The sequence below is a fragment of the Stenotrophomonas sp. S49 genome (assembly GCF_016624905.1).
Classification (GTDB): Bacteria; Pseudomonadota; Gammaproteobacteria; order Xanthomonadales; family Xanthomonadaceae; genus Stenotrophomonas.
On record NZ_JACVUD010000022.1, the window covers coordinates 1 to 52,076 of the forward strand.

Annotated in this window: 49 protein-coding genes and 2 pseudogenes; 30 read left to right on the forward strand and 21 right to left on the reverse strand. The window is 66.4% G+C overall.

All coding sequences use genetic code 11. The features are described 5' to 3' along the window. The first annotated feature begins 115 nt into the window (after positions 1-115). A complete protein-coding gene (locus IAE58_RS06940; RefSeq protein ID WP_199932947.1) occupies positions 116-823 on the forward strand; it encodes an alpha/beta hydrolase in 708 nt (235 codons plus the stop codon). A 115-nt stretch (positions 824-938) separates the two neighbouring features. Here IAE58_RS06940 and dkgB (IAE58_RS20085) read toward each other — a convergent pair. The 4 genes and pseudogenes from dkgB (IAE58_RS20085) to IAE58_RS06955 form a co-directional block, all read right to left on the reverse strand. Next, a pseudogene (gene dkgB / locus IAE58_RS20085) lies at positions 939-1,025 on the reverse strand (2,5-didehydrogluconate reductase DkgB); the annotation flags it as partial. 3 nt (positions 1,026-1,028) lie between these two features. Beyond that, positions 1,029-1,472, reverse strand: a complete 444-nt coding sequence (locus IAE58_RS06945; RefSeq protein WP_199932946.1) for a hypothetical protein — start codon at positions 1,470-1,472, stop codon at positions 1,029-1,031. Positions 1,473-1,700: 228 nt separating this feature from the next. Beyond that, positions 1,701-2,510, reverse strand: a complete 810-nt coding sequence (gene dkgB, locus IAE58_RS06950) for a 2,5-didehydrogluconate reductase DkgB (RefSeq protein WP_108757508.1) — start codon at positions 2,508-2,510, stop codon at positions 1,701-1,703. A gap of 86 nt (positions 2,511-2,596) precedes the next feature. Then, positions 2,597-3,811, reverse strand: coding sequence for an MFS transporter (locus tag IAE58_RS06955; RefSeq protein ID WP_199932945.1), 1,215 nt, complete (start codon positions 3,809-3,811; stop codon positions 2,597-2,599). Between the two features lie 105 nt (positions 3,812-3,916). Here IAE58_RS06955 and IAE58_RS06960 point away from each other — a divergent pair, with 105 nt between their 5' ends. Further along, positions 3,917-4,822: a LysR family transcriptional regulator gene (locus tag IAE58_RS06960; RefSeq protein WP_108763206.1), complete on the forward strand. Its 906-nt coding sequence runs from the start codon at positions 3,917-3,919 to the stop codon at positions 4,820-4,822. 25 nt (positions 4,823-4,847) lie between these two features. Here IAE58_RS06960 and IAE58_RS06965 read toward each other — a convergent pair whose 3' ends face one another. After that, the gene (locus IAE58_RS06965; RefSeq protein ID WP_199932944.1) at positions 4,848-6,968 is read right to left on the reverse strand and encodes a methyl-accepting chemotaxis protein; all 2,121 of its coding nucleotides are present in this window, start codon (positions 6,966-6,968) and stop codon (positions 4,848-4,850) included. Positions 6,969-7,151: 183 nt separating this feature from the next. Here IAE58_RS06965 and IAE58_RS06970 point away from each other — a divergent pair, with 183 nt between their 5' ends. Both IAE58_RS06970 and IAE58_RS06975 read left to right on the forward strand, forming a co-directional pair. Then, the gene (locus tag IAE58_RS06970) at positions 7,152-7,607 is read left to right on the forward strand and encodes an Rrf2 family transcriptional regulator (protein ID WP_108754552.1); all 456 of its coding nucleotides are present in this window, start codon (positions 7,152-7,154) and stop codon (positions 7,605-7,607) included. Then, entirely contained in the window at positions 7,597-8,514 is a 918-nt protein-coding gene (locus IAE58_RS06975; protein ID WP_199932943.1) for an NAD(P)/FAD-dependent oxidoreductase, read from the forward strand. Before IAE58_RS06970 ends, IAE58_RS06975 begins: the two co-directional genes overlap by 11 nt. 108 nt (positions 8,515-8,622) lie before the next feature. On the opposite strand, the gene IAE58_RS06980 is transcribed toward IAE58_RS06975, so the two are convergent. Further along, positions 8,623-9,843, reverse strand: a complete 1,221-nt coding sequence (locus IAE58_RS06980; protein WP_199932942.1) for an RtcB family protein — start codon at positions 9,841-9,843, stop codon at positions 8,623-8,625. Between the two features lie 396 nt (positions 9,844-10,239). Next, a complete protein-coding gene (locus IAE58_RS06990; RefSeq protein ID WP_108754548.1) occupies positions 10,240-11,196 on the reverse strand; it encodes an aldo/keto reductase in 957 nt (318 codons plus the stop codon). A gap of 169 nt (positions 11,197-11,365) precedes the next feature. Here IAE58_RS06990 and IAE58_RS06995 point away from each other — a divergent pair, with 169 nt between their 5' ends. Both IAE58_RS06995 and IAE58_RS07000 read left to right on the forward strand, forming a co-directional pair. Beyond that, complete coding sequence (locus tag IAE58_RS06995) at positions 11,366-12,226, forward strand: class I SAM-dependent methyltransferase (RefSeq protein ID WP_199932941.1); 861 nt, start codon at positions 11,366-11,368, stop codon at positions 12,224-12,226. Between the two features lie 141 nt (positions 12,227-12,367). Beyond that, the gene (locus tag IAE58_RS07000) at positions 12,368-12,907 is read left to right on the forward strand and encodes a pseudouridine synthase (RefSeq protein ID WP_199932940.1); all 540 of its coding nucleotides are present in this window, start codon (positions 12,368-12,370) and stop codon (positions 12,905-12,907) included. A gap of 96 nt (positions 12,908-13,003) precedes the next feature. Here the strand turns inward: IAE58_RS07000 and IAE58_RS07005 are convergent, their stop codons facing one another. Together IAE58_RS07005 and hrpB are read right to left on the reverse strand one after the other, a co-directional pair. Then, a complete protein-coding gene (locus IAE58_RS07005; RefSeq protein WP_108751293.1) occupies positions 13,004-13,393 on the reverse strand; it encodes a hypothetical protein in 390 nt (129 codons plus the stop codon). A 214-nt stretch (positions 13,394-13,607) separates the two neighbouring features. Beyond that, entirely contained in the window at positions 13,608-16,112 is a 2,505-nt protein-coding gene (gene hrpB, locus IAE58_RS07010) for an ATP-dependent helicase HrpB (RefSeq protein WP_199932939.1), read from the reverse strand. A gap of 68 nt (positions 16,113-16,180) precedes the next feature. Here hrpB and IAE58_RS07015 point away from each other — a divergent pair, with 68 nt between their 5' ends. Continuing rightward, complete coding sequence (locus IAE58_RS07015; protein ID WP_108754544.1) at positions 16,181-16,978, forward strand: TatD family hydrolase; 798 nt, start codon at positions 16,181-16,183, stop codon at positions 16,976-16,978. Between the two features lie 219 nt (positions 16,979-17,197). On the opposite strand, the gene IAE58_RS07020 is transcribed toward IAE58_RS07015, so the two are convergent. The 5 genes from IAE58_RS07020 to IAE58_RS07040 all read right to left on the reverse strand — a co-directional run bounded on the left by IAE58_RS07020 (position 17,198) and on the right by IAE58_RS07040 (position 21,772). Next, positions 17,198-18,145: an NAD-dependent epimerase/dehydratase family protein gene (locus IAE58_RS07020; protein ID WP_325166844.1), complete on the reverse strand. Its 948-nt coding sequence runs from the start codon at positions 18,143-18,145 to the stop codon at positions 17,198-17,200. Then, positions 18,142-19,080, reverse strand: coding sequence for a 2-dehydropantoate 2-reductase (gene panE / locus IAE58_RS07025; protein WP_199933654.1), 939 nt, complete (start codon positions 19,078-19,080; stop codon positions 18,142-18,144). The genes IAE58_RS07020 and panE overlap by 4 nt, the downstream gene beginning before the upstream one ends. A 220-nt stretch (positions 19,081-19,300) precedes the next feature. Continuing rightward, positions 19,301-19,852: a hypothetical protein gene (locus IAE58_RS07030; protein ID WP_199933653.1), complete on the reverse strand. Its 552-nt coding sequence runs from the start codon at positions 19,850-19,852 to the stop codon at positions 19,301-19,303. Positions 19,853-20,015: 163 nt separating this feature from the next. Next, on the reverse strand, positions 20,016-20,807 hold the full coding sequence (locus IAE58_RS07035) for an ABC transporter permease (RefSeq protein WP_108751287.1): 792 nt from the start codon (positions 20,805-20,807) through the stop codon (positions 20,016-20,018). Further along, a complete protein-coding gene (locus IAE58_RS07040; RefSeq protein WP_164274990.1) occupies positions 20,804-21,772 on the reverse strand; it encodes an ABC transporter ATP-binding protein in 969 nt (322 codons plus the stop codon). The genes IAE58_RS07035 and IAE58_RS07040 overlap by 4 nt, the downstream gene beginning before the upstream one ends. Positions 21,773-21,856: 84 nt before the next feature. Here IAE58_RS07040 and IAE58_RS07045 point away from each other — a divergent pair, with 84 nt between their 5' ends. The 6 genes from IAE58_RS07045 to IAE58_RS07070 all read left to right on the forward strand — a co-directional run bounded on the left by IAE58_RS07045 (position 21,857) and on the right by IAE58_RS07070 (position 26,817). Next, a complete protein-coding gene (locus tag IAE58_RS07045) occupies positions 21,857-22,606 on the forward strand; it encodes a ferredoxin--NADP reductase (RefSeq protein WP_199933652.1) in 750 nt (249 codons plus the stop codon). A gap of 91 nt (positions 22,607-22,697) precedes the next feature. Further along, positions 22,698-22,895, forward strand: a complete 198-nt coding sequence (locus IAE58_RS07050) for a hypothetical protein (protein ID WP_199933651.1) — start codon at positions 22,698-22,700, stop codon at positions 22,893-22,895. Continuing rightward, on the forward strand, positions 22,880-23,185 hold the full coding sequence (locus IAE58_RS07055; protein WP_199933650.1) for a type II toxin-antitoxin system RelE/ParE family toxin: 306 nt from the start codon (positions 22,880-22,882) through the stop codon (positions 23,183-23,185). The genes IAE58_RS07050 and IAE58_RS07055 overlap by 16 nt, the downstream gene beginning before the upstream one ends. 181 nt (positions 23,186-23,366) lie before the next feature. Further along, positions 23,367-24,893: an alpha/beta fold hydrolase gene (locus IAE58_RS07060; RefSeq protein ID WP_199933649.1), complete on the forward strand. Its 1,527-nt coding sequence runs from the start codon at positions 23,367-23,369 to the stop codon at positions 24,891-24,893. Further along, entirely contained in the window at positions 24,890-25,636 is a 747-nt protein-coding gene (locus IAE58_RS07065) for an ATP-binding cassette domain-containing protein (protein WP_108751282.1), read from the forward strand. Before IAE58_RS07060 ends, IAE58_RS07065 begins: the two co-directional genes overlap by 4 nt. After that, entirely contained in the window at positions 25,633-26,817 is a 1,185-nt protein-coding gene (locus tag IAE58_RS07070) for an ABC transporter permease (RefSeq protein ID WP_108757495.1), read from the forward strand. Before IAE58_RS07065 ends, IAE58_RS07070 begins: the two co-directional genes overlap by 4 nt. Here IAE58_RS07070 and IAE58_RS07075 read toward each other — a convergent pair. The 3 genes from IAE58_RS07075 to IAE58_RS07085 all read right to left on the reverse strand — a co-directional run bounded on the left by IAE58_RS07075 (position 26,804) and on the right by IAE58_RS07085 (position 29,493). Continuing rightward, positions 26,804-27,442 (reverse strand): transposase, encoded by a 639-nt coding sequence (locus IAE58_RS07075; protein ID WP_199933648.1) that lies wholly within the window; start codon positions 27,440-27,442, stop codon positions 26,804-26,806. The genes IAE58_RS07070 and IAE58_RS07075 overlap by 14 nt on opposite strands. A 211-nt stretch (positions 27,443-27,653) precedes the next feature. Continuing rightward, a complete protein-coding gene (locus IAE58_RS07080) occupies positions 27,654-28,670 on the reverse strand; it encodes a TonB family protein (protein ID WP_199933647.1) in 1,017 nt (338 codons plus the stop codon). Between the two features lie 199 nt (positions 28,671-28,869). Further along, positions 28,870-29,493, reverse strand: coding sequence for a TIGR00645 family protein (locus IAE58_RS07085; RefSeq protein WP_164275002.1), 624 nt, complete (start codon positions 29,491-29,493; stop codon positions 28,870-28,872). A gap of 110 nt (positions 29,494-29,603) precedes the next feature. On the opposite strand from IAE58_RS07085, the gene IAE58_RS07090 reads away from it, so the two are divergent. The 7 genes and pseudogenes from IAE58_RS07090 (at position 29,604) to IAE58_RS07120 (ending at position 40,972) form a co-directional block, all read left to right on the forward strand. Continuing rightward, positions 29,604-30,293 carry a glutathione binding-like protein gene (locus IAE58_RS07090; RefSeq protein WP_199933646.1) on the forward strand — a complete coding sequence of 230 codons (690 nt, stop codon included), beginning with the start codon at positions 29,604-29,606 and terminating at the stop codon, positions 30,291-30,293. A 177-nt stretch (positions 30,294-30,470) separates the two neighbouring features. Next, positions 30,471-32,696 (forward strand): S9 family peptidase, encoded by a 2,226-nt coding sequence (locus IAE58_RS07095; protein ID WP_199933645.1) that lies wholly within the window; start codon positions 30,471-30,473, stop codon positions 32,694-32,696. A 24-nt stretch (positions 32,697-32,720) separates the two neighbouring features. Next, positions 32,721-33,236 (forward strand): cytochrome c oxidase assembly factor Coa1 family protein, encoded by a 516-nt coding sequence (locus IAE58_RS07100; protein WP_199933644.1) that lies wholly within the window; start codon positions 32,721-32,723, stop codon positions 33,234-33,236. Between the two features lie 256 nt (positions 33,237-33,492). After that, the gene (locus tag IAE58_RS07105; protein WP_199933643.1) at positions 33,493-38,226 is read left to right on the forward strand and encodes an RHS repeat-associated core domain-containing protein; all 4,734 of its coding nucleotides are present in this window, start codon (positions 33,493-33,495) and stop codon (positions 38,224-38,226) included. A 316-nt stretch (positions 38,227-38,542) separates the two neighbouring features. Further along, positions 38,543-39,591, forward strand: a pseudogene (locus IAE58_RS07110) (RHS repeat-associated core domain-containing protein); the annotation flags it as partial. A gap of 550 nt (positions 39,592-40,141) precedes the next feature. Beyond that, on the forward strand, positions 40,142-40,519 hold the full coding sequence (locus IAE58_RS07115; protein ID WP_199933642.1) for a hypothetical protein: 378 nt from the start codon (positions 40,142-40,144) through the stop codon (positions 40,517-40,519). 132 nt (positions 40,520-40,651) lie between these two features. Beyond that, positions 40,652-40,972, forward strand: coding sequence for a hypothetical protein (locus tag IAE58_RS07120; RefSeq protein WP_199933641.1), 321 nt, complete (start codon positions 40,652-40,654; stop codon positions 40,970-40,972). A 171-nt stretch (positions 40,973-41,143) separates the two neighbouring features. Here IAE58_RS07120 and IAE58_RS07125 read toward each other — a convergent pair whose 3' ends face one another. After that, positions 41,144-41,674 (reverse strand): hypothetical protein, encoded by a 531-nt coding sequence (locus IAE58_RS07125; RefSeq protein ID WP_199933640.1) that lies wholly within the window; start codon positions 41,672-41,674, stop codon positions 41,144-41,146. Further along, positions 41,675-42,040 (reverse strand): hypothetical protein, encoded by a 366-nt coding sequence (locus IAE58_RS07130; protein WP_199933639.1) that lies wholly within the window; start codon positions 42,038-42,040, stop codon positions 41,675-41,677. 583 nt (positions 42,041-42,623) lie between these two features. Between IAE58_RS07130 and IAE58_RS07135 the strand changes: the two genes are divergently transcribed. From IAE58_RS07135 to IAE58_RS07150, 4 genes are all read left to right on the forward strand, one after another. Further along, complete coding sequence (locus IAE58_RS07135) at positions 42,624-42,947, forward strand: hypothetical protein (protein WP_159095525.1); 324 nt, start codon at positions 42,624-42,626, stop codon at positions 42,945-42,947. Positions 42,948-43,123: 176 nt separating this feature from the next. Next, entirely contained in the window at positions 43,124-43,462 is a 339-nt protein-coding gene (locus tag IAE58_RS07140) for a hypothetical protein (RefSeq protein ID WP_199933638.1), read from the forward strand. A 225-nt stretch (positions 43,463-43,687) separates the two neighbouring features. Next, positions 43,688-44,215: a hypothetical protein gene (locus tag IAE58_RS07145; RefSeq protein WP_199933637.1), complete on the forward strand. Its 528-nt coding sequence runs from the start codon at positions 43,688-43,690 to the stop codon at positions 44,213-44,215. A 146-nt stretch (positions 44,216-44,361) separates the two neighbouring features. Next, positions 44,362-46,158, forward strand: a complete 1,797-nt coding sequence (locus IAE58_RS07150; protein WP_199933636.1) for a DUF885 domain-containing protein — start codon at positions 44,362-44,364, stop codon at positions 46,156-46,158. A gap of 137 nt (positions 46,159-46,295) precedes the next feature. On the opposite strand, the gene IAE58_RS07155 is transcribed toward IAE58_RS07150, so the two are convergent. Further along, positions 46,296-46,754, reverse strand: a complete 459-nt coding sequence (locus IAE58_RS07155; protein ID WP_108757485.1) for a hypothetical protein — start codon at positions 46,752-46,754, stop codon at positions 46,296-46,298. Positions 46,755-46,931: 177 nt separating this feature from the next. Between IAE58_RS07155 and IAE58_RS07160 the strand changes: the two genes are divergently transcribed. The 4 genes from IAE58_RS07160 to IAE58_RS07175 all read left to right on the forward strand — a co-directional run bounded on the left by IAE58_RS07160 (position 46,932) and on the right by IAE58_RS07175 (position 49,546). Continuing rightward, positions 46,932-47,180: a hypothetical protein gene (locus IAE58_RS07160; protein ID WP_108754522.1), complete on the forward strand. Its 249-nt coding sequence runs from the start codon at positions 46,932-46,934 to the stop codon at positions 47,178-47,180. A 124-nt stretch (positions 47,181-47,304) separates the two neighbouring features. Beyond that, positions 47,305-48,222 carry a bestrophin family ion channel gene (locus IAE58_RS07165; RefSeq protein WP_199933635.1) on the forward strand — a complete coding sequence of 306 codons (918 nt, stop codon included), beginning with the start codon at positions 47,305-47,307 and terminating at the stop codon, positions 48,220-48,222. A 19-nt stretch (positions 48,223-48,241) separates the two neighbouring features. Next, on the forward strand, positions 48,242-49,231 hold the full coding sequence (gene hemB, locus IAE58_RS07170) for a porphobilinogen synthase (RefSeq protein ID WP_108751261.1): 990 nt from the start codon (positions 48,242-48,244) through the stop codon (positions 49,229-49,231). A gap of 45 nt (positions 49,232-49,276) precedes the next feature. After that, a complete protein-coding gene (locus IAE58_RS07175) occupies positions 49,277-49,546 on the forward strand; it encodes an SHOCT domain-containing protein (protein ID WP_199933634.1) in 270 nt (89 codons plus the stop codon). 130 nt (positions 49,547-49,676) lie between these two features. Here IAE58_RS07175 and IAE58_RS07180 read toward each other — a convergent pair whose 3' ends face one another. Further along, a complete protein-coding gene (locus IAE58_RS07180; RefSeq protein ID WP_199933633.1) occupies positions 49,677-50,540 on the reverse strand; it encodes a PD40 domain-containing protein in 864 nt (287 codons plus the stop codon). Positions 50,541-50,588: 48 nt separating this feature from the next. Here IAE58_RS07180 and aroE point away from each other — a divergent pair, with 48 nt between their 5' ends. Both aroE and IAE58_RS07190 read left to right on the forward strand, forming a co-directional pair. Further along, positions 50,589-51,434, forward strand: coding sequence for a shikimate dehydrogenase (gene aroE, locus IAE58_RS07185; protein WP_199933632.1), 846 nt, complete (start codon positions 50,589-50,591; stop codon positions 51,432-51,434). 3 nt (positions 51,435-51,437) lie between these two features. Further along, on the forward strand, positions 51,438-51,794 hold the full coding sequence (locus IAE58_RS07190) for a hypothetical protein (protein WP_199933631.1): 357 nt from the start codon (positions 51,438-51,440) through the stop codon (positions 51,792-51,794). The last annotated feature ends 282 nt before the right edge of the window (positions 51,795-52,076 follow it).

The window sequence follows — 52,076 nt, forward strand, 5'->3', positions numbered from 1 at the left end:
GTAGAGTCGAGCTTGCTCGACTGCTTTGCGCACAGCAGTCGAGCAAGCTCGACTCTACCGTGCAATCGCCCGTTCCGGCATGGCCACGTCGCACCGCCGGCGCGACAATACCCCCATGACCGAACGCATCCCCCTGCTGCTGCTCCCCGGCCTGCTCAATGACGCCGAGCTGTGGCGCGCGCAGCTGGCCGATCTGGCCGACATCGCCGACTGTACGGTGGGCGACCAGACCCGTGGTGAAACCCTGCAGGCGGTGGCCGAGGACGTGCTGGCGCAGGCGCCCGAGCGCTTCGCCTTGGCCGGCTTCTCCCTGGGCGGCTTCGTTGCCCAGCAGATCCTGCGCATCGCGCCCGAGCGTGTGCTGCGGCTGGCGCTGGTCGATACCTCGATCCATGCCGATTCGCCGGAGCGCGCCGAACAGCGCCGCAGCCAGCGCGCCAGCGTGCGCCTGCCGGGCAAGTTCCATGGGTTTGGCGATGCGCTGATGCGCAGCTACATCGATGCCTCGCGGTTGGACGACTACGTGCTGGTGCAGCGCGTACGTGACATGACCGCACGCCTGGGCGCCGAGGTATTCCTGCGCCAGAGTGGGCTGGAACGCCGCGATGGCCACGACGTGCTGGCCGCCTACCGCGATCCGCTGCTGATTGTCTGCGGGGCCAACGACCGCATCACGCCGTTGGCGGTGAGCGAGGAAATGCACGCGCTGGTGCCACATTCGCAGCTGGTGGTGGTGCCCGATTGCGGGCACCTGGCACCCATGGAAAAGCCGGACGAAGTGAATGCGGCGATGCGCGGGTGGTTGTCGCACAGCAGGGGCTGAATCCCGCTTCCGGTAGGTGCCGACCTTGGTCGGCACGGTGTTTCAGCGACCGACCAACGGCCAGTGCCGACCAAGGTCGGCACCTACCAATTCCAGCCCCTGACCGCAGCCGGGATCAATCCCAGGCCGGTGCAATGCCTTCCGGGTTGGCCAGGCGATGGGCGCAGTCCAGCTTGGCGATCTGCGCCACGTCATCGTCGCTGGTTTATCTGGTCGCAAAGTCCAAGCGAGAATCCTCCCCACCAGCCCCGTAATGCCGATAAAAATCACGATCCTCCCAGTCGTCGCGGAAGGCTGCGGGTATGCGGGACGCGACATCATTCACCGCCAACGCGCGATCACCGCTGAAGAAGCTCTCCATTCGATCTTCTGCAATCTGCAGCAGCTCGGGCCAACGCATTTCATGGGCGACGAGTTCGATCAGTTCGATCGGCAGGCTACCCGAATCCAGCCGTTCCGGAGAGCGCAGCGACAGTGCAGAACGAACCTTTGAGACAAATGCACCTCTCAATTCTGGCTCTTTTCTCAAGACTCGAATGACCTCGAAAAACGACGCCTCAGCGGAGTTCACGCCAAAGCCAGCGGCCAGAATACGAAGAGAGTTCTCAATCAAGATGTCGAGAAGTTGAGATGACTTGAGTGGATTCATTGCAAAGAGTTCTCCGCTTTTTTCCAGTCGCGTCTGGCCCTTGGGGGGGACTGGCCAATTATCACCTCGCCGGAGGTCCTGGCGACATAAGCGCGCTTTGCACCGCCCACGGTGCGCCGCGTCTGGTAGGTGCCGACCTTGGTCGGCACGCTGTTTCATCGACCGACCAACGGCCAGTGCCGACCAAGGTCGGCACCTACCAATTCCAGCCCCTGACCGCAGCCGGGATCAATCCCAGGCCGGGGCGATGCCTTCCGGGTTGGCCAGGCGATGGCCGCGGTCCAGCTTGGCGATCTGCGCCATGTCATCGTCGGTCAGGCGGATCGCGGCGGCTTCCAGGTTGCCGGCCAGGTTCTCGCGCTTGGTGGACGAGGGAATGACCGCAAAGCCCTGCTGCAGAGCCCAGGCCAGCGCCACCTGGGCCGGGGTGGCCTGGTGGCGGCCGGCAATGGCCTGGATCACCGGATCCTTCAGCACTTCGCCATAGGCCAGGCTCATGTAGGCGGTAATGCGGATGCCGTTATCCTGCAGGAACTTCACCAGCAGGCGGTTCTGCAGGTACGGGTGGATCTCGATCTGGTTGGTGGCGATGGCATCGGCGCCCAGGATCTCGATCGCCTTGCGGGTCTGGGCGATGGTGAAGTTGGAAATGCCGATCTCGCGGGTCAGGCCCTGCGCCTTGGCCTCGGCTAGTGCCGGCAGGTATTCCTCCATCGGCACATCCACCTTGTCGTTCGGCGAAGGCCAGTGGATCAGCGCCAGGTCCACATGGTCGGTGCGCAGCTTCTGCAGGCTGGTGCGCAGGCTGGCCAGCAGCGCGTCGTGCTTGAACTCGCTGATCCACACCTTGGTGGTCAGGTAGATTTCCTCGCGCGGCACGCCGGATTCGGCGATCGCCTGGCCGACTTCGGCCTCGTTGTCATAGATCTGCGCGGTATCCACGGCGCGGTAGCCGACGTCCAGTGCGTTGCGCACCGAATCGATCACGGTCTGGTCTTTCAGGCGGAAGGTGCCAAGGCCAAAGGCGGGGACAGTCATGGGAAGCTCCAACGGGGGAAAGGAGTGAACAGGAAGGGTAGGGCAGCGACCGTATGCATGCCGGCAACGGTGCATTGCATGGCCGGTCAATGTGCGGCGGCGGCAATGCCCTCGGCGCGGTGGTCCACGCCGTCGCGGCGGTCCAGGCGGCCGCTGAGTGCGGTCAGTGCATAGGCGGCCACCACCACCAGCGCGCCCAGCCACGGGGTGTGCATCAGGCCGATGTGCTCCACCACCAGGCCACCCAGCGAGGCGCCCAGGGCGATGCCGATGTTGAACGCGGCGATGTTCAGGCCCGAGGCCACGTCGGTCGCCTGCGGTGCATAGCGCTGCGCCTGCTTGACCACATACACCTGCAGGCCCGGCACGTTGCCGAAGGCGACCGCGCCCAGCGCCAGCACGGTCAGCAGCATCAACCAGGTGTTGTAGGCGGTGAAGGTGAGCACCAACAGCACCAGCGCCAGCAGGGCGAAGATGCGCTTCAGCGCCGGCACCGGGCCCAGCCGGTCGGCCAGGCGGCCGCCCCACAGGTTGCCGATTGCCACCGACACGCCGTACACCAGCAGCACCAGGCTGACCGCATTGGCCGAAAAGCCGGTCACGTCCTGCAGGATCGGCGCCAGGTAGGTGAAGGCCAGGAAGGTGCCGCCGTAGCCCAGCGCGGTCATCGCATAGACCAGCAGCAGGCGCGGCTGCGCCAGCACGCCCAGTTGCTGGCGGAAGCTGGCCGGCGCGCTCTGCGGCACCGTGCGCGGCACGAACAGCAGCGCGCCCAGCAGGGCGACCACGCCCAGCGCGGCCACGGCCAGGAAGGTGGCACGCCAGCCCAGGTGCTGGCCGATGAAGGTGCCCAGCGGCACACCGGTCACCAGCGCCACGGTCAGGCCGGTGAACATGATGGCGATGGCCCTGGCGGCCTTTTCCTTCGGCACCACCGCGGTGGCGATGATCGAGCCGATGGAGAAGAACACGCCATGGGCCAGGCCGGTGAGGATGCGCGCGGCGATCAGCGAGGTATAGCCCGGTGCCATCCAGGCAATCACGTTGCCCAGAGTGAACAGCACCATCAGCGCCACCAGCAGCTGCTTGCGCGGTACGCGCCCGGTCAGCGCGGTCAGCACCGGCGCGCCGATGGCCACGCCCAGCGCGTACAGGGAAACCAGCAGGCCGGCCGAGGGCAGGCTGACGTGCAGGTCGGCGGCGATGGTCGGGATGAGGCCGACGATGACGAACTCGGTGGTGCCAATGGCGAACGCGCCGAGCGTCAGCGCCAGCAGGGCCAGGGGAATGCCACGGGTCATGACAGGGTCCAGAGGAGGAGAAGGTGGGCAGTGTGCGCGGCCCACCTTTGCTGAAAAACTGGTCTTCACGCCAATCACTCTTGCCTGCTGGTCAATAATGGCGGCATGAAGACCACCCTCGACGAAATGCAGGCCTTCCTGGCGGTGATCGACAGCGGTTCGATCAGCGCCGCCGCCGAGCAGCTGGGGCAGACCCCTTCGGGGGTCAGCCGCGCGCTGGGCCGGCTGGAAGAAAAGCTGGGCACCACCCTGCTGACCCGCACCACGCGTCGGCTGCACCTGACCGCCGAAGGTGAGGCCTACCTGCGCCACGCGCGGGCGATCATCGATGCGGTGGAATCGGCCGAGGAGCAGATGGCCGCACGCCGCGAGCGCCCGGTCGGTCGGCTGCGGGTGGATGCGGCGATGCCCTTCGTGCTGCATGTGATCGCACCGCTGGTGGCCGGCTACCGCGCCCGCTACCCCGAGGTGCAGCTGGAGCTCAACAGTTCCGAGCGCTATATCGACCTGCTGGAGCGGCGCACCGACCTGGCCATCCGCATCGGCCCGCTGGCCGATTCAACCCTGCATGCGCGGCCGCTGGGCCGCTATCGGTTGCAGCTGGTGGCCAGCCCGGCCTACCTGGCCGCCCACGGCGAGCCCAGCAGCGTGGCGGCGCTGGGCCAGCACACGCTGCTGAGCTTCAACGAACCGGAATCGCTGAATCGCTGGCCGCTGCCGGGCGATGCCGACGGGCAGTTGCTGGTGCGCCCGGACGTGGCCGTTTCCAGCGGTGAAACGCTGCGCCGATTGGCGGTCGAAGGCGTGGGCATCACCTGCCTGTCCGACTTCGTGACCGCACGCGACCGCGCCGCCGGCACGCTGGTGCCGGTGCTGTCCGCGCAGACCCTGGATGTCTACCAGCCGATCCACGCGGTGTACTACCGCAACACCGCTGTATCGGCACGCATCAGCTCGTTCCTGGATTACCTGGGCGAGGCGATGGCGCAGGGTCAGGACCCACGCTGGTAGCGCCGGGCCATGCCCGGCGGAACCTTCACGCCGCGCGTGCCAACGCTTCCTTCGTCGCGGCGTCGCTCGACAGATCGAACACATCCACCGCGTCGATCAAGCGGTCGGCCTGCTGTTCCAGGCTGCGTGCTGCGGCACTGGCTTCTTCCACCAGCGCGGCGTTCTGCTGGGTGGTGCCATCCATCTGGATCACGGTCTGGCTGACCTGTTCGATGCCCGCGCTCTGCTCCTGCGACGCGGCGGAAATCTCGGCCATGATGTCGGTCACCCGCTGCACCGACGCCACGATCTCGGCCATCGTGTTGCCGGCCTGGCGCACGTGCTGCGTGCCCTGGCCCACCTGTTCCACCGATGCTTCGATCAGTGCCTTGATCTCCTTGGCGGCGCCGGCCGAGCGCTGTGCCAGCGTGCGTACTTCACTGGCCACCACCGCAAAACCACGGCCCTGGTCGCCCGCGCGCGCCGCTTCCACCGCTGCGTTCAGCGCCAGGATGTTGGTCTGGAAGGCAATGCCGTCGATAACGCTGATGATCTCGGCGATCTGCCGCGACGACGCTTCGATTGCATCCATGGTCGCCACCACCTGGCCGACCACCGCGCCGCCCTGCGAGGCCACGCCATGTGCGCCGATCGCCAACTGGTTGGCCTGGCGTGCGTGCTCGGCGTTCTGCCGCACGGTCGAGGTCAGTTCTTCCATCGAGGCAGCGGTCTCTTCAAGGTTCGCGGCCTGCTGCTCGGTGCGCCGTGACAGATCGTTGTTGCCTGCGGCAATTTCCGCCGCCGCGCTGTGGATGCTGCCCGAGGTGTGCTTGATGTCGGTGACGATGGTGGCCAACTGCGCGGCAGTGGTATTGGCATCGCCGGCAATGCGGGCGAACACGCCCTGGAAATCGCCGTGCATGCGTGCGCCCAGGCGACCACCGGCGATGGCGCGCAGCATGCTGGAGACCTCGCCCAGGTTGTGCTCGGTGGTCTGCATCAGGCGGTTCAGGCCTTCCACCATGCTGCGGAAGTCGTGCTGGAAACGGCTGCTGTCGCCGCGCTGGCTGAAGTCGCCCGCCGCTGCGGCTTCGGCCAGACCGCGGATCTGCCCGTTGATCGCGCCCAGGTTCGCCTTCACTGCATCCAGCGCCTGGGTGATCACCGCCTTTTCGCCCGGCAGGCGTTCCATGTCCTGGCTCAGGTCGCCCACGGCATAGCGGCCCATGATGGCGATGGCTCGCATCTTTACCTGGATGTGTGCGTCCACCAGTGCGTTGGTGTCGGCCACCATGCGCCCGTAGGCGCCGGGGAAAGCGCTGGCATCCATGCGGTGGCTGATGGTGCCGGCCTCGTGCTGCTCGGCCATGCCGGCCTGCGCGGCCAGTACGCCACGCAGGGTGTTCTGCACGGCCTGCATGGCCTGCGCCAGGCGACCGATTTCGTCGCGGCTGCGGACCTGCACCGCGTGGTCCAGATCGCCGGCGGCGACCGCGCGCGCGGCGGCTTCCACGGCCAGCACCGGCTGCACCACCGCGCGCCGCAGCCACCAGCCCAGGGCCAGCAGCAGAGCGATGGCAGCGCCTATCGTCAGCCCACCGCTGACCACCAGCATGTGCCGCGCCGCCTGCGAACGCGCGGCCACGGCGGCTTCGGCCACCTTGGCCGTGTGTTCACCCAGCGCATCCAGCGCGGCGGCGACCGGGCGGTCCTTGCCGCGCACCAGAGTGTCACCGGCGGCCGGGTCGTACTGGGCCTCGGCAAAGGCCTGCAGCGCACCGTGGTAGGCCTGCTGCAGCTGCGTGTGCTGTGCGCTGAAGGCCTGCGCCAACGTGCGCGTACGCGCATCGGGGCTGGCCGCCACGCGCTGCGCAAGCTCGGCCACCACGCGGCCCTCGCTGTCGAAGGCATCCAGATGGCGCTGCCGCAGCGCGTCGTCGTGGCCGCGCAGCAGCACGTTCTTCCACTCCTGCACCTGGCTGCGGAATTCGCGTTGCAGGCGCTCGGCATCGCGGCTGAGCGCGACCTCCGGCGGCACTTCGGTGGACAACTTCAGCCAAGCCGTGGCCAGACCGGCCAGGGCACACAGCAGTACGACAGCCAGACCAACAGAGACGGCACCGAGCAACTTGGACTGCAGTCGCGGCGCAGCGGACGACACGTTCATGGAAGGGGCTCACGGATGAATGGCGATGCGGTATCGACCGTTCTTGAGCCTCCTGAAGTGAGATTCAGATCACATTACCGTTCCGTTTAGAGAGGTGAAGATTGTGTTTCATAGGACAGATGTGTCCAGACGAGACGAAAGCGGACAGTAGACGGACGGTTTAAATGTAACTATTTTAGTTACATGAAATCCGCTAATCCCCTGTCCGACGCGCTGCATGTCATGGCCCATCTGGTCGGCCAGCCGGGCCCGCGTACCTCCGAACAACTGGCCGCGTGCCTGCCCACCCACCCAGTGGTGATCCGCCGCCTGCTGGCGCAGCTGCACAAGGCGGGGCTGGTGCACAGCAGCCGCGGCCACGGCGGCGGCAGCCAGCTGGCCCGCGATGCGGCTGCGATCACCCTGCACGACGTTTACGTGGCGGTGGGCTCACCGCCGCTGGTGCAGATCGGTACGCGTGACAGCGGCGGCGGCTGCCCGATCCAGCAGCTGGTCAACCAAGCGCTGCTGGACGGCGCGCGCGAGGCCCAGCGCCTGCTGGAAGCGCGCCTGCAGGCCAGCACGCTGGACCAGCTGGGCGCCGACTTTGCCCGTCACCTTGCCCATCATCGTTCCCTGGAAGGCTCCCATGAATCCTGATGTCATCATCGTCGGCGGCAGCTACGCCGGCATCGCCGCCGGCCTGATCCTGGCGCGCGCACGGCGCCCGGTCACCGTCATCGACAGCGGCCTGCCGCGCAACCGCTTCGCCAGCCACTCGCATGGCGTGCCGGGGCAGGACGGCATCAGCGGTGCCGAGCTGCTGAAGAACGCGCGCCAGCAGCTGCTGGATTACCCCACCGTGCGCTGGCTGCAGGGTGAAGCGGTGGATGCGCAGGCCGGCGCCGATGGCGTGCAGGTGCGCACCGCCGATGGACAGGTAGTGGCGGCGCGCAAGCTGCTGCTGGCCACCGGCATCGCCGACCAGGTGCCGGATCTGCCGGGCCTGGCCGAGCGCTGGGGCAGCACCGTGCTGCACTGCCCGTACTGCCATGGCTACGAGGTGGGCGGCGGCGCCATCGGCGTGCTGGGTGGCCATCCACTGTCGGCAGGCAAGGCGCCGCTGTTCGCCGAATGGGGCAACGTCACCTTCTACAGCCAGCGCCTGCCGATCAGCGACGACGAGCGCGCGGCCATGCAGCAGCGCAACGTGCAGGTGGAAGACACGCCGGTGTTGGGCGTGCGCGGCGATCAGGACACGTGGCTGGAAGTGGAGCTGGCCGATGGCCGTCGCATTGCCCAGCGTGCGCTGTTCGTGGCCGCGCCGCAGGCGATGGCGACCCCGCTGGTACAGCAGCTGGGCTGCGCGCTGGTGGAACACCCGATGGGCGTACTGGTGCAGGTGGATGCGATGAAGCAGACCAGTGTGGCGAACGTGTACGCCGCCGGCGATGCCACCACGGTGGGCAACATCACCCTGGCGATGGCCGAAGGCGTGCGCGCCGGTATCGGCGTCCACCACGCCCTGGTGGGCGAAGACAGCAGCGGGGTCGGATCCCTTTCGTAGAAAGGGCTCTGACCCCCCGCATCCACGCATGGCGTGGATCTACTACCGTGCAGGACGTGGATTCGATGTGTCGACCAAGGTCGACACCTACCGGAGCGGTAGGATCCCTCAGCCCTTCACGCACAGCACCTGGCGCAGCGTGTGCACCACTTCCACCAGGTCCCGCTGCGCGGCCATCACATCATCGATCGACTTGTACGCGGCCGGTGATTCATCCAGCACGCCGCTGTCCTTGCGGCACTCCACGTGCGCGGTGGCTTCGCGGTGCTGGGCCAGGGTGATCTGCTGGCGCGCCGCACCCCGGCTCATCACCCGGCCGGCACCGTGGCTGCAGCTGTGGAAGCTGTCCGCGTTGCCCTTGCCGCGCACGATGTAGCTGCGCGTGCCCATGCTGCCGGGAATAATGCCCAGTTCGCCGGCACGGGCGCTGACGGCACCCTTGCGCGTCACCAGCAGTTCCTGCCCGGCGTGCGATTCCTTCTGCACGTAGTTGTGGTGGCAGTTCACCGCCATCGCCGCCAGCTTGAACTTCGGCAGGCGCTGGCGCATCTCGGCCAGCACGCGCGCCATCATCGCTTCGCGGTTCTGCCGTGCGTAGTCCTGCGCCCACGACACCGCCTGCACGTAATCGTCGAACAGCGGTTCGCCTTCCATGAAGAACGCCAGGTCCTTGTCGGGCAGATGGAAGCCGAGCACGCGGCGTTCCAGTTCACGCCGCGCCTGTTCGATGAAGTAGGTGCCGATCAGGTTGCCGGTGCCGCGCGAGCCGCTGTGCAGCATCACCCATACTGCATCGGTTTCATCCAGGCAGAGTTCGATGAAATGGTTGCCACCGCCCAGCGTGCCCAGCTGGCAGTCCAGCTTGTCGGTACGGATCTTCCGGTGCTTTTCCTTGATGCGCTCCAGCCCTGCGGCCAGCCCCGACTGCACCAACCGGGTGCCGATGCTGTCGGGCAGCCGCTGGTGTTCGCCGCCACGGCCGTTGCCGACCGGCACACTGCGCTCGATGCCGCTGCGCAGTTGGCGCAGGTCATCGGGCAGGTCGTTGGCGCGCAGCGTGGTGCGTACCGCCGCCATGCCACAGCCGATGTCCACGCCCACCGCGGCGGGAATGATCGCGCCCCGGGTAGGGATGACCGAGCCGACCGTTGCGCCCTTGCCCAGGTGAACGTCGGGCATGACCGCCACCCACGGCCCGACGAACGGGATCGCGGCGATGTTGCGCAGCTGCGCGTGTGCCTCGGCTTCCAGCGGAACGCCGTCCACCCAGCCCTTGATCGGCGTGCTGCCTTCGGCATGCAGCCATTGATAGTTGTGTTGAATGTCCATGTCGTGATGAATGTCCTGCACAGGCCCGCACCACGGCGCGGCCGTGGGCATTTTCCTGTGGTTGCAGTGCGGGCACGAAGGCGTGCGCGGCGCAATGCCGATACGTGTGACGACGCAAACGAAAACGCCCCCGGAACTGCATTTCGAGGGCGTCGCCAAGCCTCGGAGATCGGGGCGACCGATCTCCGCAGCGCGGGTATCAGGCCGTAGTCAGCGCGAATTCCTTCACCGACGCACGGATCGCCACGTCCATGCGCAGGCATGGCAGCAGGTTGGCGATGGCGACGGCGGGTGTGTTCAAGGAAGGAATCCGGTAGCTGTTGAAACGTGGCGCGCACCATAAACCACGAACCCGTGGTGCGCAACCACGCAATGCAGGGCGATTGATCCGTTGCCTCAGCCTTCCGCGCTGGCCGCATCCAGCTGCGCGATGTCCTGCACGCTCAGGCCAAGGTTGGCCGCGGCCAGCAGATCGTGCAGCTGTTCAACGCTGGTGGCGCTGACAATGGGCGCGGTGATCGACGGCCGTGCGATCTGCCAGGCCAGGGCAATCTGTGCGGCGCTGGCGTTGTGCTTGCTTGCCACATCGTCCAGCGCCTGCAGGATGCGCAGGCCGCGCGGGTTCAGATAGCGCTTGACCACCATCTCGCCACGCGCCGGGCTCTTGGCCGCATCGGCTGCAGTGCGGTACTTGCCGCTCAGGAAGCCGCTGGCCAGCGCGTAGTAGCCGATCACACCAATCTGTTCGCGCTGCACCAGCGGCTCCAGTTCGGTTTCATAGCCGGCGCGGTCGTACAGGTTGTACTCCGGCTGCAGGGTTTCGTAGCGCGGCAGCTTGTAATCGCTGGATACCTTCAGCGCATCGGCCAGGCGCGTGGCGCTGTAGTTGGACGCGCCGATGGCGCGCACCTTGCCGGCCTCGATCAGCCGGCCGAACGCGGCCAGGGTAGCTTCCAGCGGGGTGGATTCATCATCTTCGTGGGCCTGGTACAGATCGATCACATCGGTCTGCAGGCGGCGCAGCGAATCTTCCACCGCCGCGTTGATGTTGTCCGGGGTCAGGCCCGGGCGCTCGGCCCACTTGGCCACCTTGGTCGCCAGGATGACCTTGTCACGCTTGCCGCTGCGGGCGAACCACTTGCCGATCAGCGTTTCCGATTCACCGCCCTGGTTGCCCGGTACCCACGCCGAATACACATCGGCGGTATCGACCAGGTTGAAGCCGGCATCGACGAAGGCATCGAGCAGGGCGAAGCTGGCCTTTTCATCGGCGCTCCAACCGAACACATTGCCGCCGAAGGCGAGCGGACGTACATGCAGGCCGGAACGGCCGAGTTCGCGGGTTGCCGTCATGGACACGGACTCCTTGGGGGAAGTCCTCCAGCATAGAGCGCCACCTGTGACCGTGCTGCGGCGGTGACCACAAAACAGTGTTCCGCAACGCGCACGCCGCTAACGTTTTGTGAACACCTGCGGCGCGGCGACTGCTAGTCTCGCCGCATCTTCCGCTGGAGTCGTCCCGATGAATGCTGTTTCGTCCCTGCGTGGTTGCCGCCTGCTGCTTGCCTCGGCGCTGCTGGTCGCGGTTCCCGCCATCGCCGCGCCCGCTACCGTCGTGGCGCCGGCGAAGATCCAGGTATCGCCGGCACTGGAAGCTGCGATCAAGGCGCCTACCCGCGATGCCAACAACGTAAAGCGTGACGGATACCGTCATCCTGCGCAGACGCTGGCGTTCTTCACCGTGGCACCGGAAAAGACCGTCATCGAAATCACCCCCGGCAACGGCTGGTACTCGGAAATCCTGGCGCCGCTGCTGCGCGACAAGGGCCATTACATTGCCGCGGTGGTCGATCCGCAGGCGGTGGCCGAAGGGCGAGGCCGCGATTACCAGCAGCGCAGCCGCGATGGCCTGGAAAAGAAGTTCGCCGGCGCCCCGGCGCAGTTCGACAAGACCGCCGTGGTGGCCTACGACCCGGCCAAGCCGGTGTTCGGCCCGGCCGCTTCGGCCGATGTGGTGCTGACCTTCCGCAACGTGCACAACTGGCGCAAGGCCGGCCAGGCGCAGGGCATGTTCCAGGGCTTCTTCAACGTGCTCAAGCCGGGCGGCGTGCTGGGCGTGGTCGAGCACCGTGCCAAGGCCGACGTGGCCGACGACGATGACACCGGCTATGTGGGCCAGCAGCAGGTGATCGCCATGGCCGAGGCCGCCGGCTTCAAGCTGGATGCGCGTACCGAAGTGAATGCGAACCCGCGCGATACCAAGGACCACCCCAATGGCGTGTGGACCCTGCCGCCGACCAACCAGCATGACAAGGCCGACGACGCCAAGTACCAGGCCATCGGTGAAAGCGACCGCATGACCCTGCGGTTCGTGAAGCCGTAAGAGGGTAGCGCCGGGCCACGCCCGGCGAGCGCAGCGGCGCTGCAATGGTCGTACTGTGTTCCGCCGGGCATGGCCCGGCGCTACCGTTGGGGTGACGCGCGGCGTGGGACAATAGCCCATCGCCGCTTGCCGCCCCCTGCAATGCTGATCGCCTTCAACAAGCCCTTCAACGTGCTCTGCCAGTTCACCGACCGCAGCGTGCCGCCGCGGCCGACCCTGGCCGGGTTCGGCCTGCCGCCGCGCGTGTATGCCGCCGGCCGCCTGGACCATGACAGCGAGGGCCTGCTGCTGCTGACCGACAACGGCACGTTGGCGCACAAGCTGACCGACCCGCGGCACAAGGCCGACAAGACCTACTGGGTGCAGGTGGAAGGCACGCCCAGCGACGAGCAGCTGCAGCAGCTGCGCGATGGCGTGGTACTGAACGATGGGCCGACCCTGCCGGCGAAGATCGAGCGCCTCGAGCCGGCGCCGGCGCTGTGGCTGCGCGATCCGCCGGTGCGGTTCCGCAAGACCGTGCCCGACAGCTGGCTGGCCATCACCATCCGCGAGGGCCGCAACCGCCAGGTGCGGCGCATGACGGCTGCCGTGAACCTGCCGACCCTGCGCCTGGTGCGCGTGGCGATGGGCCCGTACCGGCTGGACGACCTGCAGCCGGGGCAGTGGCGGCAGATCGGCTGAAACGAAAAGGGCCGGAGCCCTTCCTTGCGGAAGGGATCCGACCCTTGAGCGGGGTCAGACCCCTCCCGCAGGGAGGGCTCTGACCCCTGATGGGGCTCAGGTATCGCTGCCGATATCGCTGTGCTCGTCCACCACGGTGTCGTTGCGGCGATCACGCGCGTGGATGCGCTGCGCCTGGCCATTCACCACATGGCCGTTGGCCGCCTTCTTCTTCTGCTGCTTGCGGTACAGCGCGTAGCCCAGCAGGCCCACGCCCACCGCCGCGGCGGCAATGGTCACCGCCGGGTTGCGGCGGGCGAACTTGGTGGCCACCTTGCCCCCGGTCTTCACCGCACCCAGCGCAGCGCCGGTCTTGATCCAGTCGCTGGCCTGCGGGCCCAGGTGGCGCAGGCTGCCGCCGGCACTCTTCAGGCCATCGCCAGCGCTGTGGGCCAGGTCTAGGGCGCGCTCCAGGGCGCGGTCGGTGATTACGGTCAGCTTGCTCATGCGGGGGTCCTTTGCCTCGGGTCGAAGTCCAGTGTGTCGTGCTGCCTGTAAACGGTATGTCAGGCAGGCGGGCATGCGCCTTGACGCTACCGCAGCCGTTCAGCAACAGGAAGGGTGGGGTCGGATCCCTTTCCCGTGGGAAAGGGCTCTGACCCCGCTGCGCGCCCAGAGGGTCAGAGCCCTTTGCTTTGCAAAGGGATCCGACCCCCATCACTCAGGTGCCGCGCGGTTTGGCGCGGTGGGTCGCAGTGGCCGTCCACGGGTCGTCCGGCCACGGGTGGCGCGGGTAGCGCCCCTTCATTTCCTTCTTTACCTCGGCATAGGTGTTTTCCCAGAAGTTGCGCAGGTCCTGGGTAACCTGCAGCGGCCGGCCGCCGGGCGACAGCAGGTGCAGGGTCAGCGGCACCCGCCCATCGGCAATGCGCGGGGTGTCGGCCAGGCCGAACAGTTCCTGCAGCTTCACCGCCAGCACCGGTGGCTGCGGTTCGCCGGTTTCACTATCCAAACCGTACGTGATTGCCCGCTCCAGCCCCGAAGGCACGCTGATGCGGGTGGGCGCATGGCGTTCCACCAGTTGCCGTTGCGCCCACTCCAGCGGCGATTTCAGCGCTTCGCCGAAACTGCTCTCGTCCAGCGCATCCAGCCGCGTCTTGCCGGCAAAGGCCGGTTGCAGCCACTGCGCGCGGCCGGCCAGCAGGGCCGCATCACTGCAGTCGGGCAGGCCCAGGTCGGGCATCCAGCGGCGCAGCGACTCCACCCGTGCCTGCCATTGGCGCAGGCCCTCGGTCCACGGCAATGCCTGCAGGCCCAGTTCGGCCACGGCATCGGTCAGCGCCTGCGCGGCGTGCTGCGGGTCCACCCGCCCGGCCGAACGGCTGTCCAGCACGATGCGGTCGAAGCGGGTCTCGCGCAGGGCCACCAGGGCGCGCCGTTCGCTGTCCCAGCGCACGGTGTCCTCGGTCACGAAGCGCTGCGGCCAGGTGGCACGCAGATAGCCTTCGTCCACCGGCGCGGCGCGCAGCAGCAGTGCGTCGCGGGCCTCGAAGCGCAGTTCGCTGGCCACCAGCCACGGTTCACCGCGCAGGTCGCTCAGCTCGTGCAGGCGCGCGCTGCGGCCGTTGGCCAACAGGTAGCGCAGCGGGTCGGACGGATGCTGGAAGGCGATGCGGTCGGGGAAGGCGTGAGCCAGCAGATCGCCCAGTTCGTGCGCTTCGATGCTGGCCGGTGGCAGCGCATCGCAGCGCAGGCGTCGGCGCCACTGCTTGGCCGCCGCATCGATCGCGGCCAGGCCGCTGCGGTTGGCGTCGGCCGGTGCACGGCCATTGCGGAAGGCGGCCAGTGCCCGCCAGCGCGCCGCCAGCGCATCGCCGCCCTGGCGCAGCGGATCACGTGCTTCCAGCAGGGCGGCCAGATCGGCGGCCAGTGCCTGCGCGCGTGCATCCGCGGCGGCCAGCAGCATCGCCGCCAGCCGCGGGTGGGTACCCAGCGCCAGCACGCGTCTGCCCAGCGCGGTGATCGCCCCGCTGCTGCTGAGTGCGCCCAGCCGTTGCAGCAGCTCGCGCGCGGCGGCCATCGGCCCGCTGGGCGGGGTATCGACGAAGCGCAGATCGCTGCTGCCCCAGGCGGCCAGCTCCAGCGCCAGCCCGGCCAGTTCCACCTGTTCGATTTCCGCACGCCGCTGCGGTTCCAGCCGTTGCGACTGCGGCCACAGCCGCCAGGCCACGCCTTCGGCCACGCGGCCGGCGCGGCCGGCACGCTGGTCGGCCGAGGCCTGCGCGATCGCCACCACGTCCAGCCGGGTGAAGCCGCTGTTGGGGTCGTAGCGCGGTTCGCGGGCCTGGCCACTGTCGATCACCACGCGCACGCCGGGCAGGGTCACCGACGATTCGGCCACGTTGGTGGCCAGCACCACGCGGCGGCGGCCATCGCTGGCGGCCTGCAGCACGCGCGCCTGCTGTTCCACCGGCAGTTCACCATGCAGGGCCAGCACCTCCACGCTGCTGTCCAGCGCGTCCTGCAGGCCGGCCTGTACGCGCGCGATCTCGCGCTGGCCGGGCAGGAACACCAGCGCGTCGCCGGGGTGTTCGGCCAGGGCCTGCTGCACCGCGCGGCGCACCTGCAGTTCCAGCGTCTCGTCGCGGCGGGCCGGGAAGTGGCTGATCGCCACCGGGTAGCTGCGGCCTTCGCTGCTCAGTCGTGGTGCATCCAGGAAGCGCGCCAGGCGCTCACCGTCCAGGGTGGCCGACATCACCACCAGGCGCAGGTCCTCGCGCAGCTGCGCCTGCACGTCCAGCGCCAGCGCCAGCCCCAAGTCGCCGCTCAGATGGCGTTCGTGGAACTCATCGAACAGGATCGCGCCCACCGTTTCCAGCATCGGGTCGTCCTGCAGCATGCGGGTCAGGATGCCCTCGGTGACGACTTCGATGCGGGTGCGCGCCGAAACCTTGTTCTCGAAGCGGATGCGGTAGCCCACCGTGCCACCCACGTCCTCGCCCAGTTGCCGGGCCATGAACAGCGCCGCACTGCGTGCGGCCACCCGGCGCGGTTCCAGCAGGATGATCTTGCGGCCCTGCAGCCACGGTGCATCCAGCAGGGCCACCGGCACCTGGGTGGTCTTGCCGGCGCCGGGCGGGGCTTCCAGCACCAGGCGCGGGTGGTCGGCCAGGTGCTGCTGGATCTGCGGCAGCAGCGGCGAAATCGGGAAGAGCGGGGCATTCATGTGCAAAGGATAAGGGGCGCAGCGCGGCGCAGGTACAATGCGCGGGTTTTCCTGTCTCTGCTGCCCCCATGCACCTGATCGATATCGGCGCCAACCTCACCCACGATTCCTTCGACCGCGACCGCGACGCCGTACTGGATCGCGCACGCCAGGCCGGGGTGGTGCAGATGGTGATCACCGGCGCCAGCCGCGAGCATTCGCCGCTGGCCCTGCAGCTGGCGCAGCAGCATCCGGGCTTCCTGTACGCCACCGCCGGCGTGCACCCGCACCACGCGGTGGAATACACCGACGAATGCGATGCGGAAATGCGCGCGCTGCATGCGCATGCCGAAGTGGTGGCCGTGGGCGAATGCGGGCTGGATTACTTCCGTGATTTCTCGCCGCGCCCGGCGCAGCACCGTGCGTTCGAGCGCCAGCTGCAGCTGGCGGCCGACAATGGCAAGCCGTTGTTCCTGCACCAGCGCGACGCGCACGCCGATTTCATGGCGCAGATGAAGAACTTCGACGGCCGCCTGGGCCCGGCGGTGGTGCATTGCTTCACCGGCGAACGTGACGAGCTGTTCGACTACCTGGACCAGGACTGGTACATCGGTATCACCGGCTGGTTGTGCGACGAACGCCGCGGCGCGCACCTGCGCGAACTGGTGAAGAACATCCCGGCCAACCGCCTGATGATCGAGACCGACGCGCCGTACCTGCTGCCGCGCACCCTGAAGCCGATGCCGAAGGACCGCCGCAACGAACCGATGTTCCTGTCGCACATCGTGGAAGAGCTGGCCCGCGACCGTGGCGAAGACGTGGCGGTGACCGCAGCCAACGCCACCGCAGCCACGCGCACGTTCTTCCGGTTGCCCGACGCGGGTTGACCGCGAGGGCGGCGTGGCGAAACGCCACGCGTCGCGATGTCGAACGGACCGACGTTACGCCGTGATGTCGAACGAACCGACATTGCACCGCGATGTCGAACGAACCGACATTGCGTCGTGATGCCGAACCGACCGACATTGCGTCGTAGAGTCGAGCTTGCTCGACTGCTGTTGGCAGAAGCAGTCGAGCAAGCTCGACTCTACGATGCCGGCCATCCGTCATCGCCGGGCGGTGCGGGCAATCCGCGAGCGCCAATCAACGCCAGCATCAGGTAGCGCCGGGCCATGCCCGGCGAGCGCAGCGGCCAGATCTTCCAGCCCCTGCCGATACGTCGCAAACCGCGGCGCCCAGCCCAGCGCTTCGCGCGTGCCACGGCTGTCGATGCGCTTGTTGCTGGCATAGAAGCGGCGCAGCGTCGGGCTCACCGCCGGGTCGTCCCAGGCCACTGCCGGGGGCAGGGTGAAGCCCCCCAGCTGCGCGGCATACGCCAGCACGTCCTGCGGTGGCGCCGGTTCGTCATCGGCGGGCAGGTACAGCCCGCCCGGCGTCGGCCGTCGCATCGCCGCGATGACCACCGCGGCCAGATCCTCCACGTGCAGCCGGTTGAACACCAGCCCAGGCCGCAGCATGTGGCGGGCGCGGCCCTGCGCCAACTGCAGCAGGGCATTGCGGCCAGGGCCATACAGGCCCGGCAGGCGGAACACCGCCGAATCGATGCCGCGCGCGCTCGCCAGCGCCTGCCATTGCGCTTCCGCACGCAGACGCTGCACACCCGCGGCCTCGGTGCTGTCCGCCACGCTGTGCGCATCCACCCAGCCACCGTCGCGGTCGGCATACACCGAGGTGGACGACAGATAGCCTACCCAGCGCAGCGCCGGGCTGGCCAGCAAGGCCGGCTGCAGCAGACGCAGCGCTGGATCACCCTCGGCATCGGGCGGCACGCTGCACAGCACGGCCTGCGCCTGCGAAACGGCCTCCAGCAGCGCCGCTGACGGCACCGCATCGGCGCGCAGCGCGAACCGTTGCAGCCCATCAGCCGGCGCGGCGGTGGGGTCACGCACCGTGCCTGCCACCGGCACCCCCAGCGCCTTCAGGCGGGCGGCCAGCGCGCAGCCGCTCCAGCCCAGGCCCAGGATCAGCACCGGTGCGGGCAGCGCCGCGCTCACGCCGCGCGCTGTGCCTGGTAGGCCTGCAGGCTGCTGTAGGCCACCTGCAGCAGCAAGGCTTCCTGGCCGGCGGTGCGTGCACGGGCCAGCATGTCGCCCACGATCTGCGCGGCCTCGACCTGCTGGCCGGCCTCCAGATCGCGCAGCATCGAGGCCTTCAGCGCCGAGCCGGCCTGGGTCAGGGTGCTGCGGGCAACGTCCTGTGCATCGTCGGGAATCGGTTCGCCGGCGGCTTCGGCCACGGCCAGGCATTCGTCGTACAGGCCGCGCACGATGGCCTGGCCATCGTCGGTGGCCACGATGGTGCCGATGTCCGCGCGCAGCAGGCAGGTGGCGGCGGCCAGCGCGGTCAGGAAGGTGTACTTGATCCACTGTTCCTGGCCGATCTGGCCGCTGGCCAGGTGGTCCACGCCGGCCTGCACGCAGGCGGCAGCGAAGGCCTGCACGCGCGGCGACAGGGCGCCGCCATCACGCTCGCCGAAGGTCAGCTTGGCCGGCCGGCCCAGGTGCAGCACCGCGCCGTCGGCGGCCTTGGTGGCGCTGATGAAGCACAGCCCACCCAGTACCGCCTCGCGGCCGAAGCGTGCATCCAGCGCGCCGTAGTGGTGCAGTCCATTGAGGATCGGCAGCACGGTGGTCGCCGGGCCCACGGCCGGGGCAATGGCATCGATCGAACTGTCCAGGTCATAGGCCTTGCAGCTCAGCATCACCAGGTCGAACGGCTGCGCGGCGGCCAGCGCGGGCAGGGCATCGGCGGTGACATGCTGCACCGGGAAGCGCGCATCGCCCAGCGGGCTCTGGATCACCAGCCCGTCGCGGTCGAGCTGGGCGGCGCGCGCGGGGCGCACCAGGAAGGTCACATCCACGCCGGACTGGGCCAGGCGGCCGCCGAAGTAACCGCCGGTGCCACCGGCACCAAGAATCAGGATACGCATCACACCTTCACCGCAGTTGGGGGTCACCTGCCGATTGTGCCGGAGATCGCAGTCCGTGGCGGTGCAGCTGGTGGCGGATCAGAACAGGGGGCGGGAAGACGTTCGCGCTGACGGTGTTGACCACTGCCACGCTCGGCGCAGCAGCAGAAAGAAAAGCCGGGCATGCGCCCGGCTCTTCAGCAGACGGTATCCACGCAGGGCGTGGATGATCCGCCACGGTTCAATTGATCGCGGTGATGAAGGCCGGATCCTTGATGGTCTGTTCGATGTTGAGCTTGATGGTCTCGTTCAACGAACCAAAGATGTTCACGAACTTGGACGTGTTGCGCTGCACGTTCTTCACCTGGTCGTAGACCACCTGGCCCTGCGGGTCGGTCACCACGTAGCGCACGCGCAGGGTCCAGTCCACGCTGTAGCCCAGATCGTCGATCAGGAACTCTTCCACCTTGCCGCTCAGGACATTGCCTTCCTTGTCCATCTTGATGCCGACCAGGCGCAGCTCGGAAAACACCGCATCGCGCATGATCGCATCCACGTTCTTCTCGAACAGGATGTTGCCCATGGCGGTGTTGCGCACCTGGTTGGGCTTGATCTCCCCGCCCTTGGCCGGCAGGTATTCGAACGCGGTCACATCCACCCGGCCTTCGGCAGTCAGCACCGAGCTGGGGGCATAGTTCAACGGAATGGGCCGGGAAGCGCAGCCGGCCAGAACGAGCAGGAACAGCGATGCAGCGACGAGCCGGGCAGGGCCGGCAGTACGACGGGTGAACATCTGGTTGGGTCCCCTGGTGCGTCCATGACATATGAAAAACCAGCCGGCCCGGGGGCCCGCTGGTCGGTCTGGTGAAGCGCACCGATTAGACGACCGAACCGGGCGCCAGGCAAGTGCCCTGGCGCCACCGGAACCGGTCCCCCCACGCAGGGGGGGGATTACCTCAGCTGCGCATGCCCACGCCGCGGCGCAGCAGCCACAGCGCAAGCGCGGTCAGCACCACCACGAAACCGATCATCAGGGCATAGGCCACCCACACCGGCACATCGCTGCTGCCCAGCAGGCCATAGCGGAACGCGTTGACCATGTAGAAGATCGGGTTGGCATGGGTGGCCGCTTCGGCCCAGGTCGGCAGCAGCTTCACCGAATAGAACACGCCACCCAGGTAGGTCAGCGGGGTCAGGATGAAGGTCGGCACGATCGCCACGTCATCGAACTTCTTGGCGTAGACCGCATTGATGAAGCCGGCCAGCGAGAAGATGGTCGCGCCCAGGATCACCGTGCTCAGCGTCACCAGCGGGTGCGGAATGCGCACCGGGGTGAAGAACATGGCGATGATCAGCACGATCACGCCAACCATCAGGCCGCGCAGCACCGCACCGGCCACGTAGCCCCACAGGATCACCCAGTTCGGCATCGGGCTGACCAGCAGCTCTTCCACGTGGCGGCCGAACTTGGCGCCGAAGAACGAGGAACTGATGTTGCCGTAGCTGTTCTGGATCACGCTCATCATCACCAGGCCCGGCACGATGAACTCCATGTAGCTGTATTCGCCCATGTCGCCCACCCGCGAGCCGATCAGGCGGCCGAAGATGAGGAAGTACAGGGTCATGGTGATCGCCGGCGGCACCAGGGTCTGGCCCCAGATGCGCAGGATGCGCGCGACTTCCCGGCGCACGATGGTCATCAGCGCGATGCGGTTGCGCTGGCCGTCGGTCAGCTCGGTGGTGCTCATGCAGACGTCTCCTGGTTGCCGGTGAGGCGCACGAACAGCTCCTCCAGGCGGTTGCTCTTGGTGCGCATCGAACGTACGCGGATGCCGGCCTCGTTCAGCGTGGCGAACACGCGGTTGAGGTCCATGGCGCGCGGCATGTCGATGTCCAGCGTGTGTGCATCGGGTGCGGTCAGGGTCGCGCCCTCGATCACTGGCAGCTGCGCCGGCAGGTCACCGTCGATGTCCAGCAGGAAGCCTTCCACATCAAGCTTGGCCAGCAGGGTACGCATCGGCCCCTGCTCCACGATCTGGCCGTGGTTGATGATGGCCAGGTTGCGGCACAGGTACTCGGCCTCTTCCAGGTAGTGGGTGGTGAGGATGATCGTGGTGCCGGCGGCATTGATCTCCTTCAGCACCCGCCACATGTCGCGGCGGATCTCGATGTCCACGCCGGCGGTGGGTTCGTCCAGGATCAGCAGGCGCGGCCGGGTCATCATCGCGCGGGCGATCATCAGCCGGCGCTTCATGCCGCCGGACAGGGTGCGGCTCATCACCTGCGCCTTTTCCCACAGGTGGGCACGCTTCAGCTCCTCTTCGGCGCGCTGCTCGGCTTCCTCGCGGGCCACGCCGTAGAAACCGGCGTAGTTCACCAGGATGTCGAAGGGCTTCTCGAACAGGTTGAAGTTGATTTCCTGCGGCACCAGCCCGATCAGGCGCATGGTGGCGCTGCGGTGCTGTACCAGGTCGCTGCCGAACACTTCCACCTTGCCCTGGCTCAGGTTGACCAGGGAGCTGATGATGCCGATCAGGGTCGATTTGCCGGCGCCGTTGGGGCCCAGCAGGGCGAAGAAGTCGCCCGGGGCGACCTCCAGCGAGACCCCCTTCAGGGCCTGGGTGCCGTTGTCGTAGGTCTTGCGCAGGTCGCGCACGCGCAGGGCGGGCGCCGTTTCGTTCAGGGAAGCCAAGCTTGCAGCCTTCGCGCCCATGGGCTGGCGCAGGAGAGGGGCGGGGAGGGTTTATTATAGAAGACCCCGAGGGCTTGCCCCGGCTACACACTGTCCCGAAAAGTCGTGCCTGTCCAATTCCCCATCAAGCTGGTCGGCCGCCGCATGCTGGCGCCGACCATCGGCCACTACCAGTTCGTGCGTGATGACGGCCAGCCGCTGGATTTCCAGCCCGGCCAGTTCATCCAGGTCCATTTCGCCTACGCCGACGGCACCGAAACCAAGCGCAGCTACTCGCTGGCGACCATCCATGACCACGCCCTGGGCCCCGGCGAAGCGGTCGACATCGCCGTCAGCTTCGTGCCCGGCGGCGCCGCCACGTCGCTGTTCGAGGCGCTGGACATCGGCGGCCAGGTCAGCGCGTCCGGCCCGTATGGCCGCTTCTGCCTGCAGCCCGGCGACCACAATGCCCGCTACCTGCTGATCGCCACCGGCACCGGCGTCACCCCGTACCGGTCGATGCTGCCGCTGCTGGCAACGGCCATGGCCGAGCGCGGCGTGCAGGTGGTGCTGCTGCAGGGCGCACGCAGCCCCGGCGAACTGCTGTACAGCGATGATTTCTACAGCTTCGCCGAAAAGCACCCCAACTTCCGCTATGTGCCGTGCCTGTCGCGCGAACTGCCGGCCGAGCCGCACCCGGACGTGCACCACGGCTACGTGCAGCAGGCCCTGGCCGGCATCCAGCCGGACCCGGCCACCGACATCGCCTACCTGTGCGGCAACCCGGACATGGTCGATGCCTGCGCCGAGGCGCTGAAGGCAGCCGGCCTGGGCAACCCGCAGGTGCGGCGCGAGAAGTACGTCAGCAGCAAGTAAACCGGGCGAAGCCGGCCGCTGGCCGGCGCCTCCCGGAACGGCATTCAGCTCGCCCCCGGGCTAGACTGCCGATATCTGCCCGGAGCCCGCCATGAGTCCTCCCGTCACCGCCAAGCAGGAAGTCGCCCAGCTGCTGACCCAGCTGCCGGACGACGCCACCCTGGAAGACATCCAGTACCACGTGTACGTGCTTGAGAAGATCCAGCGTGGTCGCGCGGATGTCGATGCAGGCCGCACCTACACTTCCGAGCAGGCGCGGGAGAGGCTGGGCAAATGGCTGGACCGCTGATCTGGTCCAGCGAATCGCTTGAAGACATCGATGCGATTGCGCAGTTCATTGCGCGCGACTCGCGGCGTCACGCGCAGCGAGTCGTTGAAGCCCTGCTTGCGCTGGGGGAGATCATTGAAGCGCAGCCGCTGGCAGGAAGGGCCGTGCCTGAACTTGGCCAGTCAGCCGTACGGGAGCGCTTCCTGTACAGCTACAGAGTCATCTACGAGATTTCCGCCGCACGGATCACCGTGCTCGCGGTGCTGCATGGCCGACGGCTGCTTGAATCGGTCGAAGATCGCCTGACGTAGCCGATGCAGGGGGCGGCATTACGCCGCCCGAGCGTCCTGCCCCAGGGCGGAATCCAGGTCCAGCACGATTGCCCATCGCCGCCAGCAGCGCGCCCGTGTAAGTTGTCCCCTGCAGTTGGTCACATCCGCCGCGACCGCGCGTCGTGGTCGACAGGAACGTCCTCCAGGGGAAACACGCACGATGCAAAAGCACCCACTTGTACTGGCCGGGGTACTGGCCAGCCTGCTTGCCGCCGGCTGCAGCGCGCCGCCTTCCGCCGGCACCGCCGATGGCGGCGACAGTCCCAGCCGCCGTTACGGCCAGATCGATTTCCATCCCTGCACGCTGTCCACCGTGGGCGCCAGCGCCAACGTGGAAGCCCAGTGCGCCACCTTCAAGGTGCCCGAGGACCGCGCCAACCCGGCCGGCCGCAGCATCGACCTGCGCATTGCCCTGCTGGAAGCGGGCAACAGCGGTGCCGGTGCGCCGGACCCGGTGTTCTTCCTGGCCGGTGGGCCGGGCCAGGCCGCCAGCGAAGTGGCTGTCATTGTCGATACCGCCCTGCGCCAGGTGCGCAAGCAGCGCGACATCTTCCTGATCGACCAGCGCGGCACCGGCGGTTCCAACCCGCTCAGCTGCCTGGGTGCCGATGGCAAGGAACTGCAACTGGACGAAGACGCTGCGCCCACCGAAGCGGTGATGCGTGACTTCGCCACGCAGTGCCTGGCCTCGCTGAAGGGCCGTGCCGACCCGCGCTTCTACACCACCACCGAGGCCATCGCCGACCTGGACGCCGTGCGCCAGGCGCTGGGCGCGGAAAAGCTGAACCTGGTGGGCGGCTCGTATGGCACGCGCGTGGCCCAGCGCTATGCCATGGCCTACCCGCAGCACACCCGCAGCATCGTCATTGACGGCGTGGTGCCCAACGACCTGGTGGTCGGCGGCGAGTTCGCCAAGACCTTCGACAACGCCATCACCCTGCAGTCGGCGCAGTGCCGCAAGGATGCCACCTGCAGCAAGCGCTTCCCGGTGGATACCCGCGAACAGCTGCGCAGCGTGGCCGACACCCTGCGCCGCGCGCCGGTCACCGTGGATTACCGCGACCCCGGCACCAATGCGCCGCGCCAGGACGTGCTGTCGCCGGACAGCGTGGTCGGCCTGGCGTTCGCCTTCTCCTACGTGCCCGAATACTCCTCGCTGCTGCCGCTGGTGCTGGATGAAGCGGCCCAGGGCCGTTACGCGCCGCTGGCCTCGCTGGTACGCGGTGCCACCCGCAGCATGGATTTCCAGATCAACCGCGGCATGCAGTGGTCGGTCATCTGCAGCGAAGACGCGCCGCGCTTCCAGGCGCCGCCGGAAAGCGATGACGCCCTGTTCGGTGCCGAAGCGGCACGCGCGTTCTTCGCCGCCTGCCCGGTGTGGCCGCACCAGCCGGCGCCGGCAGCCACCACCGCCGCGCTGAAGGGCGATCTGCCGGTGCTGCTGCTGTCCGGCGAACTGGACCCGGTCACCCCGCCGCGTTACGCCGACCAGGTGGTCAAGGGCCTGCCCAACGGGCGCGCCCTGGTCGCCCGCGGCCAGGGCCACGGCACGCTCAGCGCTGGCTGCATGCCGCGCCTGCTCGGCCAGTTCATCGACACTACCGACGCCAAGGCACTGGATGCCAGCTGCCTGGACACGCTGAGCTACGTGCCGGCATTCACCTCGTTCAACGGATGGGCCCCATGATCGTCGCCGAGAACCTGCACAAGGGTTTCGACACCCGCACCGGCCGCATCCAGGCCGTGGCCAACGTCGGCTTCACTGCTGCTGATGGCCGCATCACCGGCCTGCTGGGCCCCAACGGCGCCGGCAAGACCACCACCATGCGCATGCTGTACACGCTGATGACCCCCGACCAGGGCAGCATCACCGTCGATGGCATCGACGCGGCGCGCGATCCGGTGGAAGTGCGCCGCCACCTGGGCGTGCTGCCCGACGCCCGCGGCGTCTACAAGCGGCTGACCGCGCGCGAGAACATCGCCTACTTCGGCGAACTGCACGGCCTGTCGGCGCAGCAGATCCGCGAACGCACCGAGGTGCTGTCGCATGCGCTGGACATGGGCGACATCCTGGACCGGCAGACCGATGGCTTCTCGCAGGGCCAGCGCACCAAGACCGCCATCGCGCGAGCGCTGGTACACGACCCGCGCAACGTCATCCTGGACGAACCCACCAACGGGCTGGATGTGATGACCACCCGCGCACTGCGCCGGTTCCTGCTGGGCCTGCGCGAAGAAGGGCGCTGCGTCATCCTGTCCAGCCACATCATGCAGGAGGTGGGCGCGCTGTGTGACCACATCGTCATCATCGCCAAGGGCACCGTGATGGCCGCCGGCAGCAGCGATGAACTGCGTGCACAGGCGGGCGAAACCAATCTGGAAGATGCGTTCGTGAAACTGATCGGCAGCGAAGAGGGCCTGCACGCATGAGCATGATGTCGACCCTGATGACGGTGATGCGCAAGGAACTGCGCGATCTGTCGCGTGACCGCCGCACGCTGGCACTGACCCTGCTGTTCGGGCCGCTGCTGTACCCGCTGCTGATCCTGGGCATGGGCAAGCTGTCGGAAAGCCGGGTGCGCACGCAGATTGAACAACCGCTGCAGATTCCCACCATCGGCGCCGAACACGCGCCCAACCTGGTGCGCTTCCTGGCCGCACAGGGCCTGAATGCCACCACCGCACCGGCCGATCTGGCCGAGGCCATCCGTTCGCAGGAAATAGATGTCGCTCTGCGCATCAGTGCCGATTTCGGCAAGGACTGGGCCGACGGCAAGCCGGCGCTGGTGGAAGTGATCCGTGACAGCACCCGGCGTGCCGCCGAAGTGCCCAGTGCGCGGCTGCAGGCGGCGCTGGCCACCTACAACGGCCAGGTAGGGGCACTGCGGTTGATGGCACGCGGCGTGGATGCCCAGGTGGCACGCCCGCTGGATGTGGCCCAGCAGGACATGGCCAGCGCCGAAGCCAAGCGCGGCATGATGCTGTCCATGCTGCTGCCGGTGCTGCTCACGCTTACCTCGTTCATTGGTGGCGCCTACCTGGTGATGGATTCCACCGCCGGGGAGCGTGAGCGGCAGTCGTTGGAGCCGCTGCTGGCCACGCCCGGTTCGCGCAGTGCGATTGTCAGCGGCAAGATCGCCGCGGCCTGCGTGGTTGGCTTTGCCTCGCTGCTGCTCACTCTGGTGGCCTTCAAACTGAGCGCGCAGATCGCCCCCGGCAATGTCGGCCGGCAGTTGAACATGAACATCGTGTCCATGCTGCAGATGCTGCTGGTCATGCTGCCCATGCTGCTGATCGGTACTTCGCTGCTGACCTATCTGTCGGCCGCTGCCAAGAGCATGAAAGAAGCGCAGAGCCACATGACCTGGCTGGTGCTGCTGCCCATGCTGCCGGGCTACGCGCTGATGGCCTACCCGGTGAAGAGCGAGCTGTGGCAGTACGCGGTGCCGTTCCTGTCGCAGAACCAGATGTTGTTGAAGGTGATCCGCCACGAGGCGATCTCGCCGACCGTGTGGGGCATCTACCTGGGCGCCAGCCTGGGCCTGGCCGCGGTGCTGTGGTTCGCTGCCGTGCGCCGCTACCACAACGAGCGCCTGGCTATTTCCGGCTGAGCCGGGGCGCGCGCAGGGTGACCGCCGCCCCGAGGGCAGGCGGTCGCCGTGCCAGAGCCTCGATCGCGATGGCATCGGCATGCGCGGTGCCATCGCACAGGAAGGCGGCGTAGCGCAGGGCACGCTCCTGCGCATCTGCGCCCAGCGCCAGGTACTGCAGGTGCGCTGTCAGCAGCGCATCTTCGCGCAGCCCCAGGTTGCCGTGGATGCTGGACCAGGCGTGCTGTTCGGGGTGTTCCACCACACGCGCATGCACCGGTCCCCGTTCCACATAGCGGTGCGCACCCAGCAGATACGCCGGGTCCTGCACGGGCAGGCACTGCAGCCCGGTCTGCCACTGCGGCGCTGGGCGCCCATGCCGTTGGCTGAAGGCTCGGCTGTAGGCGGCGCAGCACGCGCGCAGCGCACGCACCACCCCATCGCCTGTGCGGGGCGTGGCCAGCAGGTGCAGGTGGTCATCCATCACCACGTAGGCATGCAGCAGCAGCCGTTGCTTCAGCAGCGCGCTGTGCAGCAGGGCCAGCAGCTGGCGCCGGTCGTCATCGTCGACGAACAGGGTGGCCGGGTGGCGCGCGCGCTGCCGCACCAGGCAGGGCGGGTAGGGGGACAGTGGCGGATGGTGCATCGCGCGAGCCTGGCGCAGGGAATCCCCCAGCCTGCACCGCCCGCAACTGTCGCGCGAGCGGGCAACACGCCAGCAACGTCTGCGGCGTGCAGGCGGCGGCCGCCTCGCAGCCAGACGCGACAGGTTTCCCGTGCAAGGCCCAGTACCCACAACGCAACAGGGCCCGGATCGCTCCGGGCCCTGCAGGCAGTTCGCCGTCGTGGCGGGTGGATCAACCGCCCGGCGCGAACACCAGCGTGCGGCGGGTGGTGACCGGTGCCCCCACCGGCTCGAAGCGCCAGCGCTTCACCGCGTTCAGTGCCTCGCGGTCGAACACGCGCGACGGCGTGGCGCGCAGCACGCGTGCATTGGTCACCGAACCGTCGGTGCCCACGGTGATCTCCACCAGCACTTCGCCGGACGTACCCGAGCGCAGGGCTTCAGACGGATAGCGCGGCGCCGGGGTGCTGACCGGGCGCAGGCTCGGTGCCGCAGTGGCGGCGGCCTGGCGCGCGGCCGTCGCGGCCTGGGCAGCCGCCTGCTGCTGCTTCTGCTCGGCCTCGCGGCGCGCGGCGGCCTGGCGTTCGGCGTCCTGGCGCTCGCTGTCGCGACGGGCCGCATCCTGCTGGGCGGCAATCTGCTTGGCCGCGTCGGCTTCCTTGGCGCGCTGCTCGGCCAGGCGCTGCTGTTCAACCAGCTGCTTGGCGCGGTCCTCGGCGTCCTTCTTGACCTTGGCGGTCTCGTCCTCGGTGCGCTTGGCGGCCACCTGTACGCCCTTGGTCAGGCCTTCCTTCAGGCGCGGCAGGGCCGGCGCGGACGGGTCGACCTTCTCGATCAGGGCCACCAAGCGCTGGGCTTCGGCGAAGTCCTCGCGGCCCAGGTGCTGCTCGGCGGCAATCAGGGTGTAGGGCAGCAGGTCGGTCAGCGCGCTCTTCACCGAGGCGTCGTCCGGCGTCTTGTCGCGCAGGGCGAGGTAGTACTCGATGGCGTTGTCGCCGGCCGGTGCGTACATGCGGTTCTCGCGCAGGGCCTGGCTGGCGGCCTCGCGCAGCTGTTCGGTGCCCATCGACTGCACCTTGGCGGCTACCGCCGGTGCGGCGGCATCGGCCGGGGCCGTTGCGGCGGGCGCGGCGGCGCCGGGTGCGGCAGCGGCGGGTGTTTCTTCCTTGCCCGAGCAGGCCGCCAGGGCCAGCACCAGGGCAACCGGCATCCACCGGCGCGCGGCAGCGATCGTAGAGACGTGCGACATCCTGCTCCCCTTTAGAAGACGACGTTACGTAGTGCGTATGGCTGCAGCGCCGGGATCGGGATCCGGGCGTGGTCGCCAGCGTTTCCCGACGCCGGCGCCGACTGCGGCGAGGGTGCAATCTAGCATCCCCGCCGCCATCGCGTACAAGGGCCAATGGCCGTGGCCGGCAGCAACGCGGGGTTGCCGCCGGCCAGCGGGCTCAGTGCGCGCCGCCCTTGCCGTGGCCCTCGGCCTTGTCGTGGCCGTTGGACATCAGCTTGTCGGTCCAGGCAATGCCGATGGCCGACAGGATGAACACGCAGTGGATGATGGTCTGCCACAGCACGCCATCGGCGGTCAGCATGGCGCAGCGGGCCGCACCGATGTTGGCGGCGGCTACGGCCATCTGTTCCGGGGTGCACAGCGGAATGCCGCCCAGCGCGCCGGTGGCAATGAAGGTCTTCAGCAGGTGGATGGAGGAAATGCCGATGATCGCCATCGCCAGCTTCACCTTCAGCACGCTGGCATTGACGTGGCTCAGCCATTCCGGCTGGTCCGGGTGGCCTTCCAGGCGCAGGCGCGACACGAAGGTTTCATAGCCACCCACGATCACCATCACCAGCAGGTTGGAAATCATCACCACGTCGATCAGGCCCAGCACGATCAGCATGATCTGCTGCTCGCCCATCGAGGCCGAGTGGGAAATCAGGTGCCACAGCTCCTTGCCGAACAGGAACACGTAGACGCACTGCGCCACGATCAGGCCCAGGTACAGCGGCAGCTGCAGCCAGCGCGAGGCGAAGATCAGCGAGGACAGCGGGGACAGGGGGCGTTGGGGGCTCATGCAGGACAGTGCGTTGCGGGGAAGCGGCGAGGTTACCGGCCCACCATGACGGTGCCAAGCCAACCAACGCACTAGACTGGCACTTTCCTGAACGACGCCGAGCCGACGCCATGATCGACCTGTATTACTGGCCCACCCCGAACGGCCACAAAGTGACCCTGCTGCTGGAAGAAACCGGACTGGAGTACCGCGTGCACCCGGTCAACATCGGCGCCGGCGACCAGTTCAAGCCGGATTTTCTGGCCATTTCGCCCAACAACAAGATGCCGGCCATCGTCGACCATGCCCCGGCCGACGGCGGCGCCGCGCAGAGCGTGTTCGAATCCGGCGCGATCCTGCTGTACCTGGCCGAAAAGACCGGCCAGTTCCTGCCCACCGACCCGCGCGGGCGCATCGCCACCCTGGAATGGCTGTTCTGGCAGATGGCCGGGCTGGGCCCGATGAGCGGGCAGATGGGCCATTTCAACGTGTATGCGCCGGAAAAGATCAGCTATGCCATCGAGCGCTACGACAACGAAGTGCGCCGCCTGCACGGGGTGATGGACAAGCGCCTGGCCGAGCACGCCTACCTGGGCGGCGCCGAGTACAGCATTGCCGACATGGCCAGCTACCCGTGGATTGGCGCCTACGACAAGATTCCGGTCGATTTTGCCGCGTTCCCGAACCTGAAGCGCTGGCACGAAGCCATCGCCGCACGCCCGGCCACCCAGCGCGCCTACGCCCTGCGTGACAAGGTGAACCCCAACGCCGGCAAGCCGCTGAGCGACGAAGAGCGCAAGCAGCTGTTCGGCCAGCGCTGACGCATTTGCTGCAGACCGCTGCGCTCGCCGGGGGGGGGGGCCCCCCCGCCCCCCCCCCCCCCCCGGGGCGCGCGGCCCCCCCCCCCCCCCGGGCGGGCTGCTTCATGGGCAGAAGGTCATGCTGCCTTCGCGCACCGGCTTGGTTAGGATGGACACTGACGTTGCCCGGGATGTCCCATGCGCCACCTGTTCGCCTCGCTTGCCCTCATGATCGCCACCAGCACTGTTGCCCACGCCGAAAAACTCACCCTGGAAGCCATCACCGGCCCGCTGCCGCTGTCCGGCCCCACGCTGATGAAGCCCAAGGTGGCCCCGGACGGCTCGCGCGTCACCTTCCTGCGTGGCAAGGACACCGACCGCAACCAGCTGGACCTGTGGAGCTATGACATCGGCAGCGGCCAGACCCGACTGCTGGTGGATTCGAAGGTGGTGCTGCCCGGCACCGAAACCCTGAGCGATGAAGAAAAGGCGCGCCGCGAGCGCCAGCGCATCGCCGCCATGACCGGCATCGTCGATTACCAGTGGGCACCGGACGCGCAGCGCCTGCTGTTCCCGCTGGGCGGCGAACTGTATCTGTACGACCTGAAGCAGCAGGGTGCCGCGGCCGTGCGCCAGCTCACCCACGGCGAAGGCTTCGCCACCGACGCCAAGCTGTCGCCCAAGGGCGGCTTCGTCAGCTTCATCCGCGGCCGCAACCTGTGGGTGATCGAGCTGGCCAGCGGCAAGGCCGTGCAGCTCACCCACGATGGCAGCGCGACCATCGGCAATGGCGTGGCCGAATTCGTGGCCGACGAGGAAATGGACCGCCATACCGGCTACTGGTGGGCGCCGGATGATTCGGCCATCGCCTTCGCCCGCATCGATGAAAGCCCGGTGCCGGTGCAGAAGCGCTACGAGGTCTACGCCGACCGCACCGATGTGATCGAACAGCGTTACCCCGCCGCCGGCGATGCCAACGTGACCGTGAAACTGGGCGTGATCGCGCCGGCCGCCGCTGCCGCGCCGCGCTGGATCGACCTGGGCAAGGAACAGGACATCTACCTGGCGCGCGTGGACTGGCGCGATGGCCAGCGCCTGACCTACCAGCGCCAATCGCGCGACCAGAAGCAGCTGGACCTGGTGGAAGTGGACCTGGCCGGCAAGGGCACGCGCACGCTGGCCCATGAAACCAGCCCGACCTGGGTGCCGCTGCACAACAGCCTGCGCTTCCTGCAGGACGGCAGCCTGCTGTGGTCCTCCGAACGCAGCGGTTTCCAGCACCTGTACCGCATTGGCAACGACGGCAAGACCACCGCACTCACCCAGGGCAACTGGCCGGTGGACGAACTGCTGGCGGTGGACGAAGCGGCGGGCAAGGTCTATTTCCGCGCCGGCATCGACTCGGCACGCGAAAGCCAGATCTACGCCGTATCGCTGCAGGGGGGCGCGCCGCAGCGTCTGTCGCAGGCCCCGGGCATGCACAGCGCCAGCTTCGCCCGCAACGCCAGCGTGTATGTAGACACCTGGTCCAACAGCAACACCCCGCCGCAGATCGAGCTGTACCGCGCCAATGGCGAGAAGATCGCCACGCTGCTGCAGAATGATCTGGCCGACCCCAAGCACCCCTACGCGCGCTACCGCGACGCGCAGCGGCCGATCGAGTTCGGCACGCTTACCGCCGCCGATGGCAAGACCGCGCTGAACTACAGCATCATCAAGCCGACCGGCTTCGACCCGTCCAAGCGCTACCCGGTGGCCGCGTACGTGTATGGCGGCCCGGCCAGCCAGACCGTCACCGACAGCTGGCCCGGCCGTGGCGACCATCTGTTCAACCAGTATCTGGCCCAGCAGGGCTACGTGGTGTTTTCGCTGGACAACCGCGGCACCCCGCGTCGCGGCCGCGATTTCGGCGGCGCGCTGTACGGCAAGCAGGGCACGGTGGAAGTGGCCGACCAGCTGCGCGGCGTGGCCTGGCTGAAGCAGCAGCCCTGGGTGGACCCGGCGCGCATTGGCGTGCAGGGCTGGTCCAACGGCGGCTACATGACCCTGATGCTGCTGGCCAAAGCGTCGGACAGCTATGCCTGCGGCGTGGCCGGCGCACCGGTCACCGACTGGGGCCTGTACGACAGCCACTACACCGAACGCTACATGGACCTGCCCAAGCGCAACGACGCCGGCTACCGCGAAGCGCGCGTGCTGACCCACATCGATGGCCTGCGCTCGCCGCTGCTGCTGATCCACGGCATGGCCGACGACAACGTGCTGTTCACCAATTCCACCAGCCTGATGAGCGCGCTGCAGAAGCGTGGCCAGCCGTTCGAACTGATGACCTACCCGGGCGCCAAGCACGGCCTGTCCGGCGCCGATGCGCTGCACCGCTACCGCGTGGCCGAAGCCTTCCTGGAGCGCTGCCTGAAGCCCTGATCGCGATTGGGAAGGAGCCCGCCGATGCCGCTGCCACCGCCCGTTCCCGCACATGCCGCCCCCGCCACCGGCTGGTGGCGGCGCCACTGGCGCTGGGCCATGCCGCTGGCCGTGGTCCTGCTGCTGGCCAGCCTGGGCGGCGCCACCGCGTGGAGCCTGCTGCGCTGGAGCGAGGCCGCGCGCGAAAGCGCACCCATGCGCGAGGCCATGCGCCGCGCAGGGTGCAGCATTGAACTGGTGCAGGCCTTCGGCGAACCGCTGCAGGCCGACGCAATGCCGGTGGGCAGCATGCAGACCGCAATCGACGGTCAGCGCAATGTTGGCCTGATTGTCGGCCTGCAGGGACCGGATGCGCGCGGGCGCCTGTTCGTGCAGGGCAGCCGTCGTGATGACGTCTGGGATTACCCGGTGATGTACGTGCTTGCCGAAGACGAACAGACCTTCGACCTGAGCGCGCTGGACGATGCGGAAGCCGCAGAAGCGTGTGCGCTGCGGGAGTGCCGTGCGCGGGGCGGGTGTGGGGTGGGGTTGGCGTTGTGACCGCAGCCCGATAGGCCTGCAGGCTTCGTCTCTGGCTGGTGATTGGGTGGCTCGTGTCGTTTAGGAATAATCCGAAATTCGACCGATAGCACAGTTCATGCCTTGAACGTGCCGGTTATTTCGGAGATAACTTCGCCCATGCGGCCCAGCCGCGTTACCGGAACAGGGACGGTCCGACGTACAGCGCGCCATGGCGATGCTGGCGTGTGGGTGTTCCTCCGCCGGTGCGACCCTCGCCCAGGAGTGGAGAACAGGGATGTTCAAGCGAATCAAAGCCGAATGGCTGCTGGCACTGTCGTTGGCCCTTCCGGGTCTCGCGGTGGGTGCCAGCGCATACGCACAGGAAGTTGGCAAGGAATGGACGGCTTTCCCGTATCTGCCAGGCCAGAAATTCCTCTTTGAAAGCGCCGCGCGCCAATCCATCGAGACGATGTTCGCCGGCGACCAGGTGGATGTCCCCTTCCAGTGGTATGTGCACAGCCAAGCTGTCAGCCCTCGTGAGACAACCACCGACTATCGCTTTCAGCCCCTGGCGCTGATCAAGGCCGATTGGACCTACACGTACGCCTCGCAGCCCTACGCCAGCGACGAGCTGTTCATGCAGGCGATCCGCACGCAGAACGCGTCCGATCCGCAGTGCCCGGCCCTGCAGCTGGACCCCATCCAGTGGGTGGAAGGCTCTGACAAGGGACCCGATGGCAGCAGCCGACGCGACACGGCAACGCTGTCGGGAACACGCTACCTTGATTTCGGTGGGGGCTCGTGCTTGGGCGCCTTCGTGCGCGGTGTGCTGGAGCGCAAACGCCGCGTGGACTGCCCCAACAAGTCCAGCACCCAATGGAACGCGGCCAGCGGCATGTGCGAGATGCGCACTGCCGGCATGATGACCTACAAGGGCCCGCCACAGCCCAAGCAGTGTCCGATGCTTGCCAACCCGTGCAATCCCGCCACCGGCGACAAGAGCCAGCCAGAGCCTGACTTCGACCTGGGCTGGGTCAGTTTCCAGCGGCACTATCACTCCCTGACTAGCACTGCCGGCGAGTCGCTGGGGATCGGCTGGACCCATTCCCACAACATCCGCCTTGCCACCGGCAACGACCCTACCGTGTTCCCACCGGCATTGTCGGTCGGCCTGATCGATCCTGATGGAAACCAGATCGCCTTTGTCAAAGTCGGCACCCAGTACGAGGCCAACGACGGCAGCGGCGACCGCGCAGTCCAGCAGACATCGGGTTGGCAGGTTTCGCGTGCAACAGAGCGCCTCTACTTCAATAACGAAGGCCGCATGCAGCACCGCGACTTCGAAGACGGAACATGGCTGGCCTATGCCTACGACGCGCGCGGGCGCTTGCTGTCGGTCACCCATTCCAGCGGGCGCCAGTTGACGCTTCACTACGCGGTGCCGGGCAATGCCTTGCGGATCTCATCCATTTCATTGGCCGGGCAGGCGTTGGTTTCCTACGCCTATTCCAGCAGCGAGAATCTGCTCAGTGCGACGTACGCAGATGGAAGCGTGCGCAGCTACCACTATGAGGATGCGCGTTACCCGAACTACCTCACCGGTGTCACCGCCGAGGACAACCGGCGTTTCAGCTGGTTCGGGTATGACGAAAAGGGACGCGTGATCTACAGCCGTCACTCCCCTGACCCGGGCACGGCGGGCGCAGGAATCGATGGGATTGACCTCGCGTACCTGCCGGCCGGTGACACCGTCGTAACCGACGCCCTGGGAAAGACGTCCACCTACCAATTGACCGCAGGTGGCCCAGGCACGCTCCCGCGCATGGTCACCGGTTCAACGGATGCCGCGGGTACCACCGCAACGGTGCTGCTGCCCGAGAGTACGGATTTTCGCAGGCGTGTTGCATCCAGCACGGATCGACGCGGCACGGTAACCCAATATGCCTACGCCGAGGGGACCGACCCGCTGGCAGGCGCCGTGCGGGTCACGACTACGACGGAAGCTGCGGGAACCCCGCAGGAGCGGGTGACTGAAACGCGCGTTGCGATAGACAGCAACCGGGTTGTCCTGCAGACCGTGGGTACGCAGGAAATCCGCATTGCCCGCAATGCACGCCTGCAGCCTACGGTGATCACCGTGCGTGATACGGCCACGGATCAGACCCGTGTCACCACACTGACCTACTGCGAGGCCGAAGGTCCTGACTGTGCCCAGGTGGGTGCCCTGCGATCGACCGATGGCCCCCGTACTGACGTGAGCGATGTTACGACCCGTGCGTGGTACACCGCGGACGATGCGGGCTGTGCAAGCGGTGGCACCTGCAGTTTCCGCAAGGGCGACCTGCGCAGCATCAGCAATGCGCTGGGCCACACCACGGAGACGCTTTCCTACGATACCTTCGGGCGCCCGTTGTCCGTGCGTGATGGCAACGGCGTGGTCACCGATTACAGCTATCACCCGCGCGGTTGGCCGACATCGATCACGGTGCGCGGCGCGACCACGGCTGACGACCGCTCTACCCAGATCAGCTACTGGCCCACTGGCCAGGTGCAACAGGTCACCGAGCCTGACGGCAGCAGCGTCACCTACGTGTACGACGCGGCCCAGCGCCTGACCGATATCGCAGACAGTGCCGGGAACACCATCCATTACACGCTGGACGATGCCGGCAACCGCCTCAACGAAGACACCGTGGATGCGGGTGGCACTCTGCGGCGCACGCTGGCGCGGACCTACAACACCCTTGGCCAATTGACCGCGCTGAAAGATGCGGGCAACCATGCCACCGGCTTCACTTACGACGCCAACGGTAACCCGCAGACGGTGACCGATGCGCTGCAGCGTGTGACCAGCCAGCAGCATGATCCGCTGAACCGCCTGGCCCAGACCCTGCAGGACGTGGGCGGGGTGGCGGCGGAGATCAGCAGCCAGTACAACGCGCTGGATCAGGTCACGCAGGTGACCGACCCCAAGGGGTTGCACACTACCTATGCCTACAACGGATTCGGCGACCTGACCGGCCAGGTCAGTCCCGACAGCGGCACCAGCAGCTTCACCGTGGATGCGGCGGGTAATCGCAAGACCCGCACCGATGCACGCGGTGTTACGGCCACCTACAGCTATGACGCGCTCAACCGCCTGATCGGTGTTGCGTACCCAGATCCGAATCTGGATATCGGCTACAGCTACGATGTGGCGCCGGCCGCCTGTGCCGCCGATGAGCGCTTCGCCAAGGGGCGCCTGGGGCAGGTGCTGCACGCCAATGGCAGCACCCAGTACTGCCATGACCGCTTCGGCCAGATCACCCGCAAGGTGCAGACGATCAACGGTGTGGCCAGCACCTTGCGCTATGCCTACAGCAAGGCGGGCCGCTTGACCGCGCTGACCTATCCCGATGGCAGTGTGGCCGACTATGTACGCGATCCCTTGGGGCGCATCAGCCAGGTTGGGTTGACCCGCCCGGGTCAGTCGCGGCAGGTGGTGGTCGACAACGTGACCTATGCCGCCTTCGGCCCCGCGACGGGATGGAGCTATGGCAATGGCCGCCAACTGCAGCGTCCGCTGGATCTGGACTATCGCCCGCAGGCAGTACACGACCCGGCCGCCGGCGGCCTGTCGCTGAGCTACGGGTACGATCCGGTGGGCTCCATCACCGAATTGAAGAATGGTGCGGGCTCAACCGTATTGGCCACCTATGCCTACGACACGCTGGGTCGCCTGACCCAGACCCAGGACGGTACGACGGGCACGCCGATTGAGACGTATGCGTACGATGCCACCGGCAACCGCACCGCATTGACCACCGCGGCCGGTGTGGCCGGCTACACCTATCCCGCCAGCAGCCATCGCTTGACCGCGGTGGACGGCGAAGCCCGCGGCCATGATGCGGCGGGCAATACCACCAGCATTGGCAGCAAGGCGTTCACCTACAACGACGCCAACCGCATGAATGCGGTGAAGCAGGGCAGCGCAGTGCTGGAAAGCTATGCCTACAACCATCGTGGTGAACGCGTGCTGCGCACCCCGACGGGCGGCACTGCGCAGATCACCTTGTACGACGAGGCAGGGCAATGGCTGGGCAACTACAGCGCCAGTGGTGAGGCGCAGCAGCAAGCCATCTGGCTGGACAACTATCCAGTGGCGCTGATCAATGTGCCCGCTGCGGGCGTGCCGGAGCTGGCTTACGTGCAGCCGGATCACCTGGGCACACCGCGTGTGGTGATCGACCCAGTGCGGGATGTGGCGATCTGGGAGTGGAGCAACAAGAGCGAAGTGTTTGGGAACCAGATCCCGAGTGCCGACCCGGACAGTGATGGTGTGGCGTTCGAGCTGGCGCTGCGCTTCCCGGGCCAGCAGGCGACGGATGCGAGCGGGATGTTCTACAACTACCAGCGGGAGTATGACCCGGCGGTCGGGCGGTACTCGCAGAGTGACCCGATTGGGTTGGCGGGGGGGATTTCGACTTTTGTCTATGCAACTGGCAACTCCATCGGATTCACTGACCCTTTGGGATTGAACAACCAATTTGGAGCGGGCGCCTCCGCCTCGGGAGCCGGGCCTGGAGTTGCAGTAAATTTCTCTGGAACTTTTGGAATCTCTGTTCCTAAGGATCGGAAAAGTATTGCTTGTTATCAGATTTATGGGTCATTGCAAATGGGTGCAATGCTGGGTGGTGGGGCATATCTTGGCGCAGGCGCGTCGGTAAGCGCTTCGGAGAGTTCGGGTCCATTGCCCCCCAAATCCTGGGGTGTCTACAGATACTCGGAACTAGCAGGGGGGTGGGGGCCGTCGATTGGCGGGTCTGTTCAAGGTACCGACAACTTGTTGAAGGGGAATAAGGATGGCGATAATTGGGCTTGGTTGCGCCGATTGTTTTCGCTAGAAGATATGGGCCGAGATAAAATCGGTGGCGGATCGGCTTCCTTTCCTCCGCTGCCTGGGGTTGGGTTTGGCTTCTTGTCCGGATCTGGCTATACAATTTCGGGGCAGTTAGCTACACCGACTGGCGAAGGATGCGGGTGTCCTTGATATGAGTGCATACAGACGATTTCTCAGGTCCTACTACATCATGTTTTTCTGGGTGCTGAGATTGGTTGGTTGCCTGGGAATTGCTGTGAATTTTATAATTCTGTCTTTCGTTCTTGCTGATATTTATGGTGATGGCGAAAAGTATGGTTACTCGGGTTTGGTTTTCGTGGTCGTCTCTCTGGTTTGGTTTTTTGTCACGTTGAAAATTGGATCTGTTGGCCTGGTCCGTCTCCGGCAAAAAAGCGAATCGTAGGCGTTGCCAAGCCGGTAGTGGCGGCATCGCGGAATCGTCCAGGCAGTAGATGGCATAGTCGCCATCTACGATGATCCTGCGCTCAAAATGAGCTCGTGGCATGAAGATGCTCTCCGTGCAAGACGCTGTATGCTTACAACCATCGTGGTGAGCGTGTGCTGCGCACGCCGGGGAGCGGCACTGCGCAGATCACCTTGTATGACGAGGCAGGGCAATGGCTGGGCAACTACAGCGCCAGGGGTGACGCGCAGCAGCAGGCCATCTGGCTGGACAATTACCCAGTGGCGCTGATCAACGTGCCCGCTGCGGGCGTGCCGGAGCTGGCCTACATCCAACCCGATCACCTGGGCACACCGCGTGTGGTGGTCGACCCAGTGCGGGATGTGGCGATCTGGGAGTGGAGCAACAAGAGCGAAGTGTTTGGGAACCAGATACCGAGTGCCGACCCGGACGGTGATGGTGTGGCGTTCGAACTGGCGCTGCGCTTCCCGGGCCAGCAGGCGACGGATGCGAGTGGGTTGTTCTACAACTACCAGCGGGAGTATGACCCGGCGGTGGGGCGGTACTCGCAGAGTGATCCAATTGGGTTGATGGGGGGGATCTCCAGTTACGCCTATGCAAACTCTGGTCCAGTCGGAATCAGTGATCCATCGGGGATGATAGCGAAATGCACTTGCAACGATGGAGGCGCTTCGATTGATATTCCAATTCGTTTTCGAGGTGAGATGGCGACGCCTGAAAAGATCAGTGAAATAATCAGATCAATTGAGTCAACTTGGTCAAGTCCAGGCTTCACAGTCACGGTAAGTCAGCCGGCGAAAGGTCGTGCTAACGATATTGAGATTGTTCCAGGTGTTGGTGTTTCATTTGTGCGCGGAAGTAGTGAGGGTCAGTGGTATTCAGATATGAATCCTTGGACGGCTGCACATGAGGCCGGCCATTTGATGAAGTTCAAGTATGATGGGCGGGTTGATATGTATGATGTGACTAATTTGAATCCGCGCACAACGTCTCCAGTTCCTGGTTGGGAAGGGAATATCATGGCTGAACATTTGGGCCTCCCTGACGACAGAGTTAGAGACGCAATCAAGAGGGCGCTCCGATGCAAGTGAGACTTGCCATGTTTGGACTTGTTCTGCTTATTCTTGGATGCAGTTCTGTGTCAAGAAGTGCGGCCTGGCCTTCGCATTGGATGGACGCCAGTGTCGGCCGGGTTACCCCCGGGAATGCTGATGAACTGAGCGCTGATAGAATCGATATTCTTGATTCTGAGGATGAAGAAAAGGCAAGGCTGTGGCTCTCATCCTCTGGCAGAAGAGTTGCCCTTCTTTCTGAGATGCCCGGATTCTCAGAGTTGAATTTTGTCAGAAATAATGCTCGGACTCCTGCTGGTGATCTATACCTGGTGAGAGGGGTTTCGGATGGTGGGAATGGGTTTTCTCTGTTTATGTAAATGGCAATGGAGTTATGGTTCTATATAGTGTGATGGGCAATTGTGCGCCTAGCGAGATGCGTGTTTTATTAATACGCCTTAATGCCGTCCCCAAGGAGGTGTACGGTGGATGCGGTGGTACTATGTGAGCTGGGGGGCGGTCTCAGCTTGCAAGCGCAACACGTGAGTTAGGTTGATCGATCTCTAATCTCCCATCCCAGCTTCATTCGATGCATGCAAGCCAACGCGCTGGCGCGGCAGTGCGTTTAGGTGAGCCGTGGCACAACTACCCTGTTGCGCTGATCCATGTGCCTACCGCTGGAGTGCCGGAGCTGGCTTACATCCAGCCGGAACACCTAGGCGCGCCGCGCGTGGTCATCGACCCGGTGCGCGATGTGATGATCTGCGAGTGGAGCAGCAAGAACGAAATCTTTGGCGATCAGGTGCCGGATAATGATCCCAACGCGGATGGTGTGGTGTTTGATCTCGCGTTGCGCTGCTGGTTTCCGAGTACGGAAGTCGATCCAGCGAGCAGCCAATGGTCGACGATTCGGCCCTATTCAAGCGTCTTGGAGTACGGCGGGACCAGTCTTAGGACGCACGGCTAGCGTCTTGGAGTACGGCGGGACCAGTCTTAGGACGCACGGCTACCGTAACGACTGTTTCGGATAAGTTCTGGGATATCGGCTCCATGGTCTACTGTGGCTGTCGCGCAGCCGGTGAATAAGGGGTCTGAGGTGATGAGCAACCTGGAAGATAGAGACGAGCTATCTGCTCCTGATTTCTATGCGCAGTTCTATCTAGGCGCAGGTTTGGAACAGAAGACCGTGATCGAGTTGCTCAGGCACGTTGCAGACGAGCTTCGACTTCCTGCAGGGAAACTTCGGCCAACAGATCGTTTCTCGAAGGAGCTATCGCCCGGAGAACTGCATGCGTGGGACGCGGGGTACGGAGTACTGATTGTCGAAGTCCAATCCTTGGCAAGAAGGCGTGGCGTCGTGATCGATAAGAGGGTCCACTCTCTGGACGACTACATCCGTATTATGGCTAACATCTACTGACGATAAGAGATGGCGATGTTCCGAGGGGACTGTTAGGCGCTCTGCTGGGCTATGAAAAGAAGGTCGCCATGCTGGGACATAGGCCATGAAGGCGTTCCTATCTACGGTCATGGCCCTCTGGCGCGCCGCGGAGTCGAGCTTGTTCAACTGAACCCCGATACCTCATCACCACTACCGATCTCGCTCCACCAACGCCCACAACACCGAACGGACGGGACGGTGCCAGTCCATCAACCGGCCGCCAGATGGCAACGCACACCGCTCATCCTTCGGCACCGCAGGTCCAGCCCGCCACCACGGTCGGGCCCGACCATCGGGAATGCTGACACCCTCAAGCTGGTTGAGCGCCATCAACTGCTGCAGATCCAGATACAGCGCCTCAGATTCCGGCGCACGCTGCAGCGCGTCCGCCGGCAGACGAAGCGCGACCGTCGCTTTTGTGCGCTCCACCCTCAGCACGGGAAAGCCCTTGCAGCGGACCTGGAAAGAGGGCGCAACCGCATCCGCCGGGTAGATCGTGAAGCCCGTTGCTCGGTGCGTGGAAACAAAGCCGTGCGCACTGCCATAGAGCTTCTCGAATTCCGCGAATCCCATCTTCGGATAGACCCACGTCTCTTCGGCTGCGCTTTGCGGCCATGGCAGGCAGGCAATAGCGGCCAGCGCACCGATGACCATCAGGCCAGATGCCAGGAACGACCTCACTCACGATCCCGCGCCGAGCGGCCGTACGCGTTCCTGGATGAAGACGTTGAGGGCGAGACAGGCCATGGCCAGGCCTGCCATCACGCGGTCGCCCACGTCCTGGTCAGGGTCTCCATTCTGGCGGGCGCGCTCGGCGGCCAGCAGCAGTTCCTGCACCACGCGTTGGCCAGCCAGAGCGCAATCTGCATCGGCTAAGGCAATCTGCCGACTGCGAAGTGGATGCCGTTCCGGCCAGGGCCGGCCATCGGCGGCGGCACCGGCGCCGATACTTCGCAGCAGGTGGGTGAGCGAGTTGGGGTCTGGCGCGGGATCGCCTGCCGGCGGTTCCTGGATGGAATGCGGGGCAGGGGAATAGGGTGCGGTCATGGCGGGCTCCTTGCGTGCAGGCAGAAGCCGCCACCGATAAAGGTGGCGGACGATGCGTGGTTCGAAACCCGGCGTTCGCGAAACCGGCAGGCACAAGGCCTCCACGCACCGCCCGCCATAGCCGGCCGACGGATTGCCAGCCGGCACCACACAGGGTGATGCCGGCTGGCAAGCGTTTACTTCTACGAACTAGCGGGGTTTCGAATCCCGGCCACCGATGCACGGTGGCATCGAAAGGAATACGCCCGGTCGTACGCGATGCCAAGGCAGTAGGGCCGATGCCGTCACTGCATTCAACATTTTCAGAATCGTTGCAAATTTCGCCGTGCGGCTGAGGCCTTGGTATGCAAGGCTATCGGCAGCATTGGTGGCTCAGACGCGTTTACAGTCGCAGAGGTGCCTGAGGGGCCAAGGGCAGGGCAGATGCGACACCCCGATGCCCCGCCAGCGGATGTCAGCGGCCCTGCATCGCGACCCTGGTCTGTTCAAGCCGGATGGAAGTGTGGCTGCGCGCGCGGATGGTGCGATTGCTCTTGAACATGCTTTCCAGCTCTGAGCGTGACTCATGACAGAGGGATGGACGATGAGGAAATCTGGTTTACTGCTGCTGATCGTTCCGGCCGTGTATCTTGTGGCGTGTTCGGGACTATCTGCAGTCAAGTCGCGTGCGTTTGACTCCATCAAACCAGGGGACAGTCGCACAGCCGTCGTGGAAGCTTTGGGTGATCCGGATGTGCGGGAACTGCCGGAGAGGCGCTTCGCACGTTATGCGAGCAAGCCGTGCAGTGGTGCGTGCAGGGAACGCCTGTGGTTCGAGAACACGCTGAGCTTGGACATTGAGGCCTGGTCTGTTGAACTGGATGAGAATGGCCACGTCATCAGTAAGGCGCATTGGCATTCGCCGTAACCCAAGGTGCCGCGCGATGACCGAAACCCGCGTGCGGTTGGGTACATTGATCAGGCTTGGACGTCGAATCGATACATTTCGCCTCAGCGGCTGAGGGGGGGCTGGTGCAAAGGCAAACAATGAAAAGTACAACGCGACGTTTGAACACATGCTTCGTCTGGGCTTCGCTCAATTTCATGACGTTGCTGTTGCCGCCACTTACAGGTTCGAATTTCTACCTTTTCATCACCATTGGGTTGATGCTGAACGCGGTAGTGGCGTGTATGGTCTTGAAGGGGGTTGCTCCCATGAAGAATGCGGTCCAGCACGAAGTAAACGTTGCACTCATAAAGCGCTGGGTCACTGTTATCAGCGTAACTGGAACCCTGGCTGTTCTTGTGGCTGGATTTCAGGGCGCTCTGGAGAGGCAATCCATACCCTTTGTTCTGAGTGGGTACGTGCTGCTGATGATCGTTCCTGGGAAGATCATGAGCTTGGCCGTTGCACGTGGAATGGACGAGGTTGAGGGCGAGTGAATCGAATCAAGTAACGTTGTCTGCGCCAAGTAATGCCAAGCCTCATGGCTGCCGGAACGCGCCGTCCACATCTTTGAGGTGCATGGTATGGGCGCCAACGAGTCGTGGCAGACCTTCGTCCGAACCGTATAGAAAGTTGATGGAAGACGATCCACTCGCTTCGAGCGGCACGCACCGATGTTGGGACGGCTATGATCAGCATGGGAACTGCGGCACGGAGGCACCATGGCAGCATCTGACCCTTCAACAGCGCCGTTCGACGGCCGCGTATGTCTTCGGGACTACGAGCATATCGGCAAGCTAAGTGTTGCCGAGATCACCCGGAATGGCACGCTTCTCGTCAGCCGGGCCGGCGCGGATGTCCGCTTGGAACCTGTGCTGGGTGTCGTGGGGCAGGGCAGGTCCAACAAGGACTTTGTACCCATGGCCTACATGTCTCGCGAAATCAATGATGCGCACGGCACACCCGATTACGCCACGAATCTCATCTTGATGATTGATGGAAAAATGATGGGAGATGGCTTCTGCACACCGAAAATTTCTTGGTCACGCACCCTTTTCCGTGGGTCCTTCAAGGTTCTGCTCGACGATGGCTGGTGCTTCGAGTCCAGATATCGCCGGCCACTCCTGCGTGAGGTGTGGTGGCGGCTCAATGTCGGTGGCACGTTGGACGACCAGCCCGTGGATTTCATCGAAAAACTGGTAATGATCGTGTCCGAAACACGGCCGCAATGGATCGCGGAAGACCCGTAAACGTTCCTGCTGGGCGACACCCGGAAAACCCACACAGGAAGGCGCCCCCCCTTGGCGCTCCCCCCACGCCCAGCCGTGACCTCCAGCCGATTGTCGCCATCGCCCCAACCGCGTAAGTTGCGGGCAACCCTTTGCTGGAGTGTCCCATGAAGCCCATCGCGTTGGCCGTTGCCCTGGCCCTGAGTGCCGCCCCGCTGCTGTCTGCACCGTCGGCCCTGGCCGCACCCGCCGCCAAGGCGGCTACCCCGGCCAGCCCGGCCTGGGTGGCGCGCAGCAACGCGCTGGCGCAGATCCTGCTGGACGCGCAGGGGCCGTTCCAGCCCGAGGAAACCGGCTTCTTCGGTGTGCCCGGCTATGACGACAAGGTGGCCGACCTGGGCCCGGACAACGGCCAGCGCTACCGCGCCGCCATGGCCAAGGCCCGCGACGAACTGAAGGCCAAGCTGGCCAGCGAGAAGGACCCCAACGTCCGCCAGGACCTGGAGATCATGATCGCCGCGGCCAACCAGAACATCGAAGGCAGCGAACTGAACGACAAGTACCTGCTGCCGTGGCGCGATGCGCCGCAGACGGTGTTCAGTGGCCTGAACCTGCTGCTGTCCGACCAGGTGCCGGCCGAGCGCCGCGGCAAGGCGCTGGATCGCCTGAAGGCCTATGCCGGCCTGCAGCCGGGCGGCACCGCCTTCACCACCCTGGCCCGCCAGCGCTACGAAGAGCGGCTGAAGGACAGCAGCCTGCTGCAGCCGACCACGATTGAAGTGCAGCAGTCGCTGGACAACGTGCAGACCTACATCACCGGCATCGAGTCGCTGCTGAAGAAGTACCAGATTGCCGGTGCCGATGAAGCCATGCAGGCGCTGGCCGGGCAGATGAAGGACTACGCCGAATGGACCCGCAAGGAAGTGCTGCCCAAGGCCCGCACCGACGCGCGCCTGCCGGCGCCGCTGTATGCCTACCAGCTCAAGCAGGTGGGCATCGATATCGACCCGAAGCTGCTGATGCAGCGCGCCCAGTTGGAATTCATGGAAACCCGCTCGGCGATGCAGCAGCTCGCCCCGCTGGTGGCCAAGGAAAAGGGCCTGAAGGTGGCCGACCCGAGCGACCCGGTGGCGGTCATCCGCGCACTGAAGGCCAACAAGATTGCCAATGACCAGTTGGAAGGCCATTACCGCAAGGTGATCGATGCCATCGATCCGCTCATCCGCGAACACGCCATTGTCGATGTGCCCAAGCGCGCCATGCAGATGCGCCTGGGCTCGGCGGCGGAAAGCGCGGCCAGCCCGGCCCCGCACTTCCTGCCGGCGCCGCTGGTGAACAACACCGGGCAGCAGGGCACCTTCGTGCTGCCGCTGGGCAACCCGGCCGCGGGCGAGGGCGCGCAGTACGACGATTTCAACTTCGGCTCGGCCGCATGGACCCTGAGCGCGCATGAAGGGCGCCCCGGCCACGAGCTGCAGTTCACCGCCATGGTCGAGCGCGGCGTGTCGCTGGCGCGCACCATGTTCGCGTTCAATTCGGTGAACGTGGAAGGCTGGGCGCTGTATGCCGAGGCCGAGATGGTGCCGTACGAGCCGCTGGACGGGCAAATGATCGCCCTGCAGTTCCGCCTGCTGCGCGCGGCGCGCGCGATGCTCGACCCGATGCTCAACCTGGGCCTGACCGACCGTGCCACCGGCGAGCGCGTGCTGATCGATCAGGTGGGCCTGTCCAAGGCCATGGCCACGCAGGAACTGGACCGTTACATGGTGCGCATGCCCGGCCAGGCCGGCAGCTACTTCTACGGTTACACCCGCATCCTGGAACTGCGCATGCAGACCGAACTGGCGCTGGGCGCGAAGTTCGACCGCCTGGCGTTCAACAACTTCCTGCTCGACCAGGGCCTGCTGCCGCCGGACCAGCTGGCCGAAGCAGTGCAGCAGCAGTTCGTGCCGAAGTACCGGTAACGCCAGACCCCAGGGGATATCGGGAAAGCCCATCCACGCATGGCGTGGATCTACCAGCCACCGGACCGGTAGCGCCGGGCCATGCCCGGCGAGCGCAGGAGCAACGCCGCCGGGCATGGCCCGGCGCTACCGTCGTATCAGCGTTGCGGGGTAATGGTCTGCGTCGGCAGGCGTGCCGGCGGTTCGGGGTTGGGCACCCAGATCGCCACGCCGGCCGCGCGCTTCTGCGTGGTGGGAATGCCAATGCCCACGCCGCCGCCCACGTGCGAGCCATAGCTGCCGGCGCCCACCGACATGCCCACTGGCGAACCGCTGCTGCCCACGCCCATCAGGATCACGCCGTTGGCGCCCAGCGCGGCGGCTTCGCGCTTCAGCCGCGCCACCGCTGCATCGGTCTGGCCCTGGGTCCCGAAGCCCACCGCCGAAGACGATTCCAGCTGGGCGATTTCCAGCGAACCGGCCGGCGGGGTGGAATAGATCTGCACCAAAGCCGGGTCGATCGGCGCCCGCGCCCGGCCCAGCATGACTTTGGAAGTGCTGGCGCACCCGGCAGCGGCCAGCAGCATGGCCGCCAATGCGACCCAACGGATGTTCATGGCGTATACCCCTGTGGATTGCCTCGGATCATCGGACCGGCACTCTGAATAAGCGCCAACACCGGCATGCTGGCCCTGGCCGCATGCTGGCACGGCGGCGGTGATGCTGTCGCCAACACCGGTAGGCGGGCGCCCCGGGAACGGCTATGGTGGCGGCAACCAAGCACGGAGCGTGGCATGGGCGTTATCAGTCTGTTGTGGGGTGTGGTGGCGCTGCTGTGGATGATCCTGGCGCTGATCCCCCTTCTGGGGTGGGGCAACTGGTTCCTCATTCCCTTTGCGGCCGTAGGCGCGATCATCGCCGCCATCGGCATCCTGTTCACCCACCCCAGCAAGCGCGGCCGCGCCTGGGCCGGCCTGGTGCTGAACGGCATCGTGGTGGTGGTGGGCATCTTCCGCCTGGGCCTGGGCGGCGGGGTGATCTGAACACCCCCGGCGGGTGCGACCGGGCGTCGCAGGTGCGCGGTCGTGGCGCGGGCAGGGGCGTAGAATGGGCGGCTGCGCGAGCCCCCCGCGTGCCTGCAGGACCGCGTCCGCCGCGGTAGCCCCGATGATCATTCGCCCCCGGCCGCACGGCTGGCAATTGCTGTACATCCTGCGCGGTTCCATCGTTCCGGCGGTGGCGCCGAAGGTGCTGGCCATCCTGGTGCTGGCCATCGCCGTTGCCGCGGTGGTGGAACTGGCCCAACCGCCCGGCATCGAGCGCGTCTCGGCCGCACCGTTCACCCTGCTGGGCCTGGTGCTGTCGATCTTCCTCAGCTTCCGCAACAGCGCCTGCTACGACCGCTGGTGGGAAGGCCGCAAGCTGTGGGGCCAACTGGTGTTCGAATCGCGTTCGCTGGCGCGCCAGCTGCACCTGCTGCTGGCCGACGATGCGCCACGCCGGCAGCGCGTCAGCTACCTCACCATTGCCTTCGCCGCCGCCCTGGCCGCGCGCCTGCGCCGCCGTGAGGTGGCCCTGGCGGCCGTGTCGTGGCTGGACGATGACCAGCGCGCCCAGCTGGCCCAGCGCGACAACGTGCCTGATGCGCTGCTGGCGATGATCGCCGCCGAACTGGCCCAGGCCCTGCGCGCCGGCACCCTCGATTCGATCCTGTACACGCAGTTGGAAGAACGCCTGCACGCCATGTCGTCCATCCAGGCCGGCTGCGAGCGCATTCTCACCACGCCGTTGCCGTTCGCCTACACCCTGCTGCTGCACCGCTGCGCCTGGATGTTCTGCGTGCTGCTGCCGTTCGGCCTGGCCAGCTCGCTGGGCTGGGCCACGCCGGTGCTGTCGGCGGTGCTGGCCTACGCGTTCTTCGGTCTGGACCAGTTGGGCGAAGAGATGGAAGACCCGTTCGGCCTGGAGCCGAACGATCTGCCGCTGGATGCCCTGGTTCGCACCATTGAGATCGACCAGTTGGATGCGCTGGGCGAACGCCCTCTGCCCGAACCCCTGCTGCCGCAGGGCTACCTGTTGCAATAGCCACTCCTCGGAGCCTGCCATGCCTCACCCCCATTACCGCCCGCGGCGCATGCGCCATGACGAATTCTCGCGCCGCCTGATGCGCGAGAACACGCTGACCACCGACGACCTGATCTACCCGGTGTTCGTGCACGAGCCGGCCGGTCGCGTGGCCGTGCCGTCGATGCCGGGCGTGGAGCGGCTGTCGATCGAAGAACTGCTGAAGGTGGCCGAAGAAGCGCTGGAGCTGGGAATTCCGGTCATCGACCTGTTCCCGGTCATCGATGCCTCGCAGAAGACGCTGGACGCTTCGGCGGCCTGGGCCGAGGACGGCCTGGCACAGCGGGCGATCCGCGCGCTGAAGACCCGCTTCCCGGAACTGGGGGTGATGACCGACGTGGCGCTGGACCCGTACACCACCCACGGCCAGGACGGGATCATCGACGACAAGGGCTACGTGCTGAACGACATCACCGTGGAAGCGCTGGTGAAGCAGTCGCTGTCGCACGCCGAGGCCGGCGCCGACATCATCTCGCCGTCGGACATGATGGACGGCCGCATCGGCGCCATCCGCCGTGCGCTGGATGCCGACCACCACGTCAACGTGCGCATCATGGCCTACTCGGCCAAGTACGCCTCGGCCTTCTACGGCCCGTTCCGGGATGCGGTGGGCAGCGCCGGCAACCTCGGCAAGGCCGACAAGAAGACCTACCAGATGGACCCGGCCAACGGTGACGAGGCGCTGCGCGAGATCGCGCTGGACCTGGAAGAAGGCGCCGACATGGTGATGGTCAAGCCGGGCATGCCCTACCTGGACCTGGTGCGCCGGGTGAAGGAGAAGTTCGGCGTGCCGACCTTTGCTTACCAGGTCAGCGGCGAGTACGCGATGATGAAGGCCGCCTTCGCCAATGGCTGGCTGGACGAACGCGCCTGCGTGCTGGAATCGCTGCTGGGCTTCAAGCGCGCCGGCGCCGATGGCGTGCTGACCTATTTCGCCCCGCAGGTAGCGCGCTGGCTGCGCGAGCGCTGACAATAGCGCCCACGTACGCGTTCACGAACTAGGGAGACACAGGCGATGGCACCGGAACTGGGATGGATGCAGTGGTTGATCTGGATCGCGGGCACCACGATCTTCGGCGCCATCATCGTGTTCGTGTTCCTGGCCGCCCGCCGTGCCGCCCGGCGCGCGCCGGAACAGCCGTCCGCCGCGCGTCACGTGGCCCGCAGCCAGGCCCTGCCGGATGCGGTGGAAGCGGAGTTGGCCGCGTTGAACCAGCGCAAGGACACCGGCCAGATCAGCGAAGCCGAGTACGAACAGCAGCGGGCCAAGGTGTTGGCGCGCTGAGCGGCGTGACCCGGGGTCGGATCCCTTTCCGCAGGAAAGGGCTCTGACCCCTTCGCGAGTGTGCCAACCAAGGTTGGCACCTACCGTGGGGGTTGGCCCGCCCTGTGGCTCATCCACGCATGGCGTGGATCTACTTTACGCACCCGGCCACGGCCGCGATCTTCGGCACTGCCAACCGGTACACATCCACGCCACCCGCGCGCGGCGCGCGTGCGGCGCTGCTGGCCACCAACATTTCGCCGGGCTTGGCGTTGTCGATCACCGGTGCCGCGGTCCAGCCGCCGTTCTGGTTGAACGACAGCCCCAAGGGCTGCAGCGTCGCCCCGGTCCACGCGCAGCCGCTGGTCATCACCTGCGCCGCGGTGGCGCCCACGCGGCTGAACACCACCGCGCCGTCCTGGCCCAGCCAGTCACCATCGGTCTCATCGCCCGCGCTGTTCAGCGCATCCAGCGCCACCGCCGCGCCACGCGCGCCCTGCGCATCCAGCGGTGCCACGAACAGGTCCCAGCCCGTCCCCCGGCCCTGGTGGCGCGCGAACAGCAGCCGGCGGCCATCGGCGCTCAGCGCTGGGCCACGCTCGGGGCGGGTCTTGCCGGTGCCGGCCAGCGCCTGCGCAGGGCCCAGGCTGCCATCGGCCGCCAGCGGCGCGCGGTACAGCGCCAGCGCGTCCTCGCGGCCGGCGGCAAACAGCAGCCAGCGCCCATCGCGGCTGAAGTACGGATCGACCACCTCGCCGGGCACCGCCACCGGCAGGGCTTGCGCCTGCTGCCAGCGCCCGTCCACCACCCGTGCCTGCCACAGCCCCCAGCCCGCTTCGCCGCGGCGGGCGAAGACGATGCGCTGGCCATCGGCACTGATCGTCGCGCGCCCTTCATCGGCCCGGGTCGATACCACCCCCATGCCTTCAATGCCGTACTCGTTCAACGCCATCGCCACGGGGGCAGAGAGTAGACTGGCGGCGAGCACCAGCAGGGTCGGGGTGATGCGCATCATCCAGGTCCGTGCACGAAAGAGCATCAGTCTAGCCAGCTTGAGGATTCCATGACCGACCGTTACGCCGTCTTCGGACACCCCGTCGCCCACTCGAAGTCGCCGCAGATCCACGCGACGTTCGGTCGCCAGGAAGGCATCAGCGTGGACTACCGCGCCATCGACCTGGCCCCTGACGCTTTCCTGGCTGGGCTGGAAGCCTTCGCTGCCGAAGGCGGCGTGGGTGCCAATGTCACCTCGCCGCACAAGGAAGCCGCGTTTTCCGTGTGCACCACCCTGACCGCACGTGCGCGCCGCGCCGGCTCGGTCAACACGCTGCTGCGCAAGGGCGACCGCTGGCACGGCGACACCACCGATGGCATCGGCCTGGTGCGTGACCTGACCGACCGCCACAGCCTGGACCTGCGCGGCCGCCGCGTGCTGCTGATCGGCGCCGGCGGTTCGGCGCGCAGCGTGGCACCGGCACTGCTGGATGCCGGCATTACCGAACTGGTGGTGGTGAACCGCACGCCGGAACGCGCCGACGAACTGATCGACGCCATGGGCGAGCCGGGCCGCGCGCTGAGCCGCTACTGGGAAGACCTGCGCGAGCTGGGCGATTTCGAACTGATCCTCAACGCGACCTCGGCTGGCCGCGACCGCGATGTCGAGTTCAAGCTGCCGCTGTCGTTGGTCAATTCGATGACCACCGCGGTGGACCTGAACTACGGCGAGGCCGCCATCGCCTTCCTGGCCTGGGCGCGTTCGGCCAACTGCCGCAACACCGTCGATGGCCTGGGCATGCTGGTCGAACAGGCGGCCGAAAGCTTCCTGCAGTGGCATGGCGTGCGCCCGCAGACCGAAGAGGTCTACCAACAGCTGCGCGCCGGTGCCGGCACCTTCGCCGGGCAGGACTGAACCATGGATGCATCGGCCATGCTGATGAGCATGCTCAGCCTGCTGGGCGTGCGCCTGCCGGTGCTGATCGCACTGTGCGTGGGCCTGGTGTGGGTGCTGGGCGCGCCGCGTGATGCGGCCCGCAGCGGCGCGCTGGCCGGCCTGCTGCTGTTGCTGGCCGCCAACCTGGGCAGCCTGGCTGCCAGCGTGGTGCCGCTGTGGCTGGTCAGCAGCGGCGATTTCAGCGCCGTTTCGGCGATGAGCGCGGTGCTGGGCGGGGTCCACTTCGTGCTGGCCCTGCTGGATGCCTTCGGCATCGTGCTGCTGGTCTGGGCGCTGGTGCGGCTGCTGCGCGCCCGCCCGGCGGCGTCGGCGCCGTAACGCGGGGCAAGCCGTCCTGATCGGTAGCGCCGGGCCATGCCCGGCGAGCGCAGCGGTCCCGATCAAGCCGCCGGGCATGGCCCGGCGCTACCGAAGATGGGCCTGCCGCATCTGCCTTGGCCGCGGCGCGCCCGGTGGCGTCGGCGCTGTGGGAGATGTGCCAACCAAGGTTGGCACCTACCAGAGCGGTGTGCGGGTAGCGCCGGGCCATGCCCGGCGAGCGCAGCGGTTCCGATCAAGCCGCCGGGCATGGCCCGGCGCTACCGAAGATGGGCCTGCCGC

What these genes read in the sequence shown, in the direction of transcription:
- IAE58_RS06975 (WP_199932943.1), top strand. Translation starts at nt 7,597, where the DNA reads ATGAATCCTGATGTCATCATCGTCGGCGGCAGCTACGCCGGCATCGCC.
- IAE58_RS07075 (WP_199933648.1), bottom strand. Translation starts at nt 27,442, where the DNA reads ATGCACCATCCGCCACTGTCCCCCTACCCGCCCTGCCTGGTGCGGCAG.
- IAE58_RS07165 (WP_199933635.1), top strand. Translation starts at nt 47,305, where the DNA reads ATGATCATTCGCCCCCGGCCGCACGGCTGGCAATTGCTGTACATCCTG.
- IAE58_RS07130 (WP_199933639.1), bottom strand. Translation starts at nt 42,040, where the DNA reads ATGACCGCACCCTATTCCCCTGCCCCGCATTCCATCCAGGAACCGCCG.
- IAE58_RS07190 (WP_199933631.1), top strand. Translation starts at nt 51,438, where the DNA reads ATGGATGCATCGGCCATGCTGATGAGCATGCTCAGCCTGCTGGGCGTG.
- IAE58_RS07060 (WP_199933649.1), top strand. Translation starts at nt 23,367, where the DNA reads ATGCAAAAGCACCCACTTGTACTGGCCGGGGTACTGGCCAGCCTGCTT.
- IAE58_RS07030 (WP_199933653.1), bottom strand. Translation starts at nt 19,852, where the DNA reads ATGTTCACCCGTCGTACTGCCGGCCCTGCCCGGCTCGTCGCTGCATCG.
- IAE58_RS07040 (WP_164274990.1), bottom strand. Translation starts at nt 21,772, where the DNA reads ATGGGCGCGAAGGCTGCAAGCTTGGCTTCCCTGAACGAAACGGCGCCC.
- IAE58_RS06945 (WP_199932946.1), bottom strand. Translation starts at nt 1,472, where the DNA reads ATGAATCCACTCAAGTCATCTCAACTTCTCGACATCTTGATTGAGAAC.
- IAE58_RS07115 (WP_199933642.1), top strand. Translation starts at nt 40,142, where the DNA reads ATGCATGCAAGCCAACGCGCTGGCGCGGCAGTGCGTTTAGGTGAGCCG.
- IAE58_RS06970 (WP_108754552.1), top strand. Translation starts at nt 7,152, where the DNA reads ATGAAATCCGCTAATCCCCTGTCCGACGCGCTGCATGTCATGGCCCAT.
- IAE58_RS07090 (WP_199933646.1), top strand. Translation starts at nt 29,604, where the DNA reads ATGATCGACCTGTATTACTGGCCCACCCCGAACGGCCACAAAGTGACC.
- IAE58_RS06955 (WP_199932945.1), bottom strand. Translation starts at nt 3,811, where the DNA reads ATGACCCGTGGCATTCCCCTGGCCCTGCTGGCGCTGACGCTCGGCGCG.
- IAE58_RS07005 (WP_108751293.1), bottom strand. Translation starts at nt 13,393, where the DNA reads ATGAGCAAGCTGACCGTAATCACCGACCGCGCCCTGGAGCGCGCCCTA.
- IAE58_RS07150 (WP_199933636.1), top strand. Translation starts at nt 44,362, where the DNA reads ATGAAGCCCATCGCGTTGGCCGTTGCCCTGGCCCTGAGTGCCGCCCCG.
- IAE58_RS06965 (WP_199932944.1), bottom strand. Translation starts at nt 6,968, where the DNA reads ATGAACGTGTCGTCCGCTGCGCCGCGACTGCAGTCCAAGTTGCTCGGT.
- IAE58_RS07175 (WP_199933634.1), top strand. Translation starts at nt 49,277, where the DNA reads ATGGCACCGGAACTGGGATGGATGCAGTGGTTGATCTGGATCGCGGGC.
- IAE58_RS07080 (WP_199933647.1), bottom strand. Translation starts at nt 28,670, where the DNA reads ATGTCGCACGTCTCTACGATCGCTGCCGCGCGCCGGTGGATGCCGGTT.
- IAE58_RS06990 (WP_108754548.1), bottom strand. Translation starts at nt 11,196, where the DNA reads ATGACGGCAACCCGCGAACTCGGCCGTTCCGGCCTGCATGTACGTCCG.
- aroE (WP_199933632.1), top strand. Translation starts at nt 50,589, where the DNA reads ATGACCGACCGTTACGCCGTCTTCGGACACCCCGTCGCCCACTCGAAG.
- IAE58_RS07035 (WP_108751287.1), bottom strand. Translation starts at nt 20,807, where the DNA reads ATGAGCACCACCGAGCTGACCGACGGCCAGCGCAACCGCATCGCGCTG.
- IAE58_RS07100 (WP_199933644.1), top strand. Translation starts at nt 32,721, where the DNA reads ATGCCGCTGCCACCGCCCGTTCCCGCACATGCCGCCCCCGCCACCGGC.
- IAE58_RS07085 (WP_164275002.1), bottom strand. Translation starts at nt 29,493, where the DNA reads ATGAGCCCCCAACGCCCCCTGTCCCCGCTGTCCTCGCTGATCTTCGCC.
- IAE58_RS07095 (WP_199933645.1), top strand. Translation starts at nt 30,471, where the DNA reads ATGCGCCACCTGTTCGCCTCGCTTGCCCTCATGATCGCCACCAGCACT.
- IAE58_RS07140 (WP_199933638.1), top strand. Translation starts at nt 43,124, where the DNA reads ATGACGTTGCTGTTGCCGCCACTTACAGGTTCGAATTTCTACCTTTTC.
- IAE58_RS07055 (WP_199933650.1), top strand. Translation starts at nt 22,880, where the DNA reads ATGGCTGGACCGCTGATCTGGTCCAGCGAATCGCTTGAAGACATCGAT.
- IAE58_RS07120 (WP_199933641.1), top strand. Translation starts at nt 40,652, where the DNA reads ATGAGCAACCTGGAAGATAGAGACGAGCTATCTGCTCCTGATTTCTAT.
- IAE58_RS07145 (WP_199933637.1), top strand. Translation starts at nt 43,688, where the DNA reads ATGGCAGCATCTGACCCTTCAACAGCGCCGTTCGACGGCCGCGTATGT.
- IAE58_RS06960 (WP_108763206.1), top strand. Translation starts at nt 3,917, where the DNA reads ATGAAGACCACCCTCGACGAAATGCAGGCCTTCCTGGCGGTGATCGAC.
- IAE58_RS07155 (WP_108757485.1), bottom strand. Translation starts at nt 46,754, where the DNA reads ATGAACATCCGTTGGGTCGCATTGGCGGCCATGCTGCTGGCCGCTGCC.
- IAE58_RS06980 (WP_199932942.1), bottom strand. Translation starts at nt 9,843, where the DNA reads ATGGACATTCAACACAACTATCAATGGCTGCATGCCGAAGGCAGCACG.
- panE (WP_199933654.1), bottom strand. Translation starts at nt 19,080, where the DNA reads ATGCGTATCCTGATTCTTGGTGCCGGTGGCACCGGCGGTTACTTCGGC.
- hemB (WP_108751261.1), top strand. Translation starts at nt 48,242, where the DNA reads ATGCCTCACCCCCATTACCGCCCGCGGCGCATGCGCCATGACGAATTC.
- IAE58_RS07070 (WP_108757495.1), top strand. Translation starts at nt 25,633, where the DNA reads ATGAGCATGATGTCGACCCTGATGACGGTGATGCGCAAGGAACTGCGC.
- hrpB (WP_199932939.1), bottom strand. Translation starts at nt 16,112, where the DNA reads ATGAATGCCCCGCTCTTCCCGATTTCGCCGCTGCTGCCGCAGATCCAG.
- IAE58_RS07000 (WP_199932940.1), top strand. Translation starts at nt 12,368, where the DNA reads ATGCTGATCGCCTTCAACAAGCCCTTCAACGTGCTCTGCCAGTTCACC.
- IAE58_RS07065 (WP_108751282.1), top strand. Translation starts at nt 24,890, where the DNA reads ATGATCGTCGCCGAGAACCTGCACAAGGGTTTCGACACCCGCACCGGC.
- IAE58_RS06995 (WP_199932941.1), top strand. Translation starts at nt 11,366, where the DNA reads ATGAATGCTGTTTCGTCCCTGCGTGGTTGCCGCCTGCTGCTTGCCTCG.
- IAE58_RS07015 (WP_108754544.1), top strand. Translation starts at nt 16,181, where the DNA reads ATGCACCTGATCGATATCGGCGCCAACCTCACCCACGATTCCTTCGAC.
- IAE58_RS07160 (WP_108754522.1), top strand. Translation starts at nt 46,932, where the DNA reads ATGGGCGTTATCAGTCTGTTGTGGGGTGTGGTGGCGCTGCTGTGGATG.
- IAE58_RS07105 (WP_199933643.1), top strand. Translation starts at nt 33,493, where the DNA reads ATGTTCAAGCGAATCAAAGCCGAATGGCTGCTGGCACTGTCGTTGGCC.
- dkgB (WP_108757508.1), bottom strand. Translation starts at nt 2,510, where the DNA reads ATGACTGTCCCCGCCTTTGGCCTTGGCACCTTCCGCCTGAAAGACCAG.
- IAE58_RS07180 (WP_199933633.1), bottom strand. Translation starts at nt 50,540, where the DNA reads ATGATGCGCATCACCCCGACCCTGCTGGTGCTCGCCGCCAGTCTACTC.
- IAE58_RS07135 (WP_159095525.1), top strand. Translation starts at nt 42,624, where the DNA reads ATGAGGAAATCTGGTTTACTGCTGCTGATCGTTCCGGCCGTGTATCTT.
- IAE58_RS07050 (WP_199933651.1), top strand. Translation starts at nt 22,698, where the DNA reads ATGAGTCCTCCCGTCACCGCCAAGCAGGAAGTCGCCCAGCTGCTGACC.
- IAE58_RS06940 (WP_199932947.1), top strand. Translation starts at nt 116, where the DNA reads ATGACCGAACGCATCCCCCTGCTGCTGCTCCCCGGCCTGCTCAATGAC.